Source organism: Clostridium rectalis (assembly GCF_900626095.1).
In the GTDB taxonomy this organism is placed as follows: domain Bacteria; phylum Bacillota; class Clostridia; order Clostridiales; family Clostridiaceae; genus Clostridium_AS; species Clostridium_AS rectalis.
In genome coordinates, this window is sequence record NZ_UYZZ01000008.1 from 1 (window position 1) to 57,671 (window position 57,671).

The window sequence follows — 57,671 nt, forward strand, 5'->3', positions numbered from 1 at the left end:
CTATATTTATTATACTATCAGTTATAGCTACTACTTGACTTACTAAAAAAGATTGAACTGCTCCTGTGTTTAGTGTTATCTGTATAGTATCGGTTGGTGCCAATAAAGTTATCAACTGGTTTAATAAATTTTCCATCGGATCTACACAACAATCGCATTTATTAATAGCAAAACATGAAGAATCACATAAACAAATGTCACAGTTATTACAATATAAATCTTCTAATTTTCTCTGCAATTTTCTCCTATCTTTATCACACAACATATACCTCAACATCCTTTTCATAAATTTGACTCTAAATTAAATACCATTTAGGTCAATATTATTATATGAATTACATTTAATTAATGTCATATATTTTAAAATACATCTATAAAAACATCCCCATATCTTAAAACTGTTTGATACCAATAGTTCATTGAAAAAAAACTATGAATGTAAAAACAATTTAAATATATTTAATAAAAATAATATTTATTGCTATAAGTTTTATCTATACTTTTATATCATAAAAAAAACTATTCATACTATATATTACCAATAAGTTTTAAAAATCATAACTTTTATTGTTTAAGTAAATTTGGAAGGTAATAATTTGAAAAATAACTGTAATAAAATTATATATTGTGGTAGATGTACTTGTCCTGGTGGAGTAACTGGACCTACTGGTGCTAGAGGTATTACTGGACCTACTGGAATTCAAGGAATAACTGGCGCTACAGGCATTACTGGACCAGGAGTTACTCCAGCATACTTTAATGCTGTAACTAATGGTGGATCTCAAGACGTTCCCCCTGGTGATGAAGTAATATTTACAATAGCTTTTCAATCTGGAGATTTTACTTTTGCGCCAAATAGTTCTACAATCACTGTAAATACAGGAGGAATTTATCGTATTGATTATACGGTTACTATTAGACCAAATAATTCTGTAATAAATGCTGCATTCGCAGTTACCATTAATGGATTTGAACATCCTCTCTCTTTTTTTGGAATACATTCAAATGAGATAAATGATCCAGACACAAAGAGAGCCGAATTAAATGGTATGTTTATAGCATCAATTCCTGATGGTGCAACCATTACATTAAAAAATAAATCAGCTACTGTAAATCTCTTGGCTGGCACAGGTATAGATAACCAAGCTGTAAATAGATCCTCTATTATTTTACAAAGAATAGACTAAGTTATAATATAAAAATCTATAACTTTAACTTCTTTTTATACTCTTTTATAAATATAGGGTATAGAACATGTCTATACCCTAAAATTAATTCATACCTACATAAATTTAATTACTTTCTTCAATTTTTTTTGGTAACATTAATGATAACACTGCACAAAGTACCGCCACAAAAATCAATGTTACAAACACCATATGCAAAGCTGAACCTAATGAAGCTGTTATCTGATCAGCAGATATTTCTAACCCTTTGCTATTTGTTGAATACAAATTATTAGGATCAACCCCATTAATACCTCTACTACTGAAATATTTAACTATATTTAAATTAAATATAGTCCCAAATACACTTACACCTACAGTTTGTCCTAGTGTCTTTAAAAGAGCATTGGTAGCTGTAGCTGCTCCTCTATTATTATAATCCACAGACATTTGTACCATTATGGTAAGTATAGTAAATGCTCCTCCAAAACCAAATCCCATTATGGAACCATAAATTATAATATTAATTAAGGATGAGGAAGTATTCAATGTTGATAACAGACTACTGCTTACTACTAAAATTATTATTGATATAAATGTTATGTTTCTTGCGCCATATTTTGAAATAATTTTTGATAATATAACTGCAGATAAAAGCCATGCTACAGACATCGGAGACATAGTTAGACCAGAAATAGTTGGTGGAAACCCTAAAACATTTTGTATAAATAGTGGCATATACACATCCATGGCTATTAATATCGCCGCACATAAAAATGTAATTGTATTTACTACAATATTAGTCTTGGTTAATATTTCAAAAGGTATAATAGGTTCTTCTGCCTTTTTTTCTACAAAATAAAATAAAACTAAAAATAATACTGTAAGTATTATACTTATTATTATAGATGGGGATAATCCACTACAACCTTTTTCCACTGAAAACACCACATATAAAAGACTTATAATAGCTAATGATAAAACTACAGTTCCTAAAAAATCTATTTTATGCTTTTTCTTTTCAAAATTTTCATTTAAGCTTTTATGTAAGAGTACTATAGATAATAAACCAAACGGTATATTAATAAAGAAAATCCAGTGCCATGAAAGACTTTCAAGTAAAAATCCTCCTAGGAATGGTCCGATTAAACTAGCCACTCCCCAAACCGTACTTAACCATCCTTGTACTTTAGCTTTCTCCTCTAAATTAAATTCATCCCCTACTATAGTATATGTTACAGTAAATATAGCACCTGCACCTAAACCCTGCAATGCTCTAAACGCTATAAGTTGGTACATATTTGATGATAATCCACAAAAAGAACTACCTATTAAAAATATTATTATACCTACGGACAAAGTACTTTTTCTACCATATAAATCTGCTAACTTACCATATATAGGTGTAGATATAGCAGAAGTAAGCAAATACATTGAAAATACAAAACTTATTAACTGAAAACCGTCTAAATCCTTTACTATAGTTGGTATAGCAGTAGTTACCACAGTACCTTCCACAGCCGCCAAAAACATAGCAACCATTATTGCAATAATTATATTAGTCTTTTTTAAATCCATGCTATATATCACTCCCCTTTTAATAAACGACCTTTATTATTTTAACATTAATTTGTAAACTACTCAATGATACATAAATATAATATTTTTTAAAAAAATTCTTCCTGTAAAACATGATTTTTTCACCATCATATAGAATAAAGATAATTATTTTTATTAATTTTCTTTTAGAATTAACATAGGAGACGATTTTATAATTATTTCTTCCCTTTCAATAATGGATTTAAAAATGAAATACTTATATCTTAAAAACCACTATAAATAAAAATAATCCATAGTGGTTTTTAACTATTTAAAATTAACGAATTGAACACCATTTAATATATGTTCTATAAACATCAAAGCACCTTTTATACCTAATATAGTTTTTGGTATAACATGAATATATCCAAGTGATGGCAAAGAGATTTCTACCCCTGTAAAGTTTTTATTACAAGATCTAAGTGAGAGTATGGTGTTACCATCACAAAATACTATATTACCCGTACATTCGTGTATATCTTTGTTTAGGGCATTATGATAGCCTAAATTTTGAAGAAAATTTTTTAATTTTGTAAAATATCTATTATCTTTATTAGGTAAAATTTCTATAGATGCTGGTATCATAGCTAAATACATACAAAGCCATTTGCACAGTGCATAAGCCATAGAGGCTTCAGCCTTAATAGAAAATGTTGCCCCTTTAGGCAATCCTATAAATGATGTAGTTCTAGATAAATAAACGTAACTTTGAGCTCTTGCTTTTTCTAACTCTTCTTTGAATAACTGTTCATGGCCATTTAATTTTTTACATATATCATCTATAAAACTTTCAGTAGCATCAAATCCTATACTCACCCCTTCTTCACATACTATATATGGTATATTATAGTTTTTTTTCATCCACTTAGCTAGTTGTAGCCCACACTCTGGATAAATAACTACATTATATTCTGCCTTTATTGCTTTTTTAATATTTTCTGTGCTCTCTCCACCACAAATATTTGATATTACATCTATTCCACATAACTTCAAAAGCCTTTTAAGTTCCTCTATATTCCCCTCAAAATACTTATCATAAATAGATATGCCTATAAGATTTACAGTCTTAGGTATTACCTCCTTTCTTTCTCCCCAAAGTAACGTAATCACTTTTTTCATTGAGTTGTAAAACCCCTGATTGAAGTCACCTGAAAATCCTGTGCTTTCCATAGAAAAATATGGAGTATCTCCTAATTCATTTTTCATTAATCTATTTAAATCATCACCAATTAAAGCTGCACCTGGTGAATTAACTACAGCTAAAAGATTATAATTTCTTTTTTTTACATCCTTTAAAAGTTTAGTCAGCTTATCTGAACATCCATATATATAATCATATCCATCTATGTATGTACAGGGAATTCTAGGTTGTCCAAAATAAAACTCCTCTGGATAGCTAAAAGGATCGTAATTAGCCTGTGAAGGCATTTGTCCCTCAGAAATAGCACTATGATAAAGTTTACATCCTGTAGGTCCATTTAATATTACTGCTGCATCTAAAACTCCCTCTATAGCAAAAAGAGCTCCTGTTAAACTATCTGGAGTAATATTTGCAAAACAATTTTTCATCCTTTCTCCACCCCTCTTTTAAATTTAGTTTAAAAAGGCCAGCCCACCTTTTAGCAAGATTTAATCCACTAAAGAATCCTGCATCAGGACACATAGGTATAGTATCTACCACTGCATTTTCATCCAAATTGGATGTAGCGTAGTTGGATATGATAATATCAGGCTTTAAGCTTTTAATATCCTGTAATCTTTTATCTTGATTATACTTAAGTTCTATATTTAACATATTTTCAAATCTACTTTTAAATAAATTGTCTCCACAAAAATTTAATACACAGACCTTTACTATATCCATTTGGAGATGAATTAAAGTCTCTAATATCCAGTCAAGCTGATGGTTATATGTAATTATCATAATTTTTTTACCAATTAAGTATGGCTTTATTTTTTCTATTTCCTTTTTATATTCCTCTTCATAACCTATTATCAAATCTTTTACTAATTCTTCTTTGTTAAAGTATTTTGATATTTCTTTTATCCACTGTTTAGTATCTGAAAACCCTATTGGAAAAGGAGTTTTAAAAAATTTAGCATTATATTCATCTTGAAAAAACTTTTTCATAAGTCTTCCCATATAGTCATCATGAGCCAAAATATTTAAATTAGCACTCATAAAATTTTCTATATCCTCTACCCTTGTCTTACATATAAACCTACAATTTATGGAAACACCAATAAATTCTAATATTTCTTTCATAGTATTGAAATTTTTCTCAGTATTTCTAGAAATAAATTTTTCTGATAATATATTTACTGTATTTTCTTTTTTAATAACATCCCTTTTAATAAGACCCTTAGCTATTTGTATATATGCTTTAATCATCCCCTGTAGGTAATCTCCTGTAATATTACCATCAGTTTTTATAGGAATAATAGGTTTATCTACTCTACTCATTTCTTTCACGGAGTCTACATCATCTCCTATAATACCAGCAGGACATGTGGTTATTACAAATAATGCCTTTCCTTTTTCCTCTACCCTCTTTATGGTTTTCTTTAATGCATCTGTACCACCAAAAACCATTACCCCTTCATTCATCTCTGAACTAACAAGTGAAGGGTTTATTTGCACCGGCATTAGCTCTCCTCTTTCAAAAAAACCTCTTCTTCCTACAGAAGTTATAGTTTGATATGAAATATGGGCGCAACTTCTAGGACCATGGGCAATAGTCACTGCATCCTCAATTTGAATTGCCACATTTACTCCTCCATTAAAAGCACATCCATGAAGTGGCTCCCTTAATAGTACATTCTTAGATAAAAATTCTTCTAATAAATCCTCTTCTTCTATTTCTTCCTTTTTAACTTTTTCTTCAATTTTGTTTTTATATAAAAAAGACTTCTCCTTTCTTTGTAAAACCACTTCTTCCAGTTTCTCATCTGTAAGAGGTAAAGCCTCATAAAGCATTGTATCTTCAATTATTTTATCTGCTAAATTTAAAAATCCATAAGATACCTTTGATTCTTCAATTTCTACTAAAGGTAATCCTATTTTCTCTGAATAAGTAAACTCATTACTTCTAGGAAAAACTTGACAAATAGGTAATTTAACAGCATCTGCAAATCTTTTTATTCTCTCTTCTTCTTTTTCTACTCCCCTTTTATTAAATATAAGTCCTCCAACTCTTTTCATGGTACCATCGTAATTTCTAAGTCCTCTCAATATATTGTTTGCAGCATATATAGACATAAACTCACCTGACGTCACTATGTAAACTTCATCTGCATATTCATGTCTTAAAGGTACTGCAAATCCACCACACACTACATCTCCAAGTACATCATATAAAACAATGTCATAATTTTTATTTTTAATATTAAATCTTTCCAATAAATCAAAAGTAGTTAAAATTCCTCTTCCTGCACACCCAACTCCAGGGTTAGGTCCTCCTGCCTCTACACAATGAATCCCATTGTATCCTCGCCACAAAATATCATTTAACCTATATTTATCAGGTGCAACCTCTCTTATATAATCTAATACAGTATTTATTTTTCTTCCCCCAAGTAAAAGTCTCGTGGAGTCATGTTTAGGATCACAACCAATTTGCAATACTCTTTTATCTTTTTTTGAAAAAGCTGCAGATAAATTAGAAGAAATAGTTGATTTTCCTATTCCGCCTTTTCCATATATTGCTATTTGTTTCAAAGTATTCACTTCCTCTTTTCCTAAATTTTAATTAAATATTTTTGTGAATTAAATTTATCATTGAAAAATATTGAATACGGAATAATTCCCTTAATGTTATTTTAACATAAGTATAATAAACACTATATATTTCAAAGTATCTCCTTTCAAAAATATAAATACTATTTAAACTTAAGTATAATAACATTTATCCTTTAAATATAATTATAAAAGAGGGGCTGTCACACTAATTTTCTTAGTTCCACAACCCCTTTTTACAATAACGCCTGTAAAAATACTTAATATTTATATTTTCAGAGTATCGGATATAAGTATCTGCTTAAAATAAGAGTTAGATACATGTTTATGCTTATCTATAGAAACCCACAATCCTTTTAAAACTTCATTGTTAATTGTTGGTTTAGATTCTAAATAAGCATCTATACTAACATCTTCTAAACTATTAAACATTATAATTGACTTATCCTTAACAAATGAGATTCCTAATTGAAAAGGCTCAAACTTATAATAACCTTTATCTAATTTTTTGAATATACATTTTTTACACTTTCAAAGGGCAAATTTTTTTATGGTTTTTTTTGTATTAATAATTTGCTTTAATCCTTTTTTATCCTCAGTACTATAGGTTATATTAGGTTTATTTTCTATATTTGATAATCTTGATATAAAATTTTTATTTTATACTTTAAAATTATATATTAAGAAAAATAGTAGTATAAATATGATAAAATATCCTAAGTTAAACTTTTCTTCCCCCTAACATTATCTTTAAATATAAATTTCATTTACATACAGTATATACCAATGTGTTTTACTAATCTATTATTCTTACTTCTACAATTTTACATATTAGAATAATATTTTTTTCTTTTAAAATACTATATATAAATAGTTTTAAAAGGGGTTGTATTATGAATAAAATTTTTAAAAAAATATATTATGTATTACCAATACTACTTTTATCCTTTATATTTGCTTTTTCTGTAAACGCAAAAAAAGTTCCTCAAAATACTAACACTGATATATTAACTATAATTGATTCCGATTCTGAATTAGGATTGCCCGATGGTTTTAGGATTATTAAAGACCTAAATATTTCTGGTAGTGCACAATTTACCCCACCTCAATTAAATAATATAAAAAATAAAATAAACTCGCAAGACCTTTATATAGTAGATTTAAGACAAGAATCCCATGGATTTATCAACAATATTGCTATTAGTTTTTATAGCCCTTATAAAACTCTAAATAAAGGCTTTAATAGTAACGAAACTTTTAAAAAAGAGACTTCCCAATTAAATAATATAAAAAAAGATTCCTTAATAAATTTATATAATAAAAAGGGAGATACCATAAAAAAAATTACTGTTACCAATGTACACTCTGAAGAAGATTTAACTAAAATCCTTAATTTAAAATATATAAGATTTGCTGTAGGTGATGGCCATGTCCCTACCCAAGAAGCGGTAGATGACTTTGTTGAATTTATACTAAATAATGCTGAAAATAGTTTTTTACACTTTCATTGTAAACATGGTAAAGGAAGAACTACAACTTTTATGGCTATGTATAACATAATGAATAATAAAGAAAATATTTCATTAGATAAAATATTAGAAAACCAATTCAATGCCGGTGGTATTAACCTTTCACAGAGCCAACGTCATTATAAGTTTTTACAAGGATTTTATAATTATATAAAAGATAATAAAAGTACCAATTATAAAACTTCATATTCTAAATGGATTAAGAGTATATCCAAATGATATACTCTTATTTTATATTCTATATTATAATTTTATCTAATTAATCTCTACAAAATAGTTACCATCCTCATTAGAGTATCTATATACATATAGATAGTACTTACCAGATTTTAAATTAATATTATTATAAAGTCTATTATTATCCCTATTCGCATAACAAATATAGTTATCTAAATCATCTTCCCTGTATAACATCCAATTCATTCCAATATCATTTAGTTTTGTCATTTCTATAAATATATTTTGATTTTTTGATACATAAAAACTAAATATGTCTACTGTATCATTTGAATCCAATTTAGCTAATACTTTACTTCCTATAAAAATTTCAAAAGCATTATTAAATGAATTATTATCTTCCTTTTCCTCTAATTGTTTTTTGGGTAATTTCTCTTTTAACAACAAATCATAAGTTCCTGCTTCCCCAGAAAATTTATAAACAACTATATAATATCTTCCTTTAGCCGCTTTAAAATTACAATGAAGTATTTGTCCCTCTTTATTAGGATAAGATATATATTGTTCCTTATTATTTTGATTATATATTAAGAAATTAATCCCTATATTATCTTTACTATTTACTGTTATATCTATTTCTTCTTCTTTATCTACGTCAAAATAATAATAATCACTAGTTTTATCTTTAAAATCCCCAAATAAAGTTTTATCACTTACTAAAGGTCCATTAGCAGTTTCAAAACTATTATTAGGCTCTACTTCTTTATAATCATTAGTTTCTGTCTCAATAGAATCACTTAACATTCCATGAAAAACTATATCACATTGTACTTCACCATAAGCATTCAATCTATAATTAGTAAAATAACAAGTCACTGTTTTATATCCTGTCCATCCCAATAAATCTAATTTATTTAAGTATTCATTGCATTTATTATTTAACTCTTTCCAATCTTTTATTCCCCCTTTAGTAAATCCTCCTTTATACTCTCCTCTCAAGGTAAACGTATTAAAGAATTGTGATTTTTCCTTCTGGACTTTTATATTATCTAATTTGGAAATATCTTTAATATTACTAAAAACTTGTGAGGCATTAATATTTTCATGACTATTTAAATAATCATCTGAAACTAAAGGAATGTTTAATGAATCATATTTGTTTATTAAATCCTCCATATGTTTTTGATATTCATTATTTATAATGTTATTTTCACTTAATTTTTTTATATATTCATCATATGCTAACACATCATTATTCTTTATATAATTTACTATATTATTAAAAATCTCTGGTTGCCTATTATACATATAATCAGAGAATGCAAAACCATAATAATAAAAATCCCATACCCCATATCTAGAATGAAATAATTTATCTGCACTATATCTATCTTTATACTCTCTTGATAAACCACTAACTTGTGATTTCCTTGGCACCACATTTTCCTTACGAGTAGCCCCTGCAAAAAACTCTGCTGAACCTTCTTCAAACCAAGTCAATCTACAATCACTACCTTTATAAAAATCTGACTTCCCCCATATACCTGGAACTAAATACCTTCCTTGAAGGTAGTGACAAAACTCATGACGAAAAAGCTCTTCTAAACTAAAAACACTCTGTTCTGTTGTTCTTTCATAAGTGAAAAAACTCCCTATTCCCTCAATATATATTCCTCCATTTTCTGTACTATATCCATATAAAATAGAGTTTAATTTGTACTCTTCAGGGGAATTATAAATAACCATCGTTAATACATCATCTGCATTCCCCTGTTCTAAAGGCCTATCATTTCCAACTACCCTATGAAATTGAGCCTTTACTTCCTTTGAAGCCCAATATAATCGTTTTATTTTATCTTCACTTACATTACTTCCTGATTTAATTATCATCTTTCCATCATCAAATGTAAAAGTATTTGGTAAATAATATTTTTTTCCCTGTTCTTTAATTTTTTCTATATCTACTCTATTACCATTAGATTGGATTCCATTAAAATCATAAGTTATACTTTCTATTGCTTTAAAATATTGTTCTCCAAGATAAGGATATATTTTTAAGGCATCCTCTATAATCTTTTGTAGATTAAAAGTATTACTATGAAACTTGGCTAATTTTCCAGTATAAAAAATCCCATTATTTATTAACCAACTATTCTCCTTATTAGCATTTCCAATTAAAACAAACTTAGAAACCTGATCTATAAACTCGTTTATATTACCATACCACTTTGTGTCCTTAGCCTCTGTATTATTATGATAACAATAAGACCTTAAACTATATTCTATTCCCTCCATTAGTGAGTGGATTGCATTGCCTTTGCTTATATTTAAAATATTATCATTAAAATTATTATTGTATTGTTTTAATATTGGTGTAGCTTTATTTATAATTTCAACATTAGAGGTAGTATTATTTATTAATAACCCCACCGCTTTAACAACTTCATTTTGACAATCATTACCTAGTCTAAAATTCTTATTACTTTCTATTGCTAATATAGCTGGAATACATTTTTCCCTATTTTCCATACTATAAAAACTTTTCATTCCATCATTATAATATGCTAGATAATATCCTCCCCTTAACACCTCTATAAGAGTTGGTATACCCTTATTGTCCCCCTTAGTGTATGTGTTTCCTTTTTCAATTACTGCCTGTATAAGTGCCTGTACACGTTTTTCATCAGCATAAAATTGTCTAGCATCTTCACTATATTGCATTAAGTCTTCTATATCATACCAATTTATACTTGATATAATATTTATAGTTTCCTTATAACTTAATTTGTTAAAATCAGCCATAGTATATTTTTTATTTTCATTATTATTAGTTGATAATCTCTGGTCTGTATTTTTCAATAACTTGATATTTTCTGTCTTTGCTTCATTTTCATCCTTTACATTCTCTACTTCATCATGAATTTTAGAACTTAAATTATTCTGATTTATAATTACTTTAGATGAAGTTTTTAAACTTTGGCTTTTAACTCTATATTCCTGATTTGCACATACATCTATATAAGAATTAATTGTGATTAAAAAAGTGGTGGTTAAAATACCAATAACTTTTAAAAAACTTTTTCTCATAACTTTCCCCCTATTTTTAAACTATTTGTTTTAAAATGAATTAAAGTAAAATTAATCCATGAACATAATTGATAATATACCATTTTTTATCAAAATTCAATAGTTTTGATAAAATTTTAATTTTTATTTTAATTATATTATACCGCTTATAATATAATTTTTTTATATTATATTGGGTTTATAACATAAAATAGGATTGTAATTACCTATATTACAATCCTATTTTTATCTAATGTTTATTGATTTTTTTTATAATTTTTAATGTTTTTTTAGAACCTCTTAAAATATCTTTTTCTAGCTTCCTCTCTTTATAATCTACAAACAAAGTATTTAAATCATAGTCAACAGGATATAAATCCTCTGCTTTCAATTCTAACTTTAACCTTTTTTCATTCACTTTTATTAACTGATTTTTATGAAATACTATTATATTATTAAATCTATCCTTAGTTTTGTATACAATAGCAAAATCTTCACAATCCATTAAAAATACTTTATCTCCTATTTTAAAATCATACCTTTTCTGATTAGTAAAATATTCAATATTAATTTTTTTACTCTTTACTTTTGACTTATCTACTAAAGCAAAGTTATACTTCTTATTTATCATATAACCTTTTGCTTTTTTCACTACCGATGCATTTATTCCCATCTTTTCAGATATCCAAAAAGCATTGCTCTCCCCAGATTCACCTATATTGATTTTATATAGTGGTTGTAAAGTGTCACTATTAAACTGCATTGCTGCATTCTGAAAATCCTCATGTTTTTGTGAATAATCCTTTATTTCCCCATAATGAGTAGTAGCAATAGTAATACATCCTTTATGATAAAATTCTTCTAATATGGCTATAGCTAGCGCTGCTCCTTCATTAGGTTCTGTTCCACTTCCTATTTCATCACATAAAATTAAAGTAGATTTATTACTATTATTAATTATCTGTGCTAAATTTTTTACATGGGATGAAAATGTACTTAATGCATTTTCTATACTCTGATTGTCTCCAATGTCCACAAATATTTTTTCAAATACAGAAATCTCTGTTCCCTCTTTACAAGGAATATGAAATCCAGATTGTGTTGCCAACATCATTATTCCTATGGTTTTTAATACCACTGTCTTTCCCCCAGCATTAGGTCCTGTTATTATCAAGGTTCTATAGTCTTTTCCAATATTAAAATTTAATGGTACTACATCCCCCTTTAATAATGGATGCCTACCTTCAACTATATTGATAAATCCATAATCATTTAATTTTGGTTTTATACCATTTATATCTTTACTATATTTAGCTTTTGCAAAAATCATATCATACTGTGAAATTACTTCAGCATTAATCTTAATTTCCCTTAAATTATTGAATATTAATTCTGTTAGATGAGATAATACCTTATACTCTTCCACTGCCTCCTCTGCTTTTAAGGATACTAATTGTATACAATTTTTAGATATAATACTTGGTTCTATAAATACAGTTGAACCCTTTGTTGAAGTTTCAACAATAGTTCCCTGTACAAAATTTTTATATGCACTTTTTATTGGAACAGTATATCTATCACCCCTTTTACTTATAAAAAATTCTTGTATATACCTTTTATTACTGTTGCTTTTTAAAAATTTATCTAGCTTTTCCTTTATTTTATCTTCATTATTTTCTATAAGCCTTCTTACTCTTTTTAATTCTTTACTAGCATTGGAATCCACACAACTACCTTTTATTGAATATTCAATTTCTTCCTCTATAAAATTAAACTCAGTAATTATTCTGGCATAAGCACTTAAAGCTTTAGCATAACTCTCTTTATCTATTATAAATTTTTTTATTTTTCTACATCCTCTTAAAAAGTTACACATTATAATTAAATCTTCTGCATTTAATACTAATCCCTTCTCAATACTTTCTAAAATATGATTAATATTAAATATACCCTCTAATGGTATATGGTTATTACAATCTAATAAAACCCTTCCTTCCATTGTTTCATTTAATCTTTCTTCAACAGTTTTTAGATTTGTTGATGGTTTAAGTTTGTCTATTAACTTTTTACCAAGGCCACTTACGCAATAGGATTTTACTATTTCTTTTAACTTATTATATTGTAATTTGTCAACGGTATTTGTATTCATTTCTTTTGCTCCTTACATAGAATTTTTATTCTATGAAGACACTAACTTATAAAATAAACTTTATAAATATAAATAAAAATTATTAATTGTTCTACAAAACAAAAAAAGTCGTGGACACATCCACAACTTAAAATACCAAACACTAACAATAAAAACTGCCCAACGTTAACAATTCTTATTATTTAATATAAACAGTAAAACAATAAATAATTTTACTTAAATTAAGTACTTTGTGGCTTTGTATCTTCATAGATTGTTTGAATAAATCCAAACCAAATAAAGGTATATAAAATACCCATTTTAAAGATTTATTCAGATATATATTTTTATCTATTTAGAAAATACCCCGCTCATAAAGCACTCCTTTTTAATATCATAAAGTTTATTTTATAATTTTTATTATACATTACTCAATATACCTAGTCAACTTAATAACTTCCTTATTAATACAAGTATTTATATAAACTATATAAATTAATTATAATATCTTTTTAAATATAATTTTTTCTTTAGTAACTTCTCCTTAAAGCTCTTTAATAGCAACTAATATTTTTTCTTTCATCTTAATTAAACTTCTAAATATATCATTAAAATCCACATGGAGAATCCTTTTATTTCTAACTATAATATTACCATTAACTATTACAGTATCCACATTAGATGGATTGGCTGAGTATACTATAGTTGAATAATAATCATATATTGGATTCATATTAATAGATTCCGTTTCTAAAATAACTAAATCTGCTTTTTTACCAATTTGGATACTTCCTACTAAATGGTCTAAATTAAGAACTTTAGCCCCTCCTATAGTTGCCATCTTTACAATATCTTTTGCAGGAAACACCCTCCTATCTTTATTAAAAAGCTTTTGTATTTTCCCAACTAAAGACATTTGAGTAATTATATCTAATGTATTACCACTCATGGGCCCATCTGTGCCAAGTCCTATGCTTATTTTCTTTTCACACATTTTTAAAATAGGCGCCACTCCTTTTGCCCCCTTCGAGTTTGCTCCAATATTATGTGAAACTCCTATTTGCCTTTTTTCTAGTATATCTATATCCTTATCATCTACTAACACCATATGAGCACCAATAAAGTTTTTATCTAAAATTTTTAGACTATCTAAATATTGTACAGGGGACATGTTATATTCATTTTTATACTTTTTATATTCATAATCCATTTCTGCCACATGCATTGTAAGTGGTATATTATACTTTTTTGAGAGCTTATAGGCTTTAATTAAATGTAAGTCATCATTAGTATAAGGTGCATGGGGAGCTATTGCTGGAGTAATTAACTCATCTCCCTGCCATTTTTTTATAAATTCTTCACAATACTTTAATCCACCAAAAGGTTCTTTTGAATCCGGGGAAGGAAAGTCCACAATTGTTTCACCTAAAACCCCTCTTATACCTAACCTTTTTGCTGCTTTGGCTACCTCAGATTCATAATAATACATATCACAAAATGTTGTAACCCCTGAAAGAAGCATTTCACATATTCCATATCTTGCACCAATATATACTAACTCTTTATCCACTACATTTTTCTCAAGAGGAAAAATGTATTTTTTTAATCTATCAGGCGCATCATCTGCAAGGCTTCTAAAAGCCACCATAGATACATGACTATGGCAATTAATCATCCCTGGCATAAGTATACCATTGTTACCATCTATAATATAAAACTTATCATATATGTCTTCTAATTCACTATTTCCTATATCTATTATTTCCCCATCTTTTATTACTACAACTCCATTTTCGATTATTTCACTTTTCTCATTCATAGTTATGATTGTGACATTTTTTATTAATATATTAAACATATCAATCTCCCTATTAATTAATTTTCACAAAACATGGATAATATTTCTTGGGTTTTTACTCTTATAAGTCCTTTATCCGTAATTTTAATACTAGGACTTACAGGCAATGACAATGTACTAAAAGACATAATTTCATTTTTGTGATTATATCCTAATTTTTTTATTGCATTTCTTAAATTCTTAAGTTTGTAACTTAAAACATCAATTCTTTCTTCAGATATAATTCCAGCAATAGGAAGTTTTATGGATGCTAATACTTTATTATCCTTTACAGCACAATATCCACCAGAATTTTTTATAATATTATTGGCTGCTATAACCATATCCTGTACATTTCTTCCCATGACCATTAAATTGTGATGATCGTGAGCCCATGTAGTGGCAATAGCTCCATCCTTTATTATATCTCCTTTAACTAACCCAAAAGCTTTACCATTATTTTTACCATATCTTTCAAAAACACCAATTAAACAACAAGAAGATTTTTCCCAATTTAAAATTCCATTGTTAACCTCTATTAAAACCTCTTTTTCTTCTGTAAAAGTAGTTTTATTTTTCACCTGTATTACCCTACATTTTACTTTTCCATTTCTTATAGGCGCTAATATTTTAAAATCCTCATTTATTAAATTATCTAGTTTTACACTATTATAAAAATTATTTGGAAAACTTTCCTTTTTATCTTTATATGATATATGTCCATCATATAAAACTTTCCCTTTTTTATATACTTTCTCAATTTTAAAATCAAACAAATCTGATAATATAATAAAATCTGCAATTTTACCAGGAGAAATTGCTCCCCTATCCTTAAATCCCATTTGTTTAGCTGGAGTATATGTAGCTGCATATATAGCGTTTTCAACTTTCATCCCCATTTTGATAGCCTTTTTAACTAACTTGTTTAAATGACCATTTAGTAACGTATCAGCCATCACATCATCTGTAACAAAGCAAAAATGCTCATATAAATTATTTTCCATTAAAAAATCTATATTTTCCTGTGTTAAAGATTTTTCTTGGATTTCTATAAACATTCCATTTTTTATTTTTTCCTTTAATGAATCTTTAGTCTGCTCCGTATGATCTCCATGTATTCCTCTATATATATACATAGCTAGATCTACACCTTGTATTTTAGGACAATGCCCTTCCAAAGGAATATATGGTCTTTTTACCTTTATCTCTTCTATTATACTATTTATATTTGAAGTCTCATCTTCAATTAAGTCCTTAAAATTCATCACTTCCCCTAAGCATTGAATTTTATCATAATTTAAAAGCTCAGTTGCTTCCTCTTTTCTTATAATACCACCTGTAGTTTCAAGTTTAGATGAAGTAGAGGGTACTGAGCTTGGAATTCCATAAAATATATCTAGACCTATTTCCTTATCACTATCCATAAAAGCCTTTATTCCATCAATTCCAAATACATTAGCAATTTCATGAGGATCAGCCACAATAGTGGTGACCCCCTGTGGAATAACTGCCTGAGAAAATTGAAATGGAGTAGTCATAGAACTTTCAATATGCATATGAATATCAATTAAACCGGGAATTAAATATTTTCCATTACCATCTATTATTTTTTTGGGTTTTAAAATGCCTTTATGAAAATTTCCCACATAAAAAAATCTTTCATTTAATACCGTTAAATCTTCCTTTATAAATTTTTTCATATAAACATTGTATACATTAATATTTTTAATAAGTAAATCTACTACCATTTATTCATCCCCTTTCCTTTTAAATCTTTCCTATTAAAAAGTACTTTTTATTAATTTAATATTCTATTCCATTTGTCAATCCAATCCTTCATTAATGAATTAACAAATTTATAATCTATAGTATTTGATTTCTCTATAATATCTCCATAAGTTAAATTTTTGCTTTCCTCTTTTGTAAGTTTTACATCTACATTAACAGGTGATTCCCCGAGTGATTTAGCTGTTTTACTTTGAACTTCTTCACTTAAAGCATAATTAATAAATTCTAATGCTAAATCTTTATTCTTTGAATTTTTAGATACATTTATTGTATTAAAATTTAAAAAAGCTCCTTCTTCTGGATTTATATATATTACTTCTGGTGCAACTTTACTTATATTTGCATACACAAAATCCGCTGTTACCGCTACTGCAATCTCTCCACTTGAAAACATATTAGTTAAATCTGAAGATTTACTATATGTCTTAACTATATTGGGCTTTAATGCTTCTAACTCTTTTAAGGCAGCTTGTCCCTTATCCTTCTTTATGTCGGATCCTGCCTTAATACCCCCTATATAAATCATAGCAGGTCCAAAAGTAGTTGTTATATCCGGTATTGCGATTTTCCCCTTTAATTCTGGTCTCCATAAATCCTTCCATGATTTTATAACAAATCCAGTTTTCTTTGGATTATATGCTATTGCTACCTTATTTAGTGTATAGTAAGGACCATATCCACTTTCAATTATAGATTTTGCTTTGAAATTTAACTTTTCTGAGTTTGAGATCTTACTATAATCTATCTTGTGAAACAATCCAGCCTCTATACCTTCCTGTGAGAAAGCTTCTGCAAGATACATAATATCTACTTCTGAATTGGTATTACTTTTCAGCTTAGTTAATCTTTCTGAATTATTGCCTGTCTCTAAAATTATTTTTACATTATGTTGTTCTTCAAAAGGTTTAAAAACATTTTCTTTAAGCTTATCCTCATTCAATCCCCATGTAGATATAACTAATCTTTTTTCTCCGCTTTTACCTTCTTCTTTATTCCCCGTTAATCTACAACCAGCAAAAGTTAACACCGTAGTTAAAACTAAAGATAGTGATATAATTCTTTTTTTCATAATTTAACCTCCTAAATTTAAACTAACACTATTTTATTTGGTGGCAGGTAAAGTTTTACTTTGTCCCCTTTTTTATAAACTTCATCATTAAAATCATTTATGATCAATGTTCCAAGGGATGTACTTATATTGTATTGATAAGATTTTCCCAAATAAGTTCTTATTTCAACAACACCATCTATTGCATTTTCTTTTTTATCATCCCTTATAATTTGAATATCCTCTGGTCTAATAGTTCCTTTTATATTCCCTTCTTTTTTTATTAATGTATCTACTTTAAATTTATTTTCACCTTTTCCTTCATATATGTTTTCTCCAATTAAAAATAAATCTATAAAATTTTCAAACCCTACAAATCTTGCAACAAACTCTGTACTAGGATTAGAATAAATATTTTCTGGAGTATCAAACTGTTCTATTAATCCTTTATTCATAACTGCTACCTTATCAGATATAGAAAAGCATTCCTCTTGATCATGGGTAACAAATAAAGTTGTTATTCCTAATTTCTGTTGTAATTTTCTTATTTCTACTCTCATTTGCAACCTTAATTTTGCATCAAGATTACTTAAAGGCTCATCTAAAAGTAATAATTTGGGTTGTACTATTAATGCTCTCCCTATAGCCACTCTTTGTCTTTGTCCTCCTGAAAGTTCCCTTGGATATCTTTTAGCAAAATTTTTCATGTCTACTATATCTAAAATTTTAAATACTTCTTCTTCAATTAATTTTTTATCTATTTTTCTCATCTTTAATCCAAAAGCCACATTATCAAAAACATTTAAATGAGGGAATAATGCATAGCTTTGAAATACTAATCCAAAATTTCTCTTATGTACAGGTATTTTAGTATAATCTTCATTGTCAAAAATAAATTTCCCCGATGTAGGCTCTATGAAACCAGCTACTACTCTAAGTGTGGTAGTCTTTCCACATCCACTAGGACCAAGAAGAGATACTAGTTCTCCTTCTTTAATTTTTAAATTCAACTTTTCTAAAATATTATTTTTACCATCATAAGATACTGTTATATCAGATAAATTAATTAACTCCATTTTCTACCTCCATATATTACTTTGAAAAATAACTTAATCCTAAAGTTTTTTCTACTATAAACATTACAATAACAGTCATAACCATTAATAGAACAGAAAGTGCAGATACTGTAGGATCATAATTGTATTCTACATAGCTCATCATACTTATTGGTAAGGTACTAATCCCTGGTCCTGTTAAAAATATTGATACTGGCACATTATTAAAAGAATTAATAAAAGCCAACATAAAAGCCGCTATAACTCCTGAAGTAATATTTGGAAATACTATCTTTAAAAAAGTTTCCACCCTGGAAGCTCCTAAGCTCATAGCAGCCTCTTCAATAGCATAATCAAAACCTTCAAGACTTGATGCAATAACCCTTATTATATATGGAATAATTACTATGGTATGCCCAATTAGTAAACTTATATATATAGGTAACTTTAGCTTTATTATCATAAATTGAAATAGGGAAAACCCCACCACTATGCCAGGTATAATAACTGGAGAAAAAAAGAAATTTTTCAAAATAATCTTTCCTCTAAAATTAAATCTACTTAATGAATAAGCAGCAGGCACTCCTATTACCAGTGCAAATATTGTAGCAATAAGGGATATTTCCATACTAGTTTTTAATGTCTCCATAAATGTTTGTGAATTAAATATATTAATAAACCACTTTAAACTGATATTTTTAGGCGGAAATGCTATGTAGCTTTCCCCTCCAAAAGCAGTAACCGCAATTATAATTAATGGTGCAAATAAAAATATGTAAACTAATATAGAAAATATAACTAAAAATTTATTTTTTTTCATATTACACACCTCTTTCGTTTAGTTTTGATGCCAATTTATTAATAGTTTCTATTACCAAAAGAGTAGTTATAATCATTACTGTTGCTACCACTGCTGCTCCACTCCAATCCCCAAGACTAATAGTCTTTTGATAGATTAAAGTAGATAAAACCATGTTTGAATTTCCACCTAAAAGTTGAGGTGTAGTATATGCAGTTAGTGATCCTGTGAATACAAGAACTGTTCCCACAATGAGACCTGGAATACTTAAAGGAAATACAACTTTGAAAAAAGCTTTTACTTTATTTGCACCAAGACTTTCTGCAGCTTCTAACAAATCATTATCTATATTTTCCATAACACCAACTAAGGATACAATCATTAAAGGTAAAAATAAATACACTGTTCCTATTAATATGGCCGATTCCGTATAAAGCAGTTTATAAGGCTCTTTTATTAAATTTAGTGACATTAATAACTTATTTATCAGTCCGTTTTTTCCCAATATATTCATCCAAGCAAATGCTCTTACTACAGAATTTGTTAACATTGGAAATACAGTACAAGCTATCAATAAACCTCTTAGTTTCTGAGAACTCCTTGAAATAAAATATGCAACAGGTACCCCAAAAATCATACAAAACAAAGAAGCTAGTAATGATATTTTGATAGTTCTATAAAAAATTTGCATAAAATATTCGTCTTTTAAAAAACTACTATATTGCAATAAGCCTATCTTGTCCCTTACTACGAAAGTAGGTAAAATACTATTTATTATAGGTAATACTAGAAAAAACAAAATAATTGAAAGCCCTGGAATAAGTAAAATATAACACCACTTTTTCTTCATTTAAATTCTCCTTATCTTTTGCATTTTATATTTTAAGTAATATTCGTCCTGGTTAGTATGTTGTTATAAAATATTTACACATTGTTCAGATTTGATTTTATCATCAAGATTTACCATTGTCAATATAAAAGTCTAATTTTGTAAATTAATAATATAAAAAAAAGACTGTTGACACATTTTATCAACAGTCTTTATATTTATTAGTCTCTTTTAACAAATTCTCCTTCTTTCATAATAAATTCCATATTATCAGTGGAAATATTATGAATATCATCTAAAGGGTTTGATGCTAAAACAAGTATGTCCGCAAATTTCCCATTTTCTAAAGTACCTGTAATATCGTCTATTCTAAGCATTTCTGCACCATTTTTAGTAGCAGCTAAAATAGTTTCCATTTCCGTTAATCCAGCCTTATTAAGTGTATACATCTCAGTAATAGCATATTTCCCATATGGTGTTAAACTACTACAAAATGAATCTGAACCCACTGTAATCCTAATTCCTTTTTTATTTGCATTTTGTAAATTGCCAACTATTCTATTAAGCTCTTTTTCCGCAGTATTATTGCCTGGGTAATTGTCTAAAATGGCCCTATATGGTGGTTCATATACAGTAAACCATTCATAAAAAAATTGTAATGTGGGACAAAATGTAATATCCTTTTCCTTCATTAATTCAAGACATTCTTCATTCAATTCTTGTCCATGAATAATTGCAGATACCCCAGCTTTACATGAATTAAGTGCTCCCTCGTACCCTTCTGCATGTGACCAAACCGGAAGTCCTACCATATTACATTCATCCACTACTGCCTGAATTTCTTCCATACAATAGTGGGAGTCTGCTTTAGCGTCGTGTCTCCAAATTCCACCGCCTGTAGACCAAATTTTTATTGCATCTGGATTTTCACGAATTCTTCTTCTAATAGCTTTTCTAAGTTCCCATGGTCCGTCTACCCTTTCAGCCCAAGGATGAGAATAATCATTATATTCTAAAGGTAATTTGTGGGAATCCCCATGTCCCCCAGTTCTACAAAATCCTAGACCAGATGTAACTACACGGGGTCCTTTAATTAACCCTTCCTCAATCATATCACGAATATATATACCTGAACGTGATATTTCACCAACAGATGTCAAACCGCTTTCTAATGCCTCTTGTGCTTGGGTCACCGCTACTATAGTCTTTTGTATCACCGGGTCTAATACCCACTCAGAATCATTATCTGTTCTATTTCCACTAAAATGAAGATGACTATCAATTAAACCAGGCATTATAGTTTTTCCCATTATATCTATAATCTCATAATCTTCTCCCACATTTATTTTCTCTCCTGCATATTCTATTTTTTTATCATGAACTAGTAGTACTGAATCTCCTATAGGATTTTTCCCTGTACCATCAATTAATAATCCTCCCACAAATGCAACTTTATTCATAACATTCCCCCCTTAATATTATAAATTTATATTATAAATACTTACCTAAACTTCTATCGGTAAATATTATTTATAATCTTTACTTTTTTTCCTCTAATAATCATAAATGTAAGTCCGATTAAGAACCATACAAATACAACAAGCCATTCAACTAAGTTCAAAGAAGCAGGACTTGTAGGGATAACTAATAAGCCTATAATTATAGAAGATGATATACACGCTAAAACTATTCCAATCTTCCCTCCAAAAACTTTGTACGGTCTTTTTATATTTGGTTCTGTTCTTCTCATACGTAAACAAGCTGCACTAACCATAAAACATGCAAAAATAAATGCAAGTGAACTTACATTGGTAAGAGGAACTAACATATTTTTACCCAAAAATGGTCCTATAAAAGTTAATATAGCCATTAAAATATTAGCAGCTTTTGGAGTCTTGTTCTTCTTATCTAGCTTTGTAAATTTTTCTGGTAATTGCCCTTTACGTCCCATAGCAAGTAAAATTCTAGTGGTTGCTCCAAAAAAAGAATTCATGGGTCCTAAAGGCCCTAATATAGCAATACACATCATAATTTTAGAAAAAACTCTAAGCCCAATTACAGATAAAATAGTTAATGCAGGTATATCATATTTAACAAATTCCTTCCATGAGACTATAGTACCAAAAGAATATATACAAATAACGTAAAATATACCCGCTGAAATTAATGCCAAACTAATAACCTTACCAAATTTATTCCAATCTAACCCTTCTGCTGCCTCTTCTGCTTGTTGTGGTATAGTATCAAATCCTGCATAAAAAAATGGTGTCATAACAAGTACAGGTAAAATACCCATCCAAATAGAGCCTGATGCTGTGGATTTAGGCTCGTATATAGGCTTCAAATTCTCAGGTCCTCCTTTTACTAATGAAATCACCATGGCTATTACCATTCCTGCAAGTAATAGCTTTGTAAGAAAGCCTTGTAATTTTGCAGCAGAAGAAGCCCCTTTGAAATTCAAACGGATAACATAAAGAGCAAATACAAGTGAAATAAGTAATGGAGGAAGATATACTGTAGCCCCCATAATTTCATATAATGGAATTATTTTAAGTGAAGGAATAAATTCTCCTACCAATGAGGATATAGCTATAGCCTCCCACGGACAAAGAATACCATTTCCCAAAGCAAGAAACCATCCAGTAAAATATGATGCATTATTACCAAAAGTACGATAAACATATTCCACTATACCTCCCGAAACTGGTATGGCGGAAGTAAGCTCTCCAAATACTGCCCCAATAGGCAATAAAAATATAGCTCCTATTAAAAATGCTATAATTGCGGCAGTGGGTCCTCCCCCTATAATCATCCAATCTCCTACTAATAAAACCCACCCTGTACCTATGATTGCTCCAAAACCTATAGTAAAAAAATTCCACAATGATAATGTTTTTTTCATTCCACTTCCCTGATTTGATGTACCTGTAGTCATTTCTATTACCTCCTCCCTTATACATGAAGCTATTAATTATAATATTTATCACCTTCTTCACTTCATTTTATTACTATAATACTTTAAATAAAATATACATGAAAAATTATAACTATAGTTTTCCTTAGTAAATCCTTAAAATTAGTTATTCTATTCTTATTTCATATTTCTTCACTAATTAGTATACTTAATAAATTAAAAAATCATGACAGCATTAAGTGTATGCATAATTTACCTTGCCATTAATAAAAGAAATTTTATTTTAATTACAACTGTTTTGCATAAACTTTTAATACAACACAGTAAATATGTTAACAAACTAATATTTAAAATAATACTTTTTTGTGCCTACTCCTAATTTAATTCAAATATAATATAAAAAGCAAGCATAATTATTTGTTAATTATGCTTGCTTTTTATTTAAAATTGATTAAAGTCCAGATTCCCTAAATTTATGATCCATAGCATGAGATAACTTATGAATTGGTCTTTTTAAAATTGTTAACAATAAAAATCCCACAGAAAAAATGCATAGTGTATATATATTTTTATTTACACTCTCCCATATAGGACCTGCAATAGCTTCTCTAAATCCATTTATTGCATAAGTAAATGGCCATAAAAATTGCATTTCCCCAAATATTTCTGGGTTAGTCTGTATAGGGTATATCCCACCTGCACCAGCAATTTGAAATACCATTATTATTACTGCTATAGCTTTTCCTACATTTCCAAACATTGAAACTAATGTGTAAATTATAATTGTAAAGGTAATAGCTGTCACCACAGATAAATATATCATAAGCCTAAAGTCTGCTGCCTTTACCCCTAGTATATACACATCCCCTAGTGTAACAATAATAGCCTGTATTATTACTATACCTAAAAATAATAACATCTTTCCAAAATGTTCATGCCATATATTTATCTTTTCTTTCATTTTAAACTCTTCTTCACATTCTACAGTTAATAATGCACAGGATAATAAAGCCCCTACCCAAATTGCAAGTACTGTATAAAATGGAGTTAATCCAACCCCAAAAATACCTGCATCATAAACCTCTTGTTCATTTAATTTTATAGGAGAAGATATAAAGGAAGCCATTTCATCTGGATTTTTTTCCATCATATTTAATATTCCATTTAAATTTTCTTCTGTTAAATCCTTTGTCTTATCAGTTAATTGGGCTAAATCATTTTGAAAAGTTGTAAGTTTTTCACTTAGTCTATTTCCTTCATCAGCAGCCATTGAGCTAGTTGCTACTCCAAATTTAGACAATGCATTCAACTTAGGAACTATAACTTTTATACTATCCAAAACTCCATCCGCATTAGTTAATCCCGTATTTAACCCATCTCCCATACTATTAAGAGTAGGTATAAGTGTTTTATAAAGTGTACTTGAAATATTAGTAACTTGCTTTGAAATTTCACTACTTATATCTGATAATCTATCTAGCATTTCATTTATACTTTTTTTATCTACAGTTTCATTTTTCTCAGAGGAACTTATATTACCTGCTGTATCTTTTGCATCCTTTATAGCCTTTTTTAAATTTCTTAATGCATCTATAAATTCCGAAATGCTACTACTAGATTTCAAGTCATTAAGGGCTTCTAATATTTTAATCCTTGAATCTATTATATTGTCCATCATACTAAGCAAATTCTCTATAGATTCTGCATCCTTTATTATTTGTGCTGAATCCCCTACACCTTCATTTAATTTTTTTAACTCTTTAATTAAATTTTGGACTTTTCTATTAGTTGTTTCAATTTCCATAATATCACTATTTATATTACCACCTAAAGAAGTTACTGTTTGCTCTGTTGACATAATAAGATTTTTACTTGCATAAGTTGCTTTTTGAAGAGTATTTATCTGCTCTGTAACTTTTGGCAAATCATTTTGAACTTTTTTAAGATAATCCTGTAAATTAACTGAATCATTATTAGCTGTATTTATATAATTTTTCACTTTATCTAACTGATTAATAGAGCTATTTAAAATATCATTTAATTGTAATATTTCGGGTTTATGAGTTTGTAACTCTTCCCCCATTGTATTTAATTTTTCAAAAGCCTTCTCATTTACTGCATCTACAAAATTAGTTTTTATTTCCCTTGCAACACTTTCCTTTGCCGCATTTGTTATTTTTGTAGCTATTGCATTAGCCTTTTCATTAGCTTTATAAATTATGTTTGGTTTTTGGGGATCTGTACTTGCTAAACTAACAAGTCCCTTTGAAAAATTAGAGGGTATTTCTATCATTGCATAGTACTTACCTTCATTTAATCCGTTATTTGCTTGCCACTCATCAATAAATTTCCATCCAATATTTTTATTTTTCTTAAGAGACTCTACAACCTCATTACCAACATTAATAGATTTACCATTAAATAGTGCACCCTCATCCTTATTAACTACAGCCACAGGCAAATTACCCGTATTTGAGTAAGGATCCCAACATGCTTTTATGTTAATCCATGCATACAATGAAGGAAGGATACATAATCCTGTTACTATAAATAATGCCACTGGATTTTTAATAATATTTTTTAAATCATGTGCCAAAACTTTTAAAATCTTTTTCATGCTATTACCTCCTTTACTCTGATATGCCTGATTCTTTAAACTTGGCTTCAAACTTACTTACCTTATGATGTAATGGTGATTTTAAGAAATATCCTATTAGTATGAATATAAAAGCCTGTACAATTAATACTACCAAGTCTAATACAACACTAGATATAAGTGGTCCTGCTATAGCCTCCCTAAACCCACCAATAGCATAGGTAAATGGAAAAAATGGCTGAAGTATTCTAAATATCATAGGATCAACTTGTATTGGATAAGTTCCGCCACTACCCGCAAGTTGTACTATCATTAGTACTATGGCTAAAGCTTTACCTACATTTCCTAATAATGCAACGCAACTATATATTATTATTGAAAAAGTAAATGCTGTTATTAGAGAAAATAGAATCATCAAAAAAGTATTTACCGTATATACTCCTAAAATAAGTTTATTACCTACAGCTACTACAAGTCCTTGTATCAATGCAAATGTAATGAACGTTAACATTTTTCCAAAATATTTTTGTCTTATAGTTATATTTTTACTTCCTTTAAAATCTACCACATCAGTCCTTAATACTGAGGTTAAAATTAGTCCTCCAACCCAAAGAGCAAGCACAGTATAAACAGGCGTCATGGCTGATCCATAATTAGGTATAGCATAAATAGGTTCTTCCTTTAAATTAAACGGACTTGATATAAAATCTCCCATAAATTGTGGATTGCTTTGAAGTATTGATATTATTTTTACCAAATCTTTATTATCCACCATTTTTAATCGTTCACTAATTTTTCCTATTACTTCTTTATATTCTGTTAATCTATCATATAATTTTTTAGATATATCTGAAGCTAATTCACTTCCTTCTGCCCCTGATGATAATAATTCATCTATTTGATTAACTAATCCTCCAGATAAATCTATAAGCTTAGAAGCATCATCTGTTGCTTTTATAAGATTATTTACTATATTATTTAGCTCAGGTCTAGCTTTTAAATTATAATTTTTAATTTCTGATTCCACATCCTTATGAATGTTAAATATATTACTACTAATAGTATTAATTAAATCCTTGTTAACCTCATTTGTACTTCCAACTTGCTGTTGTAATTTATCTAAGCTATCCTTTTCTTTATTTAGATTATCCATGATATTTTTTAAATTCACTATTATTTGAGAAACAGGTTTACTAGGATGAAGATCATTTATATTCTGAAAAAACACCACTAATCTATTAATACGAGTGTTAACAAAATCTATCTCTCTTTTTATTTTAGATAATGTACTATTTATATTTATACTAGAATTATCACTACCTGATATAGCTAAGTCTTTTAGTAAATTTTGTATTTTCTCTGTGGAACTTTCAATCTCTTTAAAATTAAAATCTGCATTTAAAAAGGCATTATTTAAGGTATCCTGAGTATTTATTAAAAAGCCTTTGCTATTCTTTTTATTATCACTAAGTGTATTAATACTCTTTATCATGTCTGGAATAGTAGATTTAAGTTCTAATAAATAATTAGATAAATTTTCGGAATTACTATTAACATTATTTAATGCAGCAAGTATAATATCCATATTTTCATCTGCTTTTATTATAGAATCTTTTACTTTAATTATTTTATCTTCCTTGTCCTGTAAATTTTCTCCCATTTCATTAAAAGAATCAAATACTGTTTCATTAACTGTGGATATAAAATTAGTTGTTATTTCATCAACTAATGTAGTCTTAGCTGCCCCTGCAATTTTAGTTGCCACAGGGTTAGTTTTAGTATCCACTTTATATAATATTTCTGGCTTTTTAGGCTTGTCTGATATTAAACTTGTTAAATCACAAGAAAAGTTTTCTGGAATTTCTATAGTAGCATAATATGTTCCGTCTATAACTCCAAGTTCAGCTTGTTTAGAATTAACAAACTTCCATCCAATATTATGATTGTCTTTTAATTTTTTTATAACATCATTACCTATATTTAACTCTTTATTATTAAAAGTTACTCCCTTATCATTATTTACAACTGCTATTGGGATAGTACTTGTATTTTCATATGGATCCCAGCATGCCTTTATATTAACCCATGCATAAAGGGAAGGAATAACACATATTCCTATAACCACTATTAAAGCCACAGGATTCTTTATCATACTTAACATATCCCTTTTAAATACTTTTAAAGTATTCTTCATTGGTTTTTTCCTCCTTATATAAAATGAAATTATAAAACTGACTGATTAGTACAAATCCTATTTTATTATAATATCAAAATAATAACGATTTATAAACATAATTTTTATTATATTTATAAACTTTTCACATTCCAATTTTTGTTATAATTAATTAGTAAATCTTTACATTTACTTTTATTCAAAATTATAGAAATTTATATGTAAAATATTCTATAAGTACAAATCTAAAAAGGTTGTCTTAAATTAGACAACCCTTCAAATCAATAATATTTATTTTTTTATTACTTCATTACTTACTTGCTGCTTCTATAAACTGAAATTTAGTTACATCAAAAAGTCCTTTGTCTGTTATTTTCAATTCAGGAATTACTGGTAAAGATAAAAAAGATAAAGTTAAAAAGGGGTTAAAATTAATATTGGGTGCTATTTCATTTACAGCTTTATGTAAAGAATTAAGATCCGTTATAATTTCCTTACAATCCCTTCTTGTTACAAGTCCTCCTATCTCAAGTTGAATTGAGGCAAGAACCTTTTTATTTTTAACAACTATTATTCCTCCACCAATATCTTTTAGCTTATTTGCTGCAAATATCATATCTTCGTCATTACATCCCGCTAAAATTATATTATGAGAATCATGCGCTATTGTAGTTCCAATGGCACCTTCTTTTATATTTAAACCATTAATAACTCCCAGTCCAATATTTGAAGTACCATTATGACGTTCTATTACCGCTATCTTAATTAAATCCTTTTCTAAATCCGCTACAAACTTTTCTTTATCTTTAAGATCACTAATACTAATTTTTAAATGCTTACTTTCTAACTTGTTTGGTATAATTTTTATAGCGTTTAAAATATTTTTATCCTTTAAGCTTATAAAAAGGCTATTCTCATCAAGCTTTGGAAGTATAATGCTATTTTTTATATACTGTTTAACATTTTTTTTATCTATATCACATAATAATTTATTTTCAGATACTACTAATTTTCCATTTTTATAAACTGAATTTATCTTAAAGTCTTCTAAATTATCAAGTATAATAAAATCTGCTATAAATCCTGGGGCAATAGCACCCTTGTGTTTTAATTTATAGCACTCTGAAGTATTAAGTGTACACATTTGTATAGCTGTTTCAGGTTTTAAACCATGCTTTATAGCCATTTTTATTGAATTATCTACGCTTCCATTTTTTATTAAGTCATCAATGTGCTTATCATCTGTACAAAAACAAATTCTTCTTGAATTTTTTATACTGGCAACCTTAATTAGTTCCTTAAGATTTTTAGCTACAGTTCCTTCTCTTATTAATACATACATGCCCCTTCTTAATCTTTCAATAACTTCCTGCCCATTATGACACTCATGGTCTGTAATAATATTAGCCGTAGCATATGTATTAATCATAGTCTCATCGAAACCAGCCCCATGTCCATCTATAACTAATCCCTTATCTTTTGCATCCCATATTTTATTTATCATGTCCTCATCACAATTAAATACTGCAGGGGCATTCATAATCTCTGCTAATCCTAATACTTTATCATTTTTATAAAAAGGTAATAAATCCTCACTTTTAAGTCTTGCTCCAGAACTTTCAAAATCTGTAGCAGGAACACAAGAGGACAACATAAAATAAAAATCCAAAGGAAGATTTTCACTTAAATTCATCATAAGCTCTATGCCATTAATACCTAAAACATTTGCTATTTCATGAGGATCTGTAATAATAGAAGTTATTCCATGTTTAAGAGCTGCTTTATAATACTCATCAGGAGTGGTTAAAGAGGATTCTATATGAGCATGAGCATCTATAAGACCTGGACATATATATTTCCCACTACCTTCTACATTGTTTTTTCCTTCGTAATTTCCAATGCCAACTATATAACCATCTTTTATAGCCACATCACTTATAAAACTATCATTTTGAAATACATCCACAATTGTTATATTTTTAATAACTAAATCACATAATTCATTTTTTGCTGCTGCTTTTATTTGTTTTGTAAAAATAAATTTATCCATTACTTAATCCGCCTTTTAAAAGTATTTAACCTTCCACTGGCTTAAGTTCTTCATAGTTATACTGTTTACGGTAGTATAGTAGAGACGCCCAAACCATATTTTTGGACTTATACGAAGGTTATTGTTACTTATTATATGAAAATTAAATAAACTTGTCAAAAGTTTATTTATTATTTTCAAATAAGTCTATTGCCTTCTCTAACTCCCTTCTAATTTGAATATGTTGAGGACAACTCTTTTCACATTTACCACACTTAATACAATTTGAAGCTTTTCCTTCTAAAAATTTATTATATTTATCCTTCATACCAGAAATATCTTCAAACATATAAGCATCATTATAAGTCTTAAATACATTCGGTATGTCCACATTATGATCACAAGGCATGCAATAATTGCACCCTGTACACCTTATTTTTATCTTAGATTCATATTCTTTTTTAACCTTTTCTATTAAGTTTAATTCTTCTTTATTCAAAGAGTTTGCCTTTGTTTTATTAGCAATATTAATATTCTCTTTTATATGGTCCATATTATTCATACCACTTAATACTACATGTATTTGTGGATAATTCCATAAAAATTTCAATGCCCAATATACTGGACTTTTTTTACCACCACTATACTCCTCCCAAATATCTTTAATATGCTTTGGGATATTTGTAGCAATGCTTCCCCCCCTTAATGGTTCCATAATAACTATACCTAAACCCTTTTGTGATGCATATTTTAAACCCTCTTCTCCAGCTTGATAATCCTTATCTAAATAATTATATTGTATTTGACAAAAACTCCAAGGATAATAGTCTACTATCTCTTTAAATATGTCTAACTCATCATGAAAAGAAAAACCAATATACTTTATTTTTCCGCTAGAAACGGCACTTTCTAAAAAATCAAACACATTATTCTTCTTTAAATTTTCAAAGTACTCTTTATTCAATGCGTGCAAAAGATAAAAATCTATATAATTTGTACTAAGTTTTTCTAATTGTTCATTTAAGCATTTATCCATATCCTCTCTACTTTTTATAAGCCAAGATGGCAGCTTATCTGCCAAATAAATCTTTTGTCTATATCCATCTTTTAAAGCTTTTCCTACTACACACTCACTTATACCCTCATTGTATATATAGGCAGTGTCTATATAATTAACCCCATTATCAATAGCATACCTAATTTGTTTTATAGCCTCTTTTTCGTCTACACTTTTGTTATTATTTGAAACACAAGGTAACCTCATACACCCATATCCTAAAATTGAAACCTTCTCTTTTGTTTTCCCAAATTCCCTATACAACATAATATATCCCCCCACATTATAAATCCTTGTTACATTATATATTTATCTTAAACCATTACTATTCCCTTTATATTCAATAAAATCATTTTTAATATAAAGACCACTATGATACTTCATAGTGGTCTTATTTATGAATTTTTTCTATACACCTGTATATATAATGTTTATTTTATTCGTTTTATTATTTTCCTCAATTATAGCATTAACATTAAAAACCTTTTTTAAAAGTTCTGATGTAAATACTTCCTTAGGAGTACCATACTTTACAATACTTCCTTTTTGCATAACATATATTTTATCACAATAAGTAGCTGCAAGGTTTAAATCGTGTATAGCAGAAAAAATTTCGACATTCAAATTTTTAACAATATCTAATAGACTAATTTGATAGTAAATATCAAGATGATTTGTAGGTTCGTCTAATACTAAAGCTTTGGGCTCACAACTTAGCGCTCTAGCAATTAATACTCTCTGTTTTTCTCCTCCTGAAAGAGAATTAAATTTTCTATTCATTAAATTATACATACCAACCATCTCTAGGGATTTATAAACTATTTCATAATCTTTTTCATCATCAGGTTCCATCATCTTTTTATGAGGAGTTCTTCCCATCATAACAACTTCTTGCACGGTAAAATCAAAGTTAAAACTACTAGCCTGTGTCATTACTCCGAGTTTTTTAGCAGATTCTTTTAATGGCATATTTTCAATTAAAGTATTATCTATTTTTATTGTTCCACAATAAGGTTTTAATGCACGATATATGGTTTTTAACAATGTAGATTTGCCACTTCCATTTGGCCCTATAATTCCTACAAACTCTCTATTTCCTACATCAATCCCTACATTCTCTACAATAGTTTTGTGGCCTATTTTAACATATAAATCTTTTACGGATATATTCACTTACTCACCTCCAAAACCATAACTTTTGGTGAGCATCATGTAAATAAAAAACGGTCCACCAATCATTCCCGTAACAATTCCTATTGGAATTTCACTGTTTTGTAAAAACATTCTAGAGAATACATCACACCAAATAAGAAAAATTCCACCTAATAAAATTGAAATTGGCATAACTCTTTTATGATTGGAACCTACTATCATTCTTACAATATGAGGAATAATAAGTCCCACAAATCCTATAGTTCCTGACGCAGCCACAACAATTCCAGTTACTGTTGCACTTAATATCAAGTATATTTTTCTATATTTAACAATATTTACTCCCATTGTTATAGCTGATTCTTCTCCAACTAGTAAAACATTTAAAACTCTGAATTGAGTAATGGCAATTATAGAAATTATAAGCACAACTATAGTAGGAATAGGTATAATATTCCAAGACGAGCTAGTAAGTCCACCCATTGTCCAAAATGTTATGGATCTAATTCCTTCAGTATTATTAGATGTATAAATTATAAAACTAGTAAAAGCAGAACACATAGCATTTATAGCCATACCCGCTAAAAGAAGTTTAATAGTATTTCCTTTACCTGTTCCTGAAAAAGCTATAAAAAAAACAAATGTTGAAGTTATAATCGCACCTATAAATGCTCCTATTGACACCCCATAACACCCAAGCCATGAAAATGTACCTAGCATTATTGCCATAGTTGCTCCAAGAGAAGCCCCTGAAGAGACTCCTAATATATAAGGATTAGCTAACGGATTCCTTACTATAGCTTGCATAAGTACGCCAGAAAGTGAAAGACCTGCTCCAACTACCGCTCCCATAAGTACTCTAGGAAATCTTATATTCCATATGATATCCGCCCTAGCACTTTGTAATAGTTCTATAGCATTATTAGTTCCCACATTAAAAATTTTATAATATAAAATTTCTGCTACATCTAATGATTTAATTGGCACGGCTCCAAAGGTAATTGAAACTATCATTGAAACAATTAATAATATAGTTAAAACAATTATTATTATAACTAATGGAAATTTCTTTTTTTTATTCATTTCAATTTCCCCTACTTTTTATGAATAATTTCATATAAATCTTCTATACTATCAATAGTTCTAAGGCTACCACAATAAAATGCTGTATGCTCAATAATTAAGAATTTATTATTTTTTACAGCGTTAACTTTTTGAAGACTAGGGTTCTTTTTCATAGCTTCTATTGTTTTATTTGCTGGACTATTATTCATATTAATAACTAAAATAACATCTGGATTTTTTTCAATCATTACTTCAAGACTTTGTTTCCCTGGTTTATCGTCCAAAGAAGTAGCACCAGATAATCTAATAATATCAGCAGTCAAATCAGAGGAGCTTCTAGCTGAAAACTCATTTTCATACATAAATTGAACTGTTAATACTTTAGGCTTGTCCTCTTCTTTTAAATTTTTTACATTATCCTCTATTTTATTTATTCTTCCTTTAATATCTTTAATAAGCTTCTTAGCCTTATCCTGAACATTAAAAATCTTTCCTAAATTTTCAATATCTTTTAAAACCCAATTTACATTTCTATTTCCCGAAATTGGAACAGTGTTTTGCATTACGTAAGTGTTTATACCTCTTTTATGCCAATCCAGTACACTGCCTAAAGCATCTCCCTGAAAAAGACTTCCCCAGCCCACAATTATATCCGGTTCTAATGAAAGTGCCACTTCTTTAGATGGATAGCTTTCTCCTAAAAATTTTATGCTATTATACTCCCTTTCAAAAGGTTTATAAATAGGACTTTTCCTATGAGCTGTTGCTATAATATCATCTTTTAATCCTAAAGCAATTAGTACCTCTGTAGTTGCCTGACAAACACTTAATATTCTCTTTGGTCTTTTTTTAAATGTTTGTTTTACTAATGCACCTTTATTTGATTCAATATAACCATCATAATTTTCTATAATCAATGGATACTTAGTACCTTGCTTATTCTCTGACTTTGAAACCTTTTTATCCGTTTCAATAGTGTTTTTATTACCACAGCCAAATATTGAGATAGATAAACATATTGTTAGTATAATTACTATATATTTTTTTAATCTTTTCATTTTTACCTCCAAATTTTAATATTTAATTGTAAATTAATCTAATTTGCAAATTTAAATAGTATTTTTCAAAAAAATAAAGCGTACCTCACCGGAAGTATGCTTACAGTTCTATTATATATTTTAATAACTTATGTAAAATACTATCAAACCTCCCTCCGAAGTTATTAGTTCCTAATTTTAGGCAGGTCTCCTGGCTTCCAATCATCCTAATATTCACCTTCCCATCCTAAGACAGTGGTATATGAATTTCGTCCTGTTAACAGTAGCGGGGGCTGCAAAGTCTTTATACTTTTTCCCTATTATCTCTTTCGAGCACCTTAAATTATTTTATTAAATTTTATATGTAAACGCTTAAAAATTATACCATCTAAACATAATTTTATCAATGTAAAAAATAGTATGTAATTCCCCATAAATTCAAAATATTATTTCCTAAATAAATTTTTTGATTAAAAAATTGTGAAACATAATAATCTAATTATATTTCACAATAATTTTAATGAAAAAATAGCTTTTTTATAGTAAAACAATTTATTTAATAGATACTATTTTTTCCAATTTGTTTATCTATTTTATTTTTAAGGTTACTATTATTTAATATCTCTTCTGATGTAGCATCTTTTCCTTTTCTTTCATTTAGTATTAAGGCATCCCGTACTTTTAATACATAATTACTTGGTAAATCCCCAAAATCTATTTCCCTGCTTTTACTTTTATTTTTCCCCAAACTACTCTCTCCTTTCTAAATTAACTTTCCTCAAAGCTAATTTTTTATTCTAATTTTAAAACTTAAAATATTATAAACTTTATATTTAGTTATAAAATTTAAGACATAAAGATAATAAATAAAGGTTATCCTTTTATAGATAACCTTTATTTTATATTTAACTAAATTTAGTAAATCACATTATTAAATTGTTAGCTTAATTTTTTTTGAAAATTTTACTCCAAGTATTCCCCCAAGTGTTAGTGAAGGTAAAAATACCCATCCTGATAAAGACATATTACAAATTCCTGAGTATAATGCTCCTACATTACATCCTAAAGCAATTCTTGCACCATATCCCATTAATAATCCACCTATAGCATAATACACAACATCTCTAAATTTAAAACTCTTCTTAAATGAAAAATGTCCAGCTAGTAATGGTGATAATAATGCACCCAAAATAATACCTGCATTTCTCATGGAACCTGGGTCATTGAAAAAACCTCCACGAATTCCATCCATTCTTCCTGCAAACCAGCTCCAAGTAGATACATCTAAAATTCCTAAAGATTGATAAAACCAAGCTGCCCAATCTGCAAATACAGCTGTTACTCCCCAGCTTGTCCCTGTGGTTACTAATATTGTAATGAACATAATCATAATACATACTGCACCGGTATAATAAGACCATCTTTTTACAAAAAATTTATGATAAGTATATTGGCTAAAAAACTTATATTCTTTACTTTCTGGCATATCTTTTTCCCAGTTTTCATACTTTTGTGATTGAAAACTATTTTCTATTTTTCTTTTACTTTCATATTTTTTGGCAATTATATATATTACTAAAAATCCTAATAATGAAACTATTATAGTTCCCATATATCCAAAAACATCTGGTAAATAAAGCTGTTTATGTACTTTGAAAAATATGCTTTCTTTCCACCAAGGCATATCATGAGCTCCCCATAAAGCACCTGTTGCAAAGAAAAATAAAACAATAAGTCCTCTTCCTTCTCCTTCTCCTGCATCTGTTAAAGTTCCTGAAGCACATCCTCCACCAAGCATCATTCCTATACCAAATAAAATACCACCTAGCACAGTTGCTAAGTTAGCTGGTTCTACAAAATCTGAACCAGGGATTATAGCCGCACCTGATTTAACTGCTCTATAATATACATCCGCACCATTAACATGTGCACCATAATGTATTGATGCCGTTGCTATAATTGTAATTGAAAATAAAAACATTAGTGCTTTTGTTAAGCTGCTATCTCCCGTTATATATAATTTTCTAATACCACCTGCAAACCCAAATCTTGATCTTTGCATAACATATCCAATTGTTAATCCAATAATTAAATGTAATGCAAGCCTATAATCTTTTGAAAATTGGAAAGAGGCAAATATAGCTAAAGCTATCAAAAGTGCAAATCCAATAAAAATCTGTTTTTTCTTCATAAATAAATTTCCCTTCTAAATATTTATTTTAATTCCCTAAAAATTATAAAATATGATAATAACATTTAAATATTGTTTATAAGGAGCATAGGAGTATGCTCCTTTTTAATTATAGGAAATTATAATCAGTTACTATTTTTTCTCTTCCTGTAGTTTCATCATTAAAATACTCATAAAAACAAATTCCCATAAATCCACCAGAAATATTATAAATATTTTCAAATCCTAAATGCTTTAATGCCATTGCAGCATTATAACTTCTTTGAGCGCTTCTGCAATGCAAATATACTGGTTTATCCTTAGGTATTTCATTTGTTCTATCCCTTAATTCACTAAGAGGTATATTCTTTGCTCCAATAATATGACTTAATTTGTATTCACTTTTTTCCCTTACATCTATTATGTATGCTCCGTTTTCTATAAGCTCTCTTACATCACTTTCACGCACCTGTTTAAAAACTCCATTTAACAAGTTAGAACCTACATATCCTGCATAATTAACCACATCTTTAGCTGTGCCAAAAGGTGGAGCGTAGCATAATTCTAAGTCTCTTAAATCATTTATTTTCGCTCCGAATTTAATTGCTGTTGCTATTACATCTATTCTTTTATCCACATTTCCTTTACCAATAGCTTGGGCTCCTAATATTCTTCCTGTTGGTATTTCAAATAAAAGTTTAAAATGAAGAGGCTCACATCCTGGCATTAAACCAACTTTATCACCTGGAATTACTTTAACTACTTCATATTTTATATCTAAGTTATATGCCTTTATCATTCCCTCATTTAATCCTGTAGAAGCTGCATTATAATCAAAGCATTTAATTACAGATGATCCTATGAAACCTGTATTTAAAACTAACATTCCAAAAATATGATCTGCTACTTCTCTAGCTTGTTTTTGAGCAGGTCCTGCCAATGGTAATTTAGTCATTTTACCTATTAATGGATTGTATACTTCAATGGCATCACCAACAGCATATATGTTTTCATCAGAAGTTTTATAGTTTTGGTCTACTTTTATTGCTCCTGTTTCACCAATTTCAAGTCCTGCCTTAACTGCTAATTCAGTTTCTGGCACTACTCCTATTGCCATAACAACAGCTTCTGTTTCTACTTTTTTTCCTGATTCTAAAACAACTGTATCTTTTTCAAATGCACTTACTTTATCTGAAATTATTAATCTTATTCCATGATCATATAATTCTTTGTGTAATATTTGAATCATGTCATAATCAAATGGTTTCATGATCTGTGACATTGCTTCTATTAGTGTAACATTGTATCCAGCTTCTCTTAAGTTTTCTGCAACTTCAACTCCAATAAATCCGCCACCAATTACTGATACATTTTTACTTTTTAAGCCTTTTACGAACTTATTTAATTTATCTATATCTACAACATTTCTTACTGTAAAAGTGTTTACCTTTTCTATACCATTTATAGGTGGTACTATTGGTTTTGCACCTGGAGATAATATTAATTTGTCATATGCTTCAACATATTCTTCTCCTGTTGCTAAATTTTTAACTATAACTTCTTTTTTATGTCTATCAATTGATACTACTTCATTATTTACTCTAGCTTCTATATTATATTGTGATAAAAATTTATTTGGATTCATTAAAACAAGGCTTTCTGCATCTTCCACCACACCACTTAAATGATATGGTAAACAACAATTTGAAAATGATACATGAGGGCCTCTTTCAAACATTATAATTTCATCTTCTTCACTAAGTCTTCTTAATCTAGCCGCTGTAGATGCTCCACCTGCAACTCCACCAACTATTAAAAATTTTTTACTCACTTTTACATACCTCCACTAATTTATTTTGAAACTCTTTATGTCCTTATTTATAAATATAAAAATTGCTGACATATTTATAGATGCAACTATAAACATTAGTAAATCTGCTGCATCAAATATTACATCAAAATTTGAGATACTAAGTAGTCCAGATAAAGATATTAAAACTATATAAAAAGCAATTCTTCTATTCTCACTTATGCTAATAGTTGTGTTAAGAAAATGAAAAGATCCTAAAACTGTTGTTAAACCTGAAAGTATAAAGAACATAATTATTATTCCTTCCCCTAAGTACCCCGTTACAGAAATTACACTATACAAATAAGAAGAAATCCTTTCAAATCCATTACCAGTAAGTGAAATATTATCTAAGTTATACCTTCCATAAGTAAATATATATGAAGTAATTATTACTGCTATAAATGTAGTTATTATGGTAGATATAGTCTGAAGTAGAGCCTCTCGTCTGGGAGAGTTTTTACTATCTGAACTAGCCAAAGCACTGGTTCCAAGCCCTGTTTCACTTATTTGAATAATTCTTTGTAACCCAATTATAAATCCAATAGGCATTCCTATTGAAACTGATTTAATGTTTATAAAGTCTTTCCAAATATAATCTATATACTGAAAAATAAAATCTTTAGTTAAAATTAAAAAGCTTATAAAAAGCAAGCCATATGCTAAAACTATTAAAGCTACTAAAGAACCTAATGTGTTTATAAAAAGCTTATAGTTTTTAGTTATAACTATAATTGTAACAATTATAATTATAGGCAAAACAATAAAAAATAGTCTGTTGTTTTGAGTAAACTCATACCCAAAATTTTGTTTAGAAAATATATTTATTACACTTTGAATACCTGTCATTTGAAATCCCACAAACCCAAAAGAATATAAAACTACAAGAGAAACAGCATATATAGCCCCCATGGTTTTATTTATATAATGATCTATAAATTTTCTAGGATTTTTTTTTGTAATTTGGGAAAACAATACCTCAGAATAAGTAACAGGTACTAAAAAACACATACCAATAATTACCCATAAAACTATACTTTCTCCTCCTATACCATTTTGGGATGTTTTCCACATAGCAGCTAAAACTCCTATAATGGCTCCAGTTCCAATTTTAGAAGACAAAGAAATAGATAAAGAAGCTTTTATATTTAAAAGATTCCATTTATCCTTATCTTTTTTACTAATTACATTAAAAAATTTCCTGGTTTTTATATTTATAAAAATTGCAATAAATATAATAAAAGGTAAAAATATATACCATAAACTACTACTAATGTAACTTACTATATCTCCAAATAATTTAAGTATTAATATCCTCTCCTATTCTCTATATTAATATAACCAATTCTTACATAGTAAAATTTTAGATTGTTAACTTTTTCTCAATTAAATTATAATCTATTGCGTAAACTTTGAATAATAAAGAAGTTTTATACACTATAAAAGTTACTTATATATAAATAATATATGAAAATTTTATTAAGCTTAAATGGACTAAATATATATTGGTTTATGATATAATAGTATAATAAATTAACTTTTTATTACTTTTATAAATTTGAGGATGTGAAATTATGAACCTTGAATATTTACAATCATTTTACATAACAGTAAAATGTAACAGTATATCCAAAGCAGCTAAACGTCTTCATCTTACCCAACCTGGCTTAAGTATACAGCTCCAGAACCTAGAAAATGAACTGGGGGTAAGTCTATTAACAAGAAGCAATAGAGGTGTTAAATTAACAGATGAAGGTAAAATAATATTTGATTACGCTCATACCCTTTTATCTATTCAGGGAAATATGGAAAGGGATTTAAAAAATATACAAGAAGAGTCCCCTCAACTAATGATAGGTTCTTGTAAAAGTATTGGAGAATACGCATTACCTTGTAGCATTTATACATTTAAAAAGCTTCATAGTGAGGTAGATATTAATATAGAATTAGATAATTCCACTAAAATAATTGAAAAATTATGTGATCACACAATTAATATAGGAATAATCCAATATAATCCGGAAATAAATACTTTAGATACTAAAATCATAACGACAGATGAATTACTATTAGTAGGGAATTGTGATAATACACCTGAGAAAATTTCTATAGATGAACTAAAGGAAATTCCATTAATACTTCGTGAAAATAATTCTGGTACCAGAATTATTATTGAAAAAGCTTTAGGGGATAAAGATATATATTTAGAGGATTTAAACATAATATATGATATGAATTCTCCTGAGGCTATAAAATCTTCTATAATAGCTGGAAATGGTTTTTCTTTTTTACCAAAACTATCAATGCAAAAAGAACTATCAAAAGATATTATTAAGCAAATCAAAATAAATGATTTATTCGTTCCTTTTTATTATTATGTTGCTTTTAGAAAGAACTATGAGTTTACTAAATATGAAGAGATGTTTATAGATTTTATCACCTCTACAAAAAAAGGCTTTTGTTAAAATAGTGTGTATAAAAAGGAGTTATTCTCCTTTTTATATAAATACTTTTAATACTATTTTCCATGCTACCCAAGCTCCCAAAATAACAAAAATTTCAAATACCCATGCATGTAAAGAAAAAGAAGGAATTCCACTAAAAAAAGCACCTATATTACACCCAAAAGCAAGTCTTGTGCCATATCCCATTAAAATACCACCTATTAGTGCCATAAAACATTGCTTTTTATTTTTAATATTTTTTAGTTTAAATTGGGAAGCTAATAATGTAGCTATTAAAGATCCCAATATAACCCCTATATTTAAAATTGTATATTGATTAAAAAATATATGTTGCTTCTCTATTATAGGGTTATAATAATAATTAAAATACTTGAAATATTGCCATTTTAGAGGTTGTACTCCAATCCATTCTAAAATTCCAACTCCCCATAATAAAAATCCACTAGTAATTTGCCAGGTTATTCCACTGACTGCTAATAAAATTACATTTATAAATCCTAATAAAATTCCTCCTACCCAATAAGGCCAGGGTCTTTTCAACCAATTAGAAATATTTTTCATAGTATCTCTCCTATTTTTTCTTTGGCTTCTCTATATAAATTTCCCATTCTCCATTATAGATTTCAACTATCCTTACTGCATATTTTTTTTCCTTTGCCCATTCCTCTATACTAATCCCCACACAACTATGATCAGAATGTACTACTAAAACATCCCCAGCTTTCATTGTCTTTAATTCCTTCATTGCCTTTAGCAGTGGAATTGGACATTCTTCATATAAACAATCTAATTCTCTAACTTCCATTTTTACTGCCTCCATTACTAAATTCATAATTAATACTTCACTTTTTTCTTTTCTCATATTTTAATGCCAATATATATAGTATTATCAATACAATCAATTGTAGTACTACTACAATATTAAAATTTATGTATTCAGGAAAATAAACGGTGTTTGCCTGAGCAATAATATGCTTATACCAAAAGGGGTAATCTTTAGCTCCAAGGACAGTTCCAATTAAAAATCCCAAAAGAATTATCCATTGGAGTAGATGTCCTTCTCCCATTCTCATAAGTACACCTGAAGCACATCCCCCTGCTATAACCATTCCTATGCCAAACATAAATGCTCCTATCATTATATGTAAACCAACGGGACTCACTGTTCCAGGTATAAACTCATATCTTATAGGATGGGTCTTTAAATAATTGTTTTGAATTACAAAAAAACCAATAGTACTTACTATCATTGCCATAAGTACACCTCTTAATAACTTAGTGTTTCCTCCAGTAAATGGATCTCTTACTGCACCAACAAAACAAAATCTAGAATATCTTAAGACTAATCCTATAGCTGTACCTATTATTAAACTTACAGCATAATTATAGTCTAAATTTAATAATTTATAGGCTAATATTATTAATAAAACTATTAAAACAATTGCATAAGGAATTTGATTTTTCTTTTTTTTATTATTATTTCTACGTTCTTTAATCAATTTATCTAATTCCTCTGACATATTTGACCATCCCTTTTAATTATCTTTTCTTTATTACTTTAAATAAGTATATACTACGCTATATAGTAAATCAATAATCATAAATCCTTTATGTAAATCATATTAATATATAATAAAGAGGCTAAAGCTCAAAACAATTTTAATTCTTCCCTTTAGCCCCTTTAAATTAATAAAATAACTTTTAAATTCCTAAATAATATTTTATAGAAAATCCTTTCACATTTTCTATTATATTTAATAATTAATTTAAACTAACTATATTTCCTTGGTTACCTAATTTTTTACTAAAATTAGCTTTTATCTATCTAATGATATTCCCTCTAATAGATAGTTCCAAGCCTCATTGTCTCCTTCCCATTTCCCCTTAGTATTAGGTACTTCAGCATAGCAAACATTTTTTAGATTCCAATCTTTTTCTCTGACCTTTTTGTTATGTGGCAAAATTATTTTATCATTTAAATAATTTAATGCCAGTATATTATATTCCCCTTCTACATATTTATTTAATATACTTGTTAACTCTTTTATACCCTTATACTCAACTCCCAATCTAATAAATAAAATAGAGCTGCTATTTTGTATATGATAGAAAAAATTATCGATTCTTGTTTTAAATCTTTTACTAAATTGATCATACATACTATACCAATCTTTATCATAATCATTTATAGGAAAGTCGTGAACTGAAAGACAATTATAATATATATCTCTAACTGTATAATATCCATTTTTTTTAGCTTCAATCTTTAAATTATTAATTCTCATAAGATCGCTAAAACCATTTTTTAGTGTCCTATTAAGATTATAAATGTTTTCTAATACTAACCAATCTATTGGTCCTGTAAACTTCCTTAAATTGTATCTATCTAATTGATGTGCAACTTCATAATAAGATCCTAGGCTTATCACCGTTTCATAAGGTTTTTTTATTTCTTCTAACTTCATATTAATTTAGCTCCTTTCATAATTGATATAGTTTATATTATGAAGTTACACCATAAAATTGATTATTTATTTTAATAATAAATATTATTTTAAATATAAAATATTTAAAATTTACTTTTAACAAAGAAAAAGCTAGGACATATGTCCTAACTTTTTAAGATGCTTTACTTGTAAATTGACTGTTATAAAGATCTGCATAAAATCCGCCTTTTTTAAGAAGCTCTTCATGATTTCCCTGTTCTATAACTTTTCCTTGATTCATAACAAGTATTAAATCTGCATCCTTAATAGTGGATAATCTATGAGCGATAACAAAACTTGTTCTACCCTTCATTAAGTTACTCATTGCCTTTTGTATATAAACCTCTGTTCTTGTATCTATACTACTTGTAGCTTCATCTAAAATAAGAATTGATGGATCTGCAAGTATTGCCCTCGCAATAGTTAGAAGCTGCTTCTGACCTTGTGATATATTAGAGGCTTCTTCGTTAAGTATTGTGTCATATCCATCTGGAAGAGTTCTTATAAAATGATCTGCATGAGCAGTTTTAGCTGCCATTATTATTTCTTCTTCTGTAGCTCCTTCTCTTCCATATCCTATATTTTCTTTTATAGTTCCATTAAATGACCAAGTATCCTGAAGTACCATTCCAAACATATTTCGTAGATTTTCTCTTTTCAAATTCCTTATATCTACGCCATCAATAGTTATCCTACCATTGTTAATTTCATAAAATCTCATTAAAAGATTTACTATAGTAGTTTTACCAGCTCCTGTAGGTCCTACAATAGCAATAGTTTGACCTTTTTTAACATCAATGTTCATATCTTCTATAAGATTTGTTCCTTCTTTATATCCAAAATTAACATTTTCAAACTTAACTTCTCCCAATGGCTTTTCTATAACCTTAGCATCTTTATCGTCAGGTATTATTTCCTCTTCATCCAAAACTTCAAATACACGCTCCGCTGAGGCAACGGTTGATTGTATAATATTTGCAATATTTGCAGTCTGATTTATAGGTTGTGAAAACTGTCTCATATATTGAATAAATGCTTGAATATCTCCTACTTTAATACTTCCTTTTGTAGCTAAATACCCACCTGTAACACATACAGCCACATATCCTATATTATTTATAAAACTCATAAGTGGCATTATTAATCCAGAAATAAACTGTGCCTTCCATCCTGAATTATAAAGATCATTATTTACTTTTTTAAATCTATTGATAGATTTTTCTTCATATCCAAATGCTTTTACAACATTATGTCCTGTATACATTTCTTCAATATGACCATTTAAGGTTCCCAAATATTTTTGTTGATCTGAAAAATATGTTTGAGATTTCTTTAAAATAGGTCTTATAACAAACATAGCAACAGGTAATACTACAAGAGCAATAAGAGTCATTAATGGACTTATTGTAAGCATCATAATAAGTATACCTATAATAGTTACAATAGATGTTATTAATTGTGTTAAACTTTGCTGCAAAGTTGTGCTTATATTATCCATATCATTTGTAAATCTACTTAACGTGTCTCCGTGTGGATTTGAATCAAAATATTTAAGTGGCATACGTGAAAGTTTATTTTCTAATTCCTTACGCATATCATATACTGTTCTTTGAGAAACTCCTGCCATTACATATTGTTGTATATAGCTAAAAGCAGCACTTACAATGTATAATACTATTAAAATTAAAACTATTTTACCTATATAATCAAAATCTATACTAGCTCCTGGAACACCTTTAAACTTCATTACTAATCCTTCAAAAATCTTTGAAACAGCATTACCCATTATCTTAGGACTTGCAATACTAAAAGCTGTACTCAAAATAGCTGTAACTAAAACTATAAAAAGTTGTGATTTATATGGTGATATATATTTTAACAATCTTTTAAATGACCCTTTAAAATCTTTTGCTTTACTTCCAGGCATTGCTCCCGCTCCTGGACCTCTGTGTCCTCCACTCATGCTATCTCCTCCTCTGAAAGCTGTGATGAAACTATCTCCTTATACACCTTTGAACATTGTAAAAGTTCTTTATGAGTTCCAATACCAGCTATTTTTCCTTCGTCTAAAACTATTATTCTATCTGCATCCATTACTGTACTTACTCTTTGAGCTACTATAATAACAGTAGATTCTTTAGTTTCATCTTTTAATGCGGCCCTTAGCTTAGCATCGGTTTTAAAATCAAGAGCAGAAAAACTATCATCAAAAATATACACTTCTGGCTTTTTAACTATTGCTCTAGCAATGGATAAACGTTGTTTTTGTCCTCCTGATACATTATTTCCTCCCTGAGCTATTACAGAATCATAACCATTTTTCATTTTAGAAATAAACTCATGAGCTTGTGCTATTTTTGCTGCATGTACTACTTCCTCATCTGTAGCCCCTTCTTTTCCATATCTTATGTTTTCTGCTACAGTTCCAGAGAAAAGTACTGCCTTTTGTGGAACTAAACTTATCTTTTTTCTTAAATCTTCTTGACTTAATTCTCTTATATCCACTCCATTTATAAGAATATTTCCCTTTTCTATATCATAAAAACGCGGTATAAGATTTATTAATGCAGATTTTCCAGCACCAGTACTTCCTATAATTGCAGTTGTTTCTCCTGGCCTAGTAACAAAGGAAATATCACTTAATACTGGCTCTTCTGCTCCTGGATATCTAAAGTTAACATTTTTAAATTCTAAATATCCTTTCTTATCATTTGCTTTCTTAGTATTTTTTTCATCATTTATTACAGGTTGTGTTTCTAAAACTTCATTTATTCTTTCTGCTGAAGCTGATGCACGAGGTATCAAAATAAATATAACTGAAACCATAACTACAGACATCATTACCTGTATAGCATATTGTAAAAATGCCATTAAGTCTCCAACTTCCATAGCATTCAAGTCTATCCTCTTAGCTCCAAACCATATTATTCCAACAGACATAAAATTAAAAATAAGCATAATAATTGGCATAAGTGTAGCCATTAATTTATTAACCTTTATAGATGTCTCCATTAAATCTTTACTTGATTCATCAAAACGTTGTTCTTCATACTTTGTACGATTGAAAGCACGAACTACCCTAATTCCTGTAAGTCCTTCTCTAACTACTCTATTTAATTTATCTATCTTAATTTGTATACTTTTAAATAGTGGAAGGGCTTTAAATCCTACGATACTAATAATTATTAGCAATACGGGAATAGTTATTAAAAAGGCTGAAGATAAAGGCACATCCTTTGATAATGCCATAAACAAGCCTCCAATACACATAATTGGTGCAACTACAGCTATTCTAAAAATCATAACCATTACCTGCTGAACCTGATTAATATCATTAGTAGTTCTTGTAATAAGAGACGCTGTTCCAAGTTTATCAAATTCATTAAGAGAAAAGCCCTCTACGTGAGTAAACACTTTTTCACGCAAGTCCTTTGAAAACCCTACTGCAACTTTAGAGGACACTAAACTTAATAATATAGCACAAATACTACCTGCTAGTGCTACAAGTAACATATATCCCCCTATTTTTAAAATATAATTTACATCTCCTTTTATAATTCCTGTATCAACTATTCTTGACATCAAATTAGGCAAATACAAATCTGCCATAACTTGCCCAAAAGCTAATAAAGCTATAACAACTAGTAATGTGGAATATTTTTTTAAATGCTTGAACAACTTAATCATATTTTCAACTCCATTCCTTTTAAATTATATTACTTTGTCTCTTTACAATCACTAGAATCTTTCAATAGATTATCTTTTATTTGCATAAAAAATCTACGAAGAAGAAGCTTCTCCTCTAAGGTAAAATTATTAAAACAAACATTATCAATATTTTCTATAACCTTTTTAACTTCTTTGATAGTTTCCCTTCCTTTATCCGTAATATACACTCTTATTACACGTTGATCTTGTTCATCCTGTATTCTCTTTATAAAACCTGATTTTTCCATTCTCTTCAACATTACTGTAGCAGTGGCAGGCTTTATATTCATTTTAGTTGCCAATTCTTTTTGACTCTGCCCATCTTTTTTATTTAATATAAATAATACAGGTGGTTGCCCTGGATAAAGTCCTAACTTATCAAGTAGTTTTTGAATACTATGATAATGTAGTCTTATTACATCCCCAAATACAAAATATAATGAATCACGTTCACAACAGCTCATCTCTTCCCTCCATTGATTAGTTGACTAAGTATTTTTATATTACCACTAAGTTTTTTTTCGGTCAATATACTTTTCAAAATGTTAATAATTTAATTTTTAACATTGATTTTACAGGATTTTACTAGTTTTTAATTATACGTTTACAATTTGAAAATTTAAAATTATGTTTATATCATATTGAATATAATTAGTAGGCTAACTTTATTTTTTATAAAAATTATACATTATTTCTATAATATATAAAATTCAAATTAAAATGGCTATAAGATTTATTATTAACAAGAAAGTTTTAGATACGTACCTTTACTTTAAAATTTCACCTGTAATAAAAAGATATTTTTCATCAATTTAAAAACAATATAAATAAAACATGAGAAGAAAGTATTATCTTTCTTCTCATGTTGCTTCTATTTATCTATTCCATTTAATATATTTTCTCTTCCATCGGGACAAACTTCCTTTCCCCCTACATAATACACTTTTAAAACATCCTTATATGTATCTTTATATACCTTTTCTATTTCAGAGGCATCCTCATATCCAGCCTTTCTCATATCTCTATTAACAAATACTATAGGTATAGATTTCTTAGCTGCTAATGCAGACACAGATAAACTATCAGCAAAAGTGTCTCCATTTACAATAACACAGCTTTTTTCTTTATTATAAACTTCATTTTTATTTGAACCTACAATAATATCCTTAATTTCTCTGTTAACTATACCATTAACTTTATAAGGATCTTTTTCACCATAACCGTTTGACAATGGTTTTACTTTACCATTTAAAGTTTTCTCTAATAGATTTATACCTTCAATACCTCGGTTATTTTTTACTCTATTAATAAAAAATTTATCTAAATAAACAGAATATGAATCCTGTCCCTTACTTTCCCAAAACTTACGTGATTCACTTAACTTATCAGAAATGTCTTCAAAAGTGGAATTAGTTGCATAATCTGAATCCACTAAAAACATAGGATTTACATATTCATTATCACCCAATGGATTTTTACCTGTAGAGTCATATACTATAGTATCTACTGCACAAGCTAATGCTTGATTATAATCATTACCATTAACTATCTTAGGTCTATACCCGTACTTTTCTTTAGGTATATACTCCATTATTTTTCTATTGGTCTCATATCTGTCTTTACCACCAATACGAGTAACTTTATATCGCAAATCCTGTATTTTATACTCTAAACTAGGTGATATTATTCCACCCCCTCCAACTATTATTATATGTTTGAGGTCTTTCATTTCTTTTAGTCTTGCCTTTGTTCTCCAATCAAATTTCATTGCATCTAAAAGTAAAATTGGGGCATTTTTATATGCAGCCAAAGGTGCTGCAGCCATAGCATCCGCCCAAGCTCTATTTGAGCATAATAGTACAGTTTCCACTTTATTGTCTTTTTCAAATTCTTTAGAAACCTCTATTGCAGTTTCAACTCTATCTCTTCCTCCAAGTCTTACCCTTTCTTGTATATTAGCTGCAGATACAGTTGCTACATTAGTTACTAAAATTACTCCAACTATAATTGTTTTAATCAGTGATTTCTTCATATTCTTTACCTTCCTAATCTTATTTTGTTATTTTTTATACATTTTTACTTATACTTTTACATTATAACATATTTTATAACAAAATTTATTATAATTAGCAAATAATTCAATGGAAATTTTAAAAAATATGTGTTAGCTCACTATAATAAACTTATTTCATTAATATTTTAAAATTGCTCTTAAATATAAAAAAATATATGCTAAACTATTAATATAAATACTTATTATACTTATGTATAATTTTATAAACAACTACAAAAGAGCTGCCTTAAATAACTTTTAAATTATTTTTAGGCAGCCCCTTTTAAATCTAATTAATTTTATTTGTCAAACAATCCACCTGTTTTTTTATTACTTCTATTAGCCTTTCTGCACCCGCCTATAGATTTTATGGCTCTTTTATTAGACCCTTGTTGCGAACTTTTCATCTTTTTTTGCTCTATAATTTTCTTCATCATTTCAATATTTTTGTCTAACATGTTTTAATACTCCATTTCATTTACTTTCTAATCAATCTTGTTCCCTCGTCATCTTGCTTTATTAATCCCTTTTTCATCAGTCCACCTAAAGCTCTTTTAAAATAATTCTTACTTTCATGAAAAACTTCTTTAATATCCTCAGGAGAGGATTTATCATTAAATGGCATAAAATCATTGTTTGTATTTAAATATTTTAAAATTTCATCTTGAAGTTTACTTCTTTCTTCTGATGCTTTGGCTCTTGGTGTAAGTCCTAGTGTACCATCTTCATATATTTTTTTTACATTTAATTTTAAAATATCACCTATATTAACTTGTGTAAAATATTCATTTTTAAGCATTATAGCTTTATATTTACCATCTACAGCTAAAGCTACATTTTCGCTTCTATAAAAATCATATACAATGGCATTTACTTCATCTGAAACCTTATATTCTTCACTGATTTCAAGTTCAGGTTCTATATTAGTAGTTGCAGCTAGCCTATTAGTTTTATCTACATACACATAAAATAAGTATTTTGCTCCTTCCACAAGAGTATATCTTTGCTCTTTTAGTGGAACAAATAAATCTCTTTCAAGCCCAATATCTAAAAAAGCTCCTATTCTAGTATTAGACAATACTTTTAAATAAGCTATATCAGAAACTTTAGCTAAAGGCTCTTTTAACGTAGCAATAAGTCTATCCTTTGAGTCTCTATATATAAATGCATTTACAATTTGACCTTCTTCTAGTTCTTTATCTAAGCAATTCCCATATGGAAGCAATATGTCATCGCTAGTATTTCCTGTTTGTACATCTAAAAAGTATCCTGGAGCACCCTTTCTAGCTATTTTTAGTTCATTAAAATCTCCTAATTTAATCAATTAATTTTCCCTCCGTATTTTAGTTCTTTTATAAAAAGTTAATACTTTCAAATTTACTTTATTAAAGCTTTCTTTATATTAATATTTTTATTTATACTATGAAAATATATAACCACAAATAATAATGAAAGTAAACTTAGCAAACCGCATAATATAAAACTATATTTTAAAGATATAGTAGCAGTTTTTCCCACTATAGCATATGTCATTGAAGATATTATATCTGTTATCATAGCATACATAGATAAAATAGTAGCTCTATCCTTTGTGAAAATGGATTTATTTTGTACATCCAAACTTAAAGGTTGACAAATAGCAAAAGAAGCTTCAATTAAAACAATTAAAAATATACATATGATCTTAGACGTAACATAAGCTAATAAAAAACAACTAACAGTTATGCTAACTATTAGAATAATAAAGCTTCTTTTCTTTCCTAATTTTTCACTTATAACATATGCTCTTACAGATATTAAGCATATTATTTGCATTAAAGCAGTCAAAAATCCGAAATTTTTTATATTTATGCCTACCATTAATTTAAAAATATACATATAGAATGTGTAGCCTCACTTATTAATGCCATGGACACAATAAAAGGAACTATATTCTTATTGCTTATCAATGTGTAAAAACTATTTCTTATACTAACATCTTTTTTATCATAATCTACATCTTCTATAAAAAAGACTAATACTAGTGCTAATGTATAAGATAGTATTGTATAAAAAATTGTAGCATCTAAAGATATTCTTATGATATAAGTTGATAATAAAGAAGCAATAAAGAAGCCTGCCACATTGGAAGCATTATATTTACTAAACGCTTTTTCTGAGTATTTATCCCCTATAGATAAATATATTAGTGCAGAATCACGCCCAGATATTCCAGCTAAAGCCATAGAAGATATTATTGCCTCAAGTAAAAATAAATAAAACCCATAAGCCTTATAAAAAATTATTTTCGATAATAGAAATAAAATATATGATGTAATTAAAGTTTTCTTATATCCAAATTTATCTGCAAAATATCCCCAAGGAATTTCAAATAATAGCATTGCTATAGTAAAAATTGATTCCAATATAAAAATCTCATATATACTTAAGCCCCTATGCTGCCTAATAATAGTAGCTATGGAACCATAAAAAATAAGTCCTGTTAAAAATGTTATACCACACATTATAGTTAGATTTTTTCTATAAATATTCAATTTAGTACACCTCCAAAATTTAAATATCACAAAAAACCTTATTTAAAAGGCTTTTTTAAATAGGTATACTAAATATCTGCCATGAAAACTCCTCCTATTTTAATGTTGATATAAAATAATAATATCATAGTTTCTAAACAAAAATCTACTTAATTTATTTATAGGTTGAAACCTCTCTTATTTATATAGTAAAATATTTTTAAATATATAAAAATTTACATATTTAAATTTGTTATAAAAATATTAAGATATATTTAATTTTTTTAAATTCAGTATGATTTTAAGGAGTGATTTTTTTTTGGATAGATATGTTATAGTTTGTTTGCTTAAAGGTGAAATACTTAAATTCCATAACAGTTTAGTGGAAGACATTTGTCTTAATTTTAAAGTTAAAAGACAGAAACTTCCTGCTCACTTTACCATAAAAGCTCCTTTTGAAACTGACAAAATAAACCAAATAGAATTAATATTAGAAAAATTTATGTTAGATAAATATAAAGAAAAAATCTTAGTAAATGGTTTTAATCACTTTAGATCAGATGTAGTTTTTATGAAGGTATCTTTATGTGATAAAGCTTTAGATATTCATGATAGCTTTATTAAAGAACTTAAAAAAATATCTTGGTTAACTTGGAAAAATCATGAAGGTGAAAGTAATAATAAGATATTTCATTGTACTTTAGTAAGTGGTTTAAAAGATAATAAATTTTATCCAATATGGGAGTATGTTAACAACTATACTGCAAATTTTCATAGTTATTTTGATAATATATCTATATTAAAATGGGAAGATAGAAAATGGGTAACCTATAAACAATTTTATTTTAAATAATATAAGTAAATTTTTATTAAGTAAACTTAAGACATCTTTATAAAAAATGAATATTACTATAATAGCCTTATTTTTTTACTATTAATCTATTTTAAGTGTAAAAAAGATATTATAAAAAGTCTATTTGTTTTTAAAGTGAAAAACTTGCAAGATAAAAGAGATAACAATAAGTCTTCTCTTCTGTTTATCTGGTTTTATAGTTAGCCAATTATAAAATTTATCAGATACTAAAAAAGTTTTTAAGGGCAATAACCTATTTAAGTTATTGTTCTTTTTTTATTTTAATATTATATCTTTTAAAATCTTTAGATTCATTTTTTTATCTTTTAAACAAAAATATTAAGTATTATTTTTAATGAACCAAACAAGTAAAATCTATATCTATATAAGTGAACAAAGAAATTAGGGAGGTTTAATATGGACATATTAGAAGAAATTAAACATGCTAAAATGGGTGATAAAAACTCGTTTATAAAAGTAATACGTAATTACGAAAAATACTTTTATAAAGTATCAAAATCCATTTTAGATAAAGATGAAGATTGTGCAGATGCTATACAAGATACTATTTTAAACTGCTATAAAAATATATCTTCACTAAAAAAAGCTGAATATTTTAAAGCTTGGTTTACTAAAAGTCTTATAAATAATTCTTATAAGATATTAAAAAATAACAAAAAAATTCTACCACTAAGCGTAGTAAATGAACCATCTTCAACTTGTAAAGATTATGAAATTATTGAACTAAAAGAAGCAATAAATTTTCTAGATGAAAGTTTAAGATATATAATACATCTTTATTATTTTGATGATTTTTCTATTAAAAAAATTAGTAAACTTTTGAAAATTCCCGAGGGCACAGTTAAGTCTAGATTATCTAGAGCTAGACTTAAAATTTTAAGTAGATTAAAAATAAACAAGGAGGATACATATTATGAAAAAAGACTTAGTAGATAATATATTGAAAAATGAATTCCACAAATATACTGATGATGCTATAAAAGTCCCTCTGGTATTTCATAATAGCATAGAAGATACTTTAGCTTCTTTACCAGAAAAGTCAGCTATAAAGAAAAAGACTATAAAAAAATATATAACTGCAGCATGTATTGTATTAAGTTTAATAACAATTACAGCCTTTTCTATACCTACTTTAGCAAAAAATATCCCTATTATTAATAATATATTAAATGGAAAATCTATATTCCAGTTTAGAAATGATTGGGATTATGATTTTGGGGTAAATAGTAAGGATTTAAAAAACTATTCAAATCAGGTTAATAAATCAATTAAGGTAAATGGTATAACTATTACTTTAAAGGAAGTTGCTTGTGATGGTTATAAAATATATGTTGGCTATTTAATTGAAGGAAATACTCCTCTCCCTTTAGATAGTATGGGTAAAGGTCCTGACGTATTAAATGGACATAGATGGATGATTAATGATAGCCCATCTTGGAATAGTTCAAGTAATAGTTTTGTTAAAATTAATGATAAATCCTATATTTTAAAAGAAGAAATTAATTTAGATCCTCCACGTTCTATTCCTAAAAAATTTAGATTTTCATCAATTTTTTCTCAGATAGGATCATTAAAGTTAAATTTTAAATTTGACATTATTGTAAATCAAAATAATTTTAAAGATAATTGTAAAGATATATTTATAAATAATAGTCAGAAAATAAATGATGATAAATTTACTGTAAAAAATCTTTACCTAACCCCTATAAGCTCAACACTTAATATGGAAGTCAAAAAAACTGGATTTAAAAATATTTTTACTAACAAAAAAGAGGATAATACTTTCTTTAATTATTATAATTTTTTAATTACAAATGAAAATGGTACCTTGTTAAAAACCGTTGAACAAAAATTTAGTTCTAAAGGAAAAAAATCTTTTGCACATACTGAATTTATTCCTGAAGAAATTAACACATGTAAATATATTGATATAAAGTTATTTAAAAAACATACAGAAACTTTTCTGTATCCAAAAGATTATAAGACAAGATATTCTGTCCCAATAAAGGATATAAAAACTCCTATAAAAATAACCACAAAGAAATTGGGAAGTATTATTATTACTAAATTTTCAGTAAAAGGTGATAAACTTGAATTTAGCTTTAAAACAGAAGGAAGCTATTCCCCTATTTTAATAAATAAAATATGCATTTTAGATAAAAATGAATCCTTAAATGATTTTATATGGAATTTAAATATATTTTCACTTACATTTAAAAATGGAGAATATACCTTTAGTAGAAAAGTAAGCCCTACAATTTCTGAAGGAAAATTACTAATCTGTGATCCTAGTGAATACTATGAGCCTTTAGAAACATACACTACCAGGGTAAAAATAAATAATTAATCTTTAATAATTTAAATAATAAATAAAATAGAACAGAGATCTGACTTTCTCTGTTCTATTTCTCTATAGTTAACCTATAAATACTTACTTATTATTCACATATATGTTTCATCCTTAAAATAAATAAGCTTCTTAACTTTTTCATAATCAATTAACCCTTATTTTAAAGTATTTTAATTGGTTTTCCTTCTTTAAGTGATTTAGTTGCTGCCTTAGCAATTAATACTGATTGAAGCCCATCTAAACCATCCACTGGAACTTTGCCGTCATTTGAAACAGCATTAAAAAAATCCTCCAATTCTTTAATAAATGAGTCTTTATATCTTTCTAAGAAAAAAAACTTTGGTTTTTCTGATATAACACCATTTTTATTACTAATAATAGCTGAGCTGTCTGTATCGTTTGAAACTTGTACAGAACCTTCAGACCCAAAAACCTCTACTCTTTGATCATATCCATAGACCGCTTTTCTACTATTGTCAATAACAGCTATAGACCCATCTTTTAATTTTAAGGTTACTATAGCAGTATCTATATCTCCTACCTTTCCAATGTCTTCATTAACAAGTACAGCTCCAGTTGTGTAAACTTCTTCTACATCACTTCCTGATAAGTATCTTACCATATCAAAATCATGTATTGTCATATCAAACAACATCCCACCAGAGACTTTTATATATTCTATTGGTGGTTCCTCTGGATCTCTTGAAGTAACTTTTATTATATGTGGTTGTCCTACTGCACCTTCTTCTATAATATTACGTACTTTACTAAAATTATGGTCAAATCTTCTATTAAATCCGATTTGTAGCTTAACTCCTGTTTCTTTTACCACTTTCAATGCTTTAGTTATTTCTTCTATATCGTATCCTATAGGTTTTTCACAGAAAATATTTTTTTTAGCTCTGGCAGACTCTATTATTAGTTGAGTATGGGTATTAGTAGATGAACATATTAAAACTGAATCTATTTCTTTATCATTAAGTATTTTTTGGTAATCCTCATATACATTATTAATACCTAAATTATTTGCCCATTCTTTTGCGTTTTCTATACACACATCTGATACCGCTTTAACTTCTACATTTTTAAAATTTCTAATAATATTTTCAGTATGCAGTTTACCAATTCTCCCCATACCCACAACACCAATTTTAATTTTTTTATCCATTTTCATATCCCCCCACCTATCATTTAATTAAACGTTTTAGTAATTTTAAACAGAATAATTTTCAAAACTTTTATTTTATTATAGTACTAACTAAATTTAAAAGCAACATTACATAAACGTATAAACTCTTTGTATATCTTCATATTACTTTGTTTTACTAATATTTACTTAATTTTTCTAAAACTCAATATTTGTATAATAATTCTATTTTTAAATTATAAAATAAACTAATATCAAATACTTTATTATGAAAATTCTAATTAATACTCTATTTTCACTTAATCGTTATAGTAAATATGCAATCTAAAAATATATATTAATTCTTAGATAAACTAAAGGAAGCCTTAGGAAATGATACTCCCTAGCTTCCCTTTATTTTAATTAAGAAATATATAAATTTAGCGAAATCTGTTTTCAATTTAACTTATAATCTTCAATTTATTTATCTCACTATTTATTTCTCCTACGATAGCTTCCCTAAAATGATCTAAATCTTCTTGTTTTAAATTAGGTATCCTTTGTAATAGCATACTATCAAATACCTTTCTTTTTTCTAAAGCTGATTCAGGAATAAATTTAAACTGTTGTTCTACTGTAAAATAAATATCCTTGGCTATATTGTAAGTTAAATTATATTTTTCCATATCTACTTTTTCTATAATAATTTGTGTTTTATTGTTCATATAATCTATCCCCTTAGCTACTAAATAAGTTATAGTTAATGTTAGTATTGAAAATACTGCCTTTATAATAATTTCCATTATTTCATTTAACCATACATTAGTCATTAATATTCACCTCTTAAATTAAATCCTTCCACCCTTTTGTTCTTGTGTATAATCTTATATGATTTCCTTCTTTTTCATGATCTTGTAAGGATATATAATTATATTTATCCAAATGAATTATAACTCTTCCTTTCTGTGGAATACTTTCTAAATATCCCAAGCCATTAGAGGATTGCCATACAACGTAAGAATTGTTTTCAATACTATGATTTATAGAAGGAATATCTATATTCTGCTTAGTATTATCCTCTTGTAAATCAACACTTTCCCCTGTGACTCCCTTTATAATTGCATCTGCAAGCTTATACTTGTTATATTTTTCACAATCCCTTTTGTTATCACAAAAAAAACTTTCTATAAGTATTGCGGGCATATTAGTATTTTTTAGTACATATAAATTCGGTCTATATTTGCTTCCTCTATTTTTATAGCCTAATTTGCTTATTTCATCACAAATTTTATTTGCA

At 27.8% G+C, this 57,671-nt stretch carries 46 protein-coding genes, 1 pseudogene and 2 riboswitches (1 of these 49 running past the window's edge); of the genes and pseudogenes, 6 read left to right on the forward strand and 41 right to left on the reverse strand.

The annotated features are described in order from the left end of the window. A pseudogene (locus tag EJL03_RS12205) lies at positions 1-265 on the reverse strand (hypothetical protein); the annotation flags it as partial. Positions 266-596: 331 nt separating this feature from the next. Here EJL03_RS12205 and EJL03_RS16625 point away from each other — a divergent pair. Beyond that, positions 597-1,187, forward strand: coding sequence for a collagen-like protein (locus tag EJL03_RS16625; RefSeq protein ID WP_125154249.1), 591 nt, complete (start codon positions 597-599; stop codon positions 1,185-1,187). Positions 1,188-1,292: 105 nt separating this feature from the next. Here EJL03_RS16625 and EJL03_RS12215 read toward each other — a convergent pair whose 3' ends face one another. The 4 genes from EJL03_RS12215 to EJL03_RS16100 form a co-directional block, all read right to left on the reverse strand. Continuing rightward, entirely contained in the window at positions 1,293-2,744 is a 1,452-nt protein-coding gene (locus EJL03_RS12215; RefSeq protein WP_125154250.1) for an MDR family MFS transporter, read from the reverse strand. A gap of 288 nt (positions 2,745-3,032) precedes the next feature. Further along, on the reverse strand, positions 3,033-4,334 hold the full coding sequence (locus EJL03_RS12220; RefSeq protein ID WP_125154251.1) for a nitrogenase component 1: 1,302 nt from the start codon (positions 4,332-4,334) through the stop codon (positions 3,033-3,035). Further along, entirely contained in the window at positions 4,300-6,483 is a 2,184-nt protein-coding gene (locus tag EJL03_RS12225) for a nitrogenase component 1 (protein ID WP_125154252.1), read from the reverse strand. The genes EJL03_RS12220 and EJL03_RS12225 overlap by 35 nt, the downstream gene beginning before the upstream one ends. Before the next feature lie 285 nt (positions 6,484-6,768). Next, complete coding sequence (locus EJL03_RS16100) at positions 6,769-6,933, reverse strand: hypothetical protein (RefSeq protein WP_164509073.1); 165 nt, start codon at positions 6,931-6,933, stop codon at positions 6,769-6,771. Positions 6,934-7,394: 461 nt separating this feature from the next. Here EJL03_RS16100 and EJL03_RS12230 point away from each other — a divergent pair, with 461 nt between their 5' ends. Further along, the gene (locus tag EJL03_RS12230) at positions 7,395-8,249 is read left to right on the forward strand and encodes a fused DSP-PTPase phosphatase/NAD kinase-like protein (protein ID WP_125154253.1); all 855 of its coding nucleotides are present in this window, start codon (positions 7,395-7,397) and stop codon (positions 8,247-8,249) included. A 36-nt stretch (positions 8,250-8,285) separates the two neighbouring features. On the opposite strand, the gene EJL03_RS12235 is transcribed toward EJL03_RS12230, so the two are convergent. The 21 genes from EJL03_RS12235 to EJL03_RS12335 all read right to left on the reverse strand — a co-directional run bounded on the left by EJL03_RS12235 (position 8,286) and on the right by EJL03_RS12335 (position 40,113). Next, positions 8,286-11,294 carry a collagenase gene (locus EJL03_RS12235; RefSeq protein ID WP_125154254.1) on the reverse strand — a complete coding sequence of 1,003 codons (3,009 nt, stop codon included), beginning with the start codon at positions 11,292-11,294 and terminating at the stop codon, positions 8,286-8,288. 229 nt (positions 11,295-11,523) lie between these two features. After that, positions 11,524-13,422, reverse strand: a complete 1,899-nt coding sequence (locus EJL03_RS12240; RefSeq protein WP_125154255.1) for an endonuclease MutS2 — start codon at positions 13,420-13,422, stop codon at positions 11,524-11,526. Between the two features lie 523 nt (positions 13,423-13,945). After that, on the reverse strand, positions 13,946-15,259 hold the full coding sequence (locus tag EJL03_RS12245) for an amidohydrolase (protein WP_125154256.1): 1,314 nt from the start codon (positions 15,257-15,259) through the stop codon (positions 13,946-13,948). Between the two features lie 17 nt (positions 15,260-15,276). Next, positions 15,277-16,986 carry an adenine deaminase C-terminal domain-containing protein gene (locus EJL03_RS12250; protein ID WP_125154257.1) on the reverse strand — a complete coding sequence of 570 codons (1,710 nt, stop codon included), beginning with the start codon at positions 16,984-16,986 and terminating at the stop codon, positions 15,277-15,279. A gap of 50 nt (positions 16,987-17,036) precedes the next feature. Further along, the gene (locus EJL03_RS12255) at positions 17,037-18,095 is read right to left on the reverse strand and encodes a polyamine ABC transporter substrate-binding protein (protein WP_125154258.1); all 1,059 of its coding nucleotides are present in this window, start codon (positions 18,093-18,095) and stop codon (positions 17,037-17,039) included. A 17-nt stretch (positions 18,096-18,112) separates the two neighbouring features. Then, positions 18,113-19,150 (reverse strand): ABC transporter ATP-binding protein, encoded by a 1,038-nt coding sequence (locus EJL03_RS12260; protein WP_125154259.1) that lies wholly within the window; start codon positions 19,148-19,150, stop codon positions 18,113-18,115. A 16-nt stretch (positions 19,151-19,166) separates the two neighbouring features. Further along, positions 19,167-19,949 carry an ABC transporter permease gene (locus EJL03_RS12265; RefSeq protein ID WP_125154260.1) on the reverse strand — a complete coding sequence of 261 codons (783 nt, stop codon included), beginning with the start codon at positions 19,947-19,949 and terminating at the stop codon, positions 19,167-19,169. 1 nt (position 19,950) lies between these two features. Beyond that, complete coding sequence (locus tag EJL03_RS12270) at positions 19,951-20,778, reverse strand: ABC transporter permease (RefSeq protein WP_125154261.1); 828 nt, start codon at positions 20,776-20,778, stop codon at positions 19,951-19,953. A gap of 200 nt (positions 20,779-20,978) precedes the next feature. Then, positions 20,979-22,217, reverse strand: a complete 1,239-nt coding sequence (locus EJL03_RS12275; RefSeq protein ID WP_125154262.1) for a metal-dependent hydrolase family protein — start codon at positions 22,215-22,217, stop codon at positions 20,979-20,981. A 53-nt stretch (positions 22,218-22,270) separates the two neighbouring features. Continuing rightward, on the reverse strand, positions 22,271-23,692 hold the full coding sequence (locus EJL03_RS12280; RefSeq protein ID WP_125154263.1) for an APC family permease: 1,422 nt from the start codon (positions 23,690-23,692) through the stop codon (positions 22,271-22,273). A 430-nt stretch (positions 23,693-24,122) separates the two neighbouring features. After that, positions 24,123-26,288 carry a YhgE/Pip domain-containing protein gene (locus EJL03_RS12285; protein WP_125154264.1) on the reverse strand — a complete coding sequence of 722 codons (2,166 nt, stop codon included), beginning with the start codon at positions 26,286-26,288 and terminating at the stop codon, positions 24,123-24,125. 13 nt (positions 26,289-26,301) lie between these two features. Continuing rightward, entirely contained in the window at positions 26,302-28,461 is a 2,160-nt protein-coding gene (locus EJL03_RS12290; RefSeq protein WP_125154265.1) for a YhgE/Pip domain-containing protein, read from the reverse strand. A gap of 289 nt (positions 28,462-28,750) precedes the next feature. After that, positions 28,751-30,490, reverse strand: coding sequence for an adenine deaminase (ade, locus tag EJL03_RS12295; RefSeq protein WP_125154266.1), 1,740 nt, complete (start codon positions 30,488-30,490; stop codon positions 28,751-28,753). Between the two features lie 33 nt (positions 30,491-30,523). Next, positions 30,524-30,625, reverse strand: a riboswitch (purine riboswitch). Positions 30,626-30,653: 28 nt separating this feature from the next. Then, positions 30,654-31,793, reverse strand: coding sequence for an aldo/keto reductase (locus tag EJL03_RS12300; protein WP_125154267.1), 1,140 nt, complete (start codon positions 31,791-31,793; stop codon positions 30,654-30,656). Between the two features lie 141 nt (positions 31,794-31,934). After that, a complete protein-coding gene (locus tag EJL03_RS12305) occupies positions 31,935-32,699 on the reverse strand; it encodes an ABC transporter ATP-binding protein (protein ID WP_125154268.1) in 765 nt (254 codons plus the stop codon). Further along, on the reverse strand, positions 32,700-33,761 hold the full coding sequence (locus EJL03_RS12310) for a FecCD family ABC transporter permease (RefSeq protein WP_125154269.1): 1,062 nt from the start codon (positions 33,759-33,761) through the stop codon (positions 32,700-32,702). It lies immediately after the preceding gene. 11 nt (positions 33,762-33,772) lie between these two features. Then, positions 33,773-34,801 (reverse strand): ABC transporter substrate-binding protein, encoded by a 1,029-nt coding sequence (locus EJL03_RS12315; protein ID WP_125154270.1) that lies wholly within the window; start codon positions 34,799-34,801, stop codon positions 33,773-33,775. A 163-nt stretch (positions 34,802-34,964) separates the two neighbouring features. Beyond that, a riboswitch (cobalamin riboswitch) is annotated at positions 34,965-35,136 on the reverse strand. 200 nt (positions 35,137-35,336) lie between these two features. Then, positions 35,337-35,528 carry a hypothetical protein gene (locus EJL03_RS12320; RefSeq protein WP_125154271.1) on the reverse strand — a complete coding sequence of 64 codons (192 nt, stop codon included), beginning with the start codon at positions 35,526-35,528 and terminating at the stop codon, positions 35,337-35,339. Positions 35,529-35,711: 183 nt separating this feature from the next. Continuing rightward, positions 35,712-36,971, reverse strand: a complete 1,260-nt coding sequence (locus tag EJL03_RS12325) for a YeeE/YedE family protein (RefSeq protein WP_125154272.1) — start codon at positions 36,969-36,971, stop codon at positions 35,712-35,714. Between the two features lie 109 nt (positions 36,972-37,080). Continuing rightward, positions 37,081-38,781 carry an FAD-dependent oxidoreductase gene (locus EJL03_RS12330; protein ID WP_125154273.1) on the reverse strand — a complete coding sequence of 567 codons (1,701 nt, stop codon included), beginning with the start codon at positions 38,779-38,781 and terminating at the stop codon, positions 37,081-37,083. A 15-nt stretch (positions 38,782-38,796) separates the two neighbouring features. Next, positions 38,797-40,113, reverse strand: coding sequence for an alanine:cation symporter family protein (locus EJL03_RS12335; protein WP_341472431.1), 1,317 nt, complete (start codon positions 40,111-40,113; stop codon positions 38,797-38,799). A gap of 260 nt (positions 40,114-40,373) precedes the next feature. Between EJL03_RS12335 and EJL03_RS12340 the strand changes: the two genes are divergently transcribed. Then, positions 40,374-41,264 (forward strand): LysR family transcriptional regulator, encoded by an 891-nt coding sequence (locus tag EJL03_RS12340; RefSeq protein ID WP_125154275.1) that lies wholly within the window; start codon positions 40,374-40,376, stop codon positions 41,262-41,264. A 33-nt stretch (positions 41,265-41,297) separates the two neighbouring features. On the opposite strand, the gene EJL03_RS12345 is transcribed toward EJL03_RS12340, so the two are convergent. The 12 genes from EJL03_RS12345 to EJL03_RS12395 all read right to left on the reverse strand — a co-directional run bounded on the left by EJL03_RS12345 (position 41,298) and on the right by EJL03_RS12395 (position 52,045). Further along, positions 41,298-41,825: a YeeE/YedE thiosulfate transporter family protein gene (locus EJL03_RS12345; RefSeq protein WP_125154276.1), complete on the reverse strand. Its 528-nt coding sequence runs from the start codon at positions 41,823-41,825 to the stop codon at positions 41,298-41,300. A 10-nt stretch (positions 41,826-41,835) separates the two neighbouring features. Then, positions 41,836-42,096 (reverse strand): sulfurtransferase TusA family protein, encoded by a 261-nt coding sequence (locus EJL03_RS12350; protein WP_479723558.1) that lies wholly within the window; start codon positions 42,094-42,096, stop codon positions 41,836-41,838. 10 nt (positions 42,097-42,106) lie between these two features. Then, a complete protein-coding gene (locus EJL03_RS12355) occupies positions 42,107-42,784 on the reverse strand; it encodes a YeeE/YedE thiosulfate transporter family protein (RefSeq protein WP_125154277.1) in 678 nt (225 codons plus the stop codon). Between the two features lie 297 nt (positions 42,785-43,081). Beyond that, a complete protein-coding gene (locus tag EJL03_RS12360; RefSeq protein ID WP_125154278.1) occupies positions 43,082-43,729 on the reverse strand; it encodes a DUF1796 family putative cysteine peptidase in 648 nt (215 codons plus the stop codon). A gap of 154 nt (positions 43,730-43,883) precedes the next feature. Beyond that, entirely contained in the window at positions 43,884-45,713 is a 1,830-nt protein-coding gene (locus EJL03_RS12365) for an ABC transporter ATP-binding protein (RefSeq protein ID WP_125154279.1), read from the reverse strand. Next, on the reverse strand, positions 45,710-47,437 hold the full coding sequence (locus tag EJL03_RS12370) for an ABC transporter ATP-binding protein (RefSeq protein ID WP_125154280.1): 1,728 nt from the start codon (positions 47,435-47,437) through the stop codon (positions 45,710-45,712). Before EJL03_RS12370 ends, EJL03_RS12365 begins: the two co-directional genes overlap by 4 nt. A gap of 29 nt (positions 47,438-47,466) precedes the next feature. Then, positions 47,467-47,922, reverse strand: a complete 456-nt coding sequence (locus EJL03_RS12375) for a MarR family winged helix-turn-helix transcriptional regulator (protein ID WP_125154281.1) — start codon at positions 47,920-47,922, stop codon at positions 47,467-47,469. Positions 47,923-48,329: 407 nt separating this feature from the next. Then, complete coding sequence (locus EJL03_RS12380) at positions 48,330-49,490, reverse strand: cell wall-binding repeat-containing protein (RefSeq protein WP_125154282.1); 1,161 nt, start codon at positions 49,488-49,490, stop codon at positions 48,330-48,332. A gap of 320 nt (positions 49,491-49,810) precedes the next feature. Then, positions 49,811-49,969 carry a hypothetical protein gene (locus tag EJL03_RS16105; protein WP_164509074.1) on the reverse strand — a complete coding sequence of 53 codons (159 nt, stop codon included), beginning with the start codon at positions 49,967-49,969 and terminating at the stop codon, positions 49,811-49,813. 20 nt (positions 49,970-49,989) lie between these two features. Continuing rightward, positions 49,990-50,835 (reverse strand): CvfB family protein, encoded by an 846-nt coding sequence (locus EJL03_RS12385; RefSeq protein ID WP_125154283.1) that lies wholly within the window; start codon positions 50,833-50,835, stop codon positions 49,990-49,992. Positions 50,836-50,888: 53 nt separating this feature from the next. Then, complete coding sequence (locus tag EJL03_RS12390) at positions 50,889-51,389, reverse strand: hypothetical protein (RefSeq protein ID WP_125154284.1); 501 nt, start codon at positions 51,387-51,389, stop codon at positions 50,889-50,891. Continuing rightward, the gene (locus EJL03_RS12395; RefSeq protein WP_125154285.1) at positions 51,371-52,045 is read right to left on the reverse strand and encodes an MFS transporter; all 675 of its coding nucleotides are present in this window, start codon (positions 52,043-52,045) and stop codon (positions 51,371-51,373) included. The genes EJL03_RS12390 and EJL03_RS12395 overlap by 19 nt, the downstream gene beginning before the upstream one ends. A 298-nt stretch (positions 52,046-52,343) precedes the next feature. Between EJL03_RS12395 and EJL03_RS12400 the strand changes: the two genes are divergently transcribed. The 3 genes from EJL03_RS12400 (at position 52,344) to EJL03_RS12410 (ending at position 55,245) form a co-directional block, all read left to right on the forward strand. Then, complete coding sequence (locus tag EJL03_RS12400; RefSeq protein WP_125154286.1) at positions 52,344-52,877, forward strand: 2'-5' RNA ligase family protein; 534 nt, start codon at positions 52,344-52,346, stop codon at positions 52,875-52,877. A gap of 417 nt (positions 52,878-53,294) precedes the next feature. After that, positions 53,295-53,834, forward strand: a complete 540-nt coding sequence (locus EJL03_RS12405; RefSeq protein ID WP_125154287.1) for a sigma-70 family RNA polymerase sigma factor — start codon at positions 53,295-53,297, stop codon at positions 53,832-53,834. Next, positions 53,812-55,245: a DUF4179 domain-containing protein gene (locus EJL03_RS12410; protein ID WP_125154288.1), complete on the forward strand. Its 1,434-nt coding sequence runs from the start codon at positions 53,812-53,814 to the stop codon at positions 55,243-55,245. The genes EJL03_RS12405 and EJL03_RS12410 overlap by 23 nt, the downstream gene beginning before the upstream one ends. Before the next feature lie 163 nt (positions 55,246-55,408). On the opposite strand, the gene iolG is transcribed toward EJL03_RS12410, so the two are convergent. From iolG to EJL03_RS12425, 3 genes are all read right to left on the reverse strand, one after another. Continuing rightward, complete coding sequence (gene iolG, locus EJL03_RS12415; protein ID WP_125154289.1) at positions 55,409-56,416, reverse strand: inositol 2-dehydrogenase; 1,008 nt, start codon at positions 56,414-56,416, stop codon at positions 55,409-55,411. Positions 56,417-56,835: 419 nt separating this feature from the next. Further along, positions 56,836-57,204, reverse strand: a complete 369-nt coding sequence (locus EJL03_RS12420; protein WP_125154290.1) for a hypothetical protein — start codon at positions 57,202-57,204, stop codon at positions 56,836-56,838. Between the two features lie 13 nt (positions 57,205-57,217). Next, positions 57,218-57,671, reverse strand: partial view of an N-acetylmuramoyl-L-alanine amidase gene (locus EJL03_RS12425; RefSeq protein ID WP_125154291.1) — the 3' portion only. It continues 308 nt past the right edge of the window; 454 of the gene's 762 nt are visible here — the last part of the coding sequence; the start codon falls outside the window, past its right edge; the stop codon is at positions 57,218-57,220.

Excerpts from the sequence above, each read along its gene's own strand:
- EJL03_RS12215 (WP_125154250.1), bottom strand. The coding sequence starts at position 2,744 with ATGGATTTAAAAAAGACTAATATAATTATTGCAATAATGGTTGCTATG.
- EJL03_RS12220 (WP_125154251.1), bottom strand. The coding sequence starts at position 4,334 with ATGAAAAATTGTTTTGCAAATATTACTCCAGATAGTTTAACAGGAGCT.
- EJL03_RS16100 (WP_164509073.1), bottom strand. The coding sequence starts at position 6,933 with ATGTTTAATAGTTTAGAAGATGTTAGTATAGATGCTTATTTAGAATCT.
- EJL03_RS12230 (WP_125154253.1), top strand. The coding sequence starts at position 7,395 with ATGAATAAAATTTTTAAAAAAATATATTATGTATTACCAATACTACTT.
- EJL03_RS12235 (WP_125154254.1), bottom strand. The coding sequence starts at position 11,294 with ATGAGAAAAAGTTTTTTAAAAGTTATTGGTATTTTAACCACCACTTTT.
- EJL03_RS12240 (WP_125154255.1), bottom strand. The coding sequence starts at position 13,422 with ATGAATACAAATACCGTTGACAAATTACAATATAATAAGTTAAAAGAA.
- EJL03_RS12245 (WP_125154256.1), bottom strand. The coding sequence starts at position 15,259 with ATGTTTAATATATTAATAAAAAATGTCACAATCATAACTATGAATGAG.
- EJL03_RS12250 (WP_125154257.1), bottom strand. The coding sequence starts at position 16,986 with ATGGTAGTAGATTTACTTATTAAAAATATTAATGTATACAATGTTTAT.
- EJL03_RS12255 (WP_125154258.1), bottom strand. The coding sequence starts at position 18,095 with ATGAAAAAAAGAATTATATCACTATCTTTAGTTTTAACTACGGTGTTA.
- EJL03_RS12260 (WP_125154259.1), bottom strand. The coding sequence starts at position 19,150 with ATGGAGTTAATTAATTTATCTGATATAACAGTATCTTATGATGGTAAA.
- EJL03_RS12265 (WP_125154260.1), bottom strand. The coding sequence starts at position 19,949 with ATGAAAAAAAATAAATTTTTAGTTATATTTTCTATATTAGTTTACATA.
- EJL03_RS12270 (WP_125154261.1), bottom strand. The coding sequence starts at position 20,778 with ATGAAGAAAAAGTGGTGTTATATTTTACTTATTCCAGGGCTTTCAATT.
- EJL03_RS12275 (WP_125154262.1), bottom strand. The coding sequence starts at position 22,217 with ATGAATAAAGTTGCATTTGTGGGAGGATTATTAATTGATGGTACAGGG.
- EJL03_RS12280 (WP_125154263.1), bottom strand. The coding sequence starts at position 23,692 with ATGACTACAGGTACATCAAATCAGGGAAGTGGAATGAAAAAAACATTA.
- EJL03_RS12285 (WP_125154264.1), bottom strand. The coding sequence starts at position 26,288 with ATGAAAAAGATTTTAAAAGTTTTGGCACATGATTTAAAAAATATTATT.
- EJL03_RS12290 (WP_125154265.1), bottom strand. The coding sequence starts at position 28,461 with ATGAAGAATACTTTAAAAGTATTTAAAAGGGATATGTTAAGTATGATA.
- ade (WP_125154266.1), bottom strand. The coding sequence starts at position 30,490 with ATGGATAAATTTATTTTTACAAAACAAATAAAAGCAGCAGCAAAAAAT.
- EJL03_RS12300 (WP_125154267.1), bottom strand. The coding sequence starts at position 31,793 with ATGTTGTATAGGGAATTTGGGAAAACAAAAGAGAAGGTTTCAATTTTA.
- EJL03_RS12310 (WP_125154269.1), bottom strand. The coding sequence starts at position 33,761 with ATGAATAAAAAAAAGAAATTTCCATTAGTTATAATAATAATTGTTTTA.
- EJL03_RS12315 (WP_125154270.1), bottom strand. The coding sequence starts at position 34,801 with ATGAAAAGATTAAAAAAATATATAGTAATTATACTAACAATATGTTTA.
- EJL03_RS12325 (WP_125154272.1), bottom strand. The coding sequence starts at position 36,971 with ATGAAGAAAAAACAGATTTTTATTGGATTTGCACTTTTGATAGCTTTA.
- EJL03_RS12340 (WP_125154275.1), top strand. The coding sequence starts at position 40,374 with ATGAACCTTGAATATTTACAATCATTTTACATAACAGTAAAATGTAAC.
- EJL03_RS12345 (WP_125154276.1), bottom strand. The coding sequence starts at position 41,825 with ATGAAAAATATTTCTAATTGGTTGAAAAGACCCTGGCCTTATTGGGTA.
- EJL03_RS12350 (WP_479723558.1), bottom strand. The coding sequence starts at position 42,096 with ATGAATTTAGTAATGGAGGCAGTAAAAATGGAAGTTAGAGAATTAGAT.
- EJL03_RS12355 (WP_125154277.1), bottom strand. The coding sequence starts at position 42,784 with ATGTCAGAGGAATTAGATAAATTGATTAAAGAACGTAGAAATAATAAT.
- EJL03_RS12360 (WP_125154278.1), bottom strand. The coding sequence starts at position 43,729 with ATGAAGTTAGAAGAAATAAAAAAACCTTATGAAACGGTGATAAGCCTA.
- EJL03_RS12365 (WP_125154279.1), bottom strand. The coding sequence starts at position 45,713 with ATGAGTGGAGGACACAGAGGTCCAGGAGCGGGAGCAATGCCTGGAAGT.
- EJL03_RS12370 (WP_125154280.1), bottom strand. The coding sequence starts at position 47,437 with ATGATTAAGTTGTTCAAGCATTTAAAAAAATATTCCACATTACTAGTT.
- EJL03_RS12375 (WP_125154281.1), bottom strand. The coding sequence starts at position 47,922 with ATGAGCTGTTGTGAACGTGATTCATTATATTTTGTATTTGGGGATGTA.
- EJL03_RS12380 (WP_125154282.1), bottom strand. The coding sequence starts at position 49,490 with ATGAAGAAATCACTGATTAAAACAATTATAGTTGGAGTAATTTTAGTA.
- EJL03_RS16105 (WP_164509074.1), bottom strand. The coding sequence starts at position 49,969 with ATGTTAGACAAAAATATTGAAATGATGAAGAAAATTATAGAGCAAAAA.
- EJL03_RS12390 (WP_125154284.1), bottom strand. The coding sequence starts at position 51,389 with ATGTATATTTTTAAATTAATGGTAGGCATAAATATAAAAAATTTCGGA.
- EJL03_RS12405 (WP_125154287.1), top strand. The coding sequence starts at position 53,295 with ATGGACATATTAGAAGAAATTAAACATGCTAAAATGGGTGATAAAAAC.
- EJL03_RS12410 (WP_125154288.1), top strand. The coding sequence starts at position 53,812 with ATGAAAAAAGACTTAGTAGATAATATATTGAAAAATGAATTCCACAAA.
- iolG (WP_125154289.1), bottom strand. The coding sequence starts at position 56,416 with ATGGATAAAAAAATTAAAATTGGTGTTGTGGGTATGGGGAGAATTGGT.
- EJL03_RS12420 (WP_125154290.1), bottom strand. The coding sequence starts at position 57,204 with ATGACTAATGTATGGTTAAATGAAATAATGGAAATTATTATAAAGGCA.